The sequence below is a fragment of the Bacteroidales bacterium genome, assembly GCA_031276035.1.
Classification (GTDB): Bacteria; Bacteroidota; Bacteroidia; order Bacteroidales; family BM520; genus RGIG7150.
The window spans coordinates 403,700-461,370 of sequence record JAISNV010000001.1 but is presented as its reverse complement, the minus strand read 5'-3'; the positions used below and the strand labels follow the sequence as shown (position 1 = coordinate 461,370).

Below are 57,671 nucleotides of genomic sequence, written 5' to 3'. Positions count from 1 at the left end.
GAAACTCCGATTACTCTAACTCTTGCTGCTGTAAAAGTACAAGGTCAAAATATCCGTTGGTATGATGCGGAAGTTGATGGTAACGAATTGCTATTAACAACTGTTCTTACAGACGGAATGATATACTGGGCATCACAAAGTTTAGGACATTGTGAAAGTAGCGGACGCACTGCCGTGAAAGTAATCCTTAACGAAGAAATGGAAGTTTCGGCTCCTGTAATTACTTCACCGCAGCAATTCTGTTCAGGCGGAACAATAGCCGATTTATTGATAAACGGTTATGATAATATTAACTGGTATATAACAGAAACACATACTATTCCATTGGATTCTCATATTCCTTTGGTAAATGGCGAAACTTATTTTGCAGGCGTTGTTAACGGAGATTGTGAAAGTACGGAAAGAACTCCTGTAACAGTAACATTAGTACCTGAAATTACTATTTTACCTCAAATTGATGATCAATCATTCTGTGATGGAGCAATCCTTGCTTCGGTAATAGTTCCTAACAATAGTATCGTATGGTATCTTTCTCCTGTTGGAGGCGAACCGTTATCGCTGCTAACTGTTCTCGAAACAAGAACTTATTATGCTGCTCAGTCGGTTGGTGATTGTGAAAATACAAACCGTGTTCCTGTAAACATTTCAATAGATGAACCTAGTACGCCTATAACTGTAGGTGAACAAATGTTCTGTGTCGGAGCAACTATAGCCGACCTTGAAGTTACAGGTCACGGCATACATTGGTATGAAACTATAGACAGCGATGCTCCGCTCGCATTAACTTATCCTCTCGTTCATAATACGACTTATTATGCAGCTAATAGCACGGGAGTAGATTGTGTAGGTGAAAGGGCTGCTGTTAAAGTTCTTATTTACGATAACTTACTGCCTCCAGTAGTTCAAACACCTGTCGAACTATGCGAGATTGTCGGTAATTTAACTTTAGCTAATATTTCTGTTCAGGGATTGAATATTCAATGGTATGCATCAGAAACAGATGAAGATCCATTACCTGTAAATACTCAGTTGGTTGACGGTACTATTTATTGGGTATCTCAAAGCATAGGTGAATGTAAGAGCGAACGTTCTTATGTTAAAGTAATTATTAATAATGAAATGATAATTCCTGCACCTGAAATAGATTCGCCAATGGAATTATGTCAGAATCTTGCCGGAACTATTCGTTTAAGCGATCTGCCTGTAAACGGACAAACAATTCTTTGGTATGCTAACCCTGAAGGAACATTTTTACTTCCTTCCGGAACAATACTTGCAAATAATATAATTGTATATGCCGGACAACGAATAGGCGAATGTCAGAGTACAGAACTTACTCAAGTATCAATCACATTTGTACCTGAAATAACAGTTCTTCCTGACGTACCTAGTCCGCAGTATTTCTGTGAAGGTGCAATGATCGGCAGTATAATTACCAATACAACAGGAATTGTATGGTACGAAACTATTGATGCTACTGAGCCGCTAGTTGTAAATCATATACTTGAAACAGGTACATATTATGCAGCAGTTATTATAGGTGCCGATTGCGAAAGCACCAACCGCTTGCCTGTAGAAATAGAAATAGAACCTGATACTTATAACTACATAGAAGAAACACAATCTTTCTGTGTATCTGCGGAAATATCGGATATTACAGTAATTGGTTATGGTTTGATATGGTATTCGGATGAAGAATTAACAACCGAATTGGCTTTGGATGAAGAACTGATTCACGGTTCTACATATTATGCGGCAAATACTAATGGCGACTGTGCATTAATTGCTTATGCTGTAACAGTTTATGTTTATGATGATTTACCTCCTCCGACAGTAATGAGCCCGATAGAATTATGTTCTACCGGTGGCGAGTTAACATTGGCAGATGTATATGTACAAGGAAGTAACATTCGCTGGTATGATGCTCAAGTTGGCGGTGACGAATTACCGCTGACAACAGTATTAACAGACGGTTCAATCTACTGGGCTTCACAAAGCATAGGCTTATGCGAAAGCGAACGCTAATACGTTAAGGTAATCATAAATCCGGAAATGGAAATTCCTGCACCTGAAATAGTAAGTCCTCAAGAATTCTGCGAAACAGGAACATATTACTTATCTGATATTCTTCTTGCTTTAGGAATGAATGTAGTATGGTATGATTCGGAAACAGGAGCAACGGAATTAAATGCTGCAACCACAGCATTGGTTGATGGTGCTACGTATTATGCAGCCTTAATGATAGGAGAGTGTGAAAGCACCGAACGTTCTGCAGTAGAGGTTTCACTGGTTCCTGAAATAACAATAACCCCGGATGTAACAAGTCCGCAATATTTCTGTGAAGGAGCGATGATCAACAGTATTATAGTTCCTCATACAGGAATAGTATGGTATGCAACCGTAGATGGAACCGAACCATTATCAAGTGCACATAAACTTGAGACCGGCACATATTATGCGGCTATAACTGTAGGCGAAGACTGTGAAAGTACACAACGTACTGCCGTATCAATAGTAATCAATCCTGTAAATTATGATTATATCACTGATACACAATCATTCTGCGGATATGCTTCAATAGGAGATATATCTATAGTAGGTTATGGTTTGACATGGTATTCCGATGAAGAATTAACAATTGAATTGGCTTTGGATGAAGAATTAATTCACGGTTTAACATATTATGGAGCAAACACCAATGGCGACTGTGCTTTGATATCTTATGCCGTAACAATCAATATTTACGGCGATGTACCTCCACCAATTGTAAAATCACCCTTAGTGTTATGTGAAACTGAAGGTAACTTAACTTTGGCGGATGTTTACATACAAGGAAGTAATATTCGTTGGTATTCAACAGAAACAGGCGACGACCCGTTACCATTGACTACACCTTTAGTAACCGAAACAATTTACTGGGTAAGTCAAGGCGTTGGTGAATGCGAAAGCGAACGTTCATACATTAAGGTAATCATCAATTCTGAAATGGAAATTCCTGCACCTGAAATAGTGAGTCCCCAAGAATTCTGCGAAACAGGAACATATTACTTATCTGATATTCTTCTTGCTTTAGGAATGAATGTAGTATGGTATGATTCGGAAACAGGAACTACGGAATTAGATGCTGTAACCACAGCATTGGTTGACGGTGCTACGTATTATGCGGCGTTGATGATAGGTGAATGTGAAAGCGCCGAACGTTCTGCAGTGGAGGTTTCACTGGTTCCTGAAATAACAATAACCCCGGATGTAACAAGTCCGCAATATTTCTGTGAAGGAGCGATGATCAACAGTATTATAGTTCCTCATACAGAAATTGTATGGTATGCAACCGTAGATGGAACCGAACCATTATCAAGTACACATAAACTTGAAACCGGCACATATTATGCGGCCATAGCAGTAAGCGAAGACTGTGAAAGTACACAACGTAAAGCTGTTTCAATAGTAATTGATCCTGTAAATTATGATTATGTCACTGAAACACAATCGTTCTGCATAAGTGCTACCATTGCTGATATATCTATTACAGGTTACGGTCTAACATGGTATTCAGATGAAGAATTGACAATCGAATTAACTTTGGATGATGAATTAACTCATGGATCTACCTATTATGCGGCAAATACTAATGGCGACTGTGCATTAATTGCGTATGCTGTAACCATATATATTTATGATAATGTACCTCCTCCGACAGTAATGAGCCCGATAGAATTATGTTCTACCGGTGGCGAGTTAACATTGGCAGATGTATATGTACAAGGAAGTAACATTCGCTGGTATGATGCTCAAGTTGACGGTAACGAATTGCCGCTGACAACAGTATTAACAAACGGCTCAATCTACTGGGCTTCACAAAGCATAGGCTTATGTGAAAGCGAACGCTCATACGTTAAGGTAATCATCAATCCGGAAATGGAAGTTCCTGCTCCTGAAATAGTAAGTCCTCAAGAATTCTGCGAAACAGGTGGCTATACTTTAGACGATATCATGTTAAGCGATGGAATGAATGTTATATGGTACAATGCTGCAACCGACGGTTTTGAGTTGCCGCGTACAACTCCTTTGACAAACGGTTCTATCTACTATGCTTCATTAATCATAGGGGATTGTGAAAGTACAAGCAGAACAGCCGTAACAGTAGAATTTAAAGATGAAATAACAATAATTCCTGTAATTGCTTCACCACAGATATTCTGTGAGGGTGCGATGATCAGCAGCATTGATATTACAGGTTACGGAAGTGATAATATAGTTTGGTATGCAACTAATATTAGTACCCTTGCTTTAGATTATAACCATAAACTTGCAACAGGTACTTATTATGCGGCAATAAAAGTCGGCGATGACTGCGAGAGCACTTTACGTTTACCGGTATCTATAAATATTGAACCTGAAAATTACGATTACGAAACTGATGTTCAGTATTTCTGCGAAACAGCAACAATTGCCGATATTACTATAATGGGTTACGGCATAACATGGTATTCCGATGAAGAACTGACAGAATTGTTGGATCTTGACGATGTATTAACTAACGGTGCTACTTATTATGCTGCAAATATCAACGGTGATTGCGGTATAATAGCTATGGCAGTAACCGTTTACATCTATGATAATATTCCTCCTCCAACAGTAACTACACCTGTAGAGCTTTGTGAAATAGTCGGAAACTTAACTTTGGCTGATATTCATGTTGAAGGTTTAAATATTCAATGGTATGCAAGTGAAGATGGAGATGATTTATTACCATTAACTACTCCATTAGTTGACGGAACCACTTATTGGGTATCACAACGCGTAGCTACCTGTGAAAGTGCACGTTCCTATGTTTACGTGAAGATAAATCCTGAAATGTATATACCTGCTCCTGAAATAGATTCACCAATAGAATTATGTGAAGATATGAATGGAACTGTCAGGTTAATGGATTTACCTGTTAACGGACAGAATATTATTTGGTATTTAGATTCTAATGGTACTTATCCTGTACCGCCGGAAGCTATTATTGTCTATTCAACATATTATGCTAAGCAAATCATAGGCGAATGTCAAAGTACGGAATTAACAACTGTAAACGTAACATTCGTTCCGGTAGTAACTACAATGCCTGATATTACCTCGCCGCAAGTTTTCTGCGAAGGCGCGATGATCACAAGCATCGATGCTCCTGCAAATATCAATTGGTATGCAACCGTAAACGGTACGCAACCGCTGACTCCTGAGCATATACTTGAAACAGGTACTTATTATGCAGCTTACTTCGTAGGTAGCGATTGTGAAAGCACTCAGAGAGTTGCTGTAGAAATAAAAATCAATCCTACGGATTATGACTATATAGAAGAAACTCAATCATTCTGTTATGCTGCTACAGTAAAAGATATTACTATTACAGGTTACGGTATCACATGGTACACAGAGCCGGAATTGACGAATGTATTGGATTTAGATGATGAACTAACACACGGCGCTACTTATTACGGTGCTAATACTAACGGTGATTGCGGATTAATTGGTTATGCGGTAACAATCAATATTTATGATGATGTACCTCCTCCAATAGTAACAACTCCGGTTGTTTTGTGTGAAACAGACGGCAATTTAACCTTAGGATATCTGAATAATTATGTTCAAGGAATCAATATTATTTGGTATGCAAGTGAAACAAGCGAGGATGCTTTACCATCAACTACTGCTTTAGTAAATGGTACAACTTACTGGGTATCACAAAGTATAGGTTTGTGTGAAGGCGGTCGTTCATATATTAAGGTTGTGATTGATGATGAAATGATTGTTGATCCGCCTGTTATACATAATCCGATAATATTCTGTGATAATGAGACTTATACATTAGAAGATGTTGAAAGATTCTTAGATGATCAATTGAATATTGTATGGTATGATGCACACGAAGAAGGTAACTTATTAGTTCCTGCTGATGTTACGTTGGTTAACGGAGACGTTTATTATGCAGCTAATATAATCGGCGAATGCGAAAGCACCGAAAGAACAGCAGTAGTTATAGAGTTAGTACCTGAATTAACAATAACTCCGAATATTATTTCACCGCAAGTATTCTGCGAAGGAGCAATAATAAGCAGCATTCATATAGACGGATACGGTAGCGGTGTTATCAAATGGTACGCAACTGAAGACGGAACCGAACCGTTAGCTCTTACACATATCTTGGAAACAGGTACTTATTATGCAGCTATTGAGATTAGCGAAAATTGTGCAAGCAGTCAAAGAGCAGCTGTCGAAATAGAAATAAATCCTGATGACTATGATTATATAGAAGAAACACAATCATTCTGTGTTGTAGGTACAATAAGCGATATATCAATAACCGGCTATGGCCTCACTTGGTATGCTGACGAAGCGTTGACTATTGAGTTGGATTTAGATGATGAATTAACTCACGGCGCTACTTATTATGCGGCAAATACAAATGGCGATTGTGCTCTGATAGCTTACGCGGTAACAGTTAATATTTATGATAATCTATTTCCACCTACAGTTATTTCTCCTGTAACATTATGTTCTACAGATGAGGAATTAACTTTAGCAGATATATATGTCTACGGAATAGCTCATGGAGCACATATTCAATGGTATGCTAGCGAAAATAACGATGATGAATTGGAATTGACAACAGTATTGGTTGATGGTGGTGTTTATTGGGTATCACAAATTTTAGGTGGATGTAAGAGCGAACGTTCTTATGTGAAGGTTAACATCAATAACGAACTGATAGTACCTGCACCGATAATCGTAAGTCCGCAGGAATTCTGCGATAATGATGTATATTATTTAAGTGATGTTATGCTTCCGCAAGGCGTAACTGTTGTATGGTATGACGCAATTGAAAACGGTAATGTCGTAAATCCTGAAGCTACGGAATTAACCGATGGAGATGTTTATTATGCAGCTTTAGTAATAGGATATTGTGAAAGTACTGAACGTACTCAGGTAGAAATAATCATTGATACCGAAATTACAATAATTCCTGAAATTCCTAGTCCGCAATATTTTTGCGAAGGAGCTATGATTATAAATATACATCATGGTAATAACAATCCTGCAAATATTAACTGGTATACCACTGAGAATGGAACGGATACATTAGATAATAATTATATCCTAACATCAGGAACATATTATGCTGCAATAACCATGGGCGAAGATTGTGAAAGTACGCAACGCCTTGCAGTTGAAATTATAATTAATCCTGATGATTATGATTATATCCAAGAAACACAGGCATTCTGTGGTTCCGCAACAGTAAGTGATATATCAGTATTCGGTTATGGTATTACATGGTTCACTGATGAAAGTCTGACAAATGAGTTAGATATCAATGATGAGTTAACTCATGGCACTACCTATTACGGAGCAAATACCAACGGCGATTGTGCTATTATTTCTTATGCGGTAACTGTTACTATTTACAACCTACTTCCACCTACGGTTAAATCTCCTGTAACATTATGTTCTACAGATGAAGAATTAACTTTGGCAGATGTATATGTATATGGAATAGCTTCTGGCGCACATATTACATGGTATGCAAGTGAAACCGGTGACGATCCTTTAGAATTGACTACAGTATTAACAAACGGCGGCATATATTGGGTATCACAAAGTATTGGAACTTGTGAAAGCGAACGTTCATACGTAAGAGTTATTATCAGCGAACCGGAAACAATACCGGCGCCAATAATTGCAAGTCCGCAAGAATTCTGCGAAACCGGTACTTATACTTTAGAAGATATTATATTGCCGGAAGGTATGGCGGTTGTTTGGTATGAAACGGCTGAAAGTAGTATTGAATTAGTTCCGGGTAATGTAACATTAACAGACGGAGCTACTTATTATGTTGCCCTTGTTGTCGGTTATTGCGAAAGTACCGAACGTACGGCAGTTGAAATAACATTAGTTCCTGAAATCACAATAATACCTGAAATTCCTAGTCCGCAATATTTCTGCGAAGGAGCTATGATAAATAGTATAAATCTTGGTAATAGCAGCAGCAGTAATATTACTTGGTACGCAAGTGAAACCGGTACCGAACCTTTGGATAATAATTACCTCTTAACTACCGGTACTTATTATGCTGCAATAACAGTAGGCAACAATTGCGAAAGCACTCAGCGAGCAGCTGTAGAAATAGAAATCGAACCTGAAACGTATGATTATGAAACCGGTGTTCAAGATTTCTGTGCAAATGCAACAATTGCAGATATTACTGTTATGGGTTATGGAATCACTTGGTATTCTGATGAAGAATTAACTGATGAATTAGATATAGATGAAGAATTAACTCATGGTGCTACATATTATGCAGCTAATGTAAATGGTGACTGCAGTTTAATAGGATACGCCGTTACGGTTAATGTTTACGAAAATATTAATCCGCCGATAGTATCCAGTCCGATCGAGTTGTGTTCTACTGATGAAGAAGTAACCTTGGCCGATATACCAGTTCAAGGTATGAATATTACTTGGTATGCAAGTGAAACAAGTACTGATCAATTACCTTTAACAACAGTATTAACCAATGGTTCTACATACTGGGTATCACAAAATATAGGAACTTGTGAAAGCGAACGTTCTTATATTAAAGTATTTATTAATGATGAATTAGAAGTTCCTGCTCCTGAAATTGCAAGTCCGCAATACTTCTGTGAAACGGGTACTTATTACTTGTCTGATATTATACTTGCACCGGGTATGAGTGTAATTTGGTATGATGCGGTTGAAAATGGTAACGAATTGGATTCTGAAACTACATTATTAGTAGATGGAGGAATATATTATGCAGCATTGATGATAGGTAAATGTGAAAGTACCGAACTTACTGCTGTTGAAGTAATATTCAATGATCAAGAAAAGATTGAACTTGTAATTTCGGATCAATCATTCTGTGAAGGTGCTATCATAGCTGATATTCAAATGCCTTACGAAGGCATCAGTTGGTATTATAATATAGATGATGTTGAACCTTTATCGGAAATTGCCAGATTAATCACTCATATATATTATGCTGAAATTAGCATCAATGAAGATTGTACTGTTACGGAACGAGTTCCTGTAAATATTACTATAGGTGAACCTGAAGAAGTAATTACTCCAAGCGAACAATTCTTCTGCATGGGTGCAAGTATAGAAGATTTGGAAGTTACAGGTTACGGAGTTACTTGGTATGCAAGCGAAGTTTCTACAATACCGTTGCCGATATCAACAATATTAGTACACGGTACAACATATTATGCAGCTAATGTAAATGGTGACTGTGTAAGCGAACGCGTTACAGTTACTGTCTATTTATACGAATATGTTAATCCGCCGACATTAGAATCACCTGTTAAATTATGTGTTACTGATAATCCGGGATTAACATTAGCAGATGTTAAGGTTATCCAAGGTGTTAATATAACTTGGTATGATGCCGAAATAGACGGCAATGAATTACCTGTTGAAACAGTATTGGTTGATGGTGGTGTTTACTGGGCTTCTCAAGCTATAGGCGGATGCGAAAGTTTACGTTCTTATGTGAAAGTAGAATTTGATCCTGAAATGATAATTCCGGCTCCGAATATTCCTGCGCAACAGCAATTCTGTAATCAAGGTGTGAATACTTTAGGTGATTTAATTACCAATGGTTATAATATCACATGGTATTCGGCTGCCGAAGGAGGTGTTATGCTATCTGATAATACTCTACTAACAAGCTTAACAACATATTATGCCGCACAAACTGTCGGCGAATGTGAAAGTACTGAACGTACACCTGTATTTGTAATACTTGTAGGTAACATAACAATGACAATTGATATGGAACCTCAATATTTCTGTGAAGGTGCTATGTTAAGCGATATCATTGTTAATTATTATGAACATGAATACGCTTGGTACGCAACTGATAATAGTACGGTTGAATTACCAATGAACACTATTTTGGAAACCGGTTCTTACTATATCGCGCTTAAAGTCGGTGATTGTGTAAGCACTGAACGTACCGAAGTACCTGTAACAATAGGCGAACCGTCATTAGTTATTACTGAATCATCACAAGAATTCTGCGGAAGTGCTATTATAGCAGATCTCTATGTTCTTGGTTACGGTATTAATTGGTATGATAGTGAAGATGCAACTGATCCGTTGCCTGTAACAACTCCATTGGTTGATGGAACTACATATTATGTAGCAAACAGCAACGGTGAATGCGAAGGTGAACGTACTGAGGTTAATGTTGCTATTTATCCTATACCCGAACCTCCTGTTTTGGCTGATGATGCTGTAGCTGAGGTTTGTGATGGTGATGAAATATCGGTTAACTTCTTGTTAGGCTTAATAGATATTCAAAATAATGTCGATTATATAATATATGTTGATGAAGATTGTACGACTGAGTTTACAACAGCATTCAACACAGATTATTCTGTAGCTACATCGCACGAATTTTATGTTAGGGCATACTACACAGGAACAACCTGTGCACATGATGTGGAAGACGCATTGGAATTGACTATTACTGTTAATCCTCGTCCAGTTGCTCCTGTTATTGTAGGTGGTGCCGATACTAGCGTATGCGACGGTGAAACTATAAACGCAGCACTATTGGAAAGTTTGATTACTTACGATGATGCAGTTGTAACAGTAGCATTCTATATGGATGCAGGTTGTACTATAGCCTTTACCGATATCACAACGGATTATAGTATAGCAATTTCACATACTATCTATGTTACTACAATTAACTTAGGAACAGGTTGTGAGACATCTTCTGAAGATGCATTAGAATTGGTAATTACTGTGGATCCTCGTCCAGAAGCACCGGTAATAATTGGTGGTGCCGACTTAAGTGTTTGTGATGGCGATGTTATTGACGAAACACTATTGGAAAGTTTGATTACTTATGACGATGCAGTTGTAACAATAGCATTCTATACAGATGAAGCTTGTACAATCCCATTCACGGATATCACAACAGACTATAGCGTATCTGCATCACATACTATCTATGTAACTGCAATCAACATTGCAAGTGAATGTGAAACTGATTCGGAAGAAGCATTAGAATTAACGATAACCGTTGATCCTCGTCCTGCTTCTCCGATATTTGTTGAAGATCCTATGCTTACTATATGTGAAGATAATTTAATTAGTATAAACTTACTGACTGCTTTAATAGCTGAACAGGAAAATGTAGAGCTTAAATTCTATATTGATAGCGATTGTACTATTGAATACTTGGGTGATTCAATGGCTGAATATGAAGACTCTCCATATACATTCTATGCTATTGCGCATAATACGGTTACCGGTTGCTTAACTTCATCTGAAGATGCTTTGGTAATTACTATCACAGTTAACCAACAACCGGTATTCATCACTTGTCCTGAAGTTCAACTTGAACATACAACAGTTCCGGGTGAATTATCAATGATTGTAGAATATATTGTAGAACTTGATGAAACAATGCCTGTGCCGGTTCTAACCTATTTATTCGAAGGAGCAACTGAAGGTTCCGGAGACGGATCCGGCAGCGGTTCGTATTTCAATGTAGGTATTACAACCGTAACGGTAACCGCTACTGTTGAAGGATGCGAAAGTGCTGCTTGCGAATTTGAAATTCAAATATACGACGGTAATGAACCTCCTGAAGTAGATTGTAGCGAAATTATCGCATTATATGCTGATGAAAACGACATGATAATAATTCCTACTGATCCGGGTGTAAGTTATTATACTCATATTGGTACTTCTTGGGATGCTACTGCAACCGATGATGTAATTATTGAATCAATGCATGTTATGATTGTTAATATTAACACAGGCCAGATTTTAGTTAGCTATGACGATGCTTTAAGCACATTAGACGGTTTTGTATTCCATTATGGATTCGATTATCAAGTAATTTGGAGAGCAATGGATCATGCAGGATTATATGCTGAATGTGAATTTGCTGTTAGAGTTATTGATGAAGAACCTCCTTGCATTGGTTGTGATAACGGCATCAGCTGTGAAACTATTACCAATTACCAAGGTGTAGTTAATATCTGCTTAACGGCTCTCGAAGAAGTTTATGTACATTACGGCATCAGCTGGGATGTAACGGCAACGGATAATATAGCTGTGTCAAGTATTAGCTACGAAATGACTGGTGCAACTGTTGGAAGCGGAACATCATTAAACGGCGTAAGCTTCAATGTTGGTACTACAACGGTTACTTGGACAGTGGTTGACATTAATGATATTGAAAGTACTTGTTCATTCGATGTTGTTGTTAATGCTAATCCTTCGGTAGAAGTTGAAAACTTCATTTATTGTGATGGTGAAGAAGCTCCTGAATATACATTTACAGGAGATGAAAATACAACATTTGTATGGCAACGTATAATTGGTTTCGATTTAGGTCTTCCTGTTACATCGGGTGTTAATACAATACCGGAATTTACAGCTACCAACGAAGGTTTCGAATCTATAACAGCTATATATTCGGTTACACCTGTTAGTGGAGAATGTCAGGGTGAAGTTCAATACTTCATGATTACTGTTAATCCTAGACCGGTTACTTCTCTTGTTGAAGATATGATATATTGTAATGGAGTAACAGCACCAAGTTATTACTTCACAAGCAATATGCCTAATGCTTATTACGAATGGGAATTTGTAAATGAAGCAGGTAGTACGATGATTCCGGGTATTCCGGCATCTGGCGACAACTTTATAGCCGGTTTCCAAACATATAATGATGGAAATGAACCGTTAATTGGTAAATATAGAGTTAGAGCAAGCTACAGCTTCGCTAACTTAACATGTAATGATTATCAGTGGCAAGAATTCCTGATTGTAATTTTACCGACACCTGATATACCTACCGTTGTCCCTGTACATCAAGAAATCTGCTCGGGCGAATCTATTGAAGATATAGTATTCAGCAGCAATATTGATGATGTAATCTACAAATGGACGAGAATTTCCGGTAATATTCCTGAAATACCTGTTACCGGAGAAGGTAATATAACCGGTATGGTTATTGAAAATACGGGTTCGATAATGATTGAAGCTATCTACGAAGTAACGCCTATATTGAATTATCCTCAATATCCTGCTTATACTTGTCCGGGTAGTCCAAGTCAATTCAGCATAGCTGTATTACCGCAACCTCATATCAATACTATACCTGAAATGATTTACTGTGATGGTGAACTAACTCAAGGTTTCGAATTCGGTAATACTTCCGGAGTTGTTTACAGCTGGCAATTAACTAACGGTGTTAATGTTGGTCTTGCAGAAAACGGTCAAGGTCCTTTACCTGCATTTATTGCTGCTAACAACACTAACGAAGTACTTGAGTCAATCTATGAAGTTACTGCTACTTTCAGCATGTACGGACATGAGTGTACAAATAGCGCTACATTCAGTATTGTTGTTAACCCGATACCTTCAGTTGAACTTAATATCGGGCCTTACACATTCTGTGTTGACGATATAACCGAAGCTATTGACTTTGTTTCTGAATTTGCAAGTTTGAATAATCCGGTTGGTACTGTTTATGAATGGCAATTCGTATCGGGAAATAATATCGGATTAGGACAAACATTCGGTACAAACGTTATTCCTTCATTTACACCTGAAAATAACGGAACAGAACAGGCAACTGCTATCTTTAGTATTAAAGCAATCTTTGAAAATTGTTCAAGTGTTGAAAGAAACTTTATGATAACAGTTAATCCGAAACCTTATGTAACCAGTAATTTACATGGTGGAACAAGATGTTCCGGCGATAACTTCGAATATATGATTACCGCTTCTATCCCTGTTACTGAAATTTCATGGGAAAGATTACCGCATCCTGATATTAATAATAATGAAGGTGCGTTGGGAGTAAGTCCGTATATTAATGAAATACTTTATAATACCGGAACTTCTAATGTTACTGTTACTTATTTGATCTCTATGAAGGTAGGTGACTGCGAATATGAAAATATCGCTGAAATAGAATTAATAGTTATTCCGAATTTCGACTTGAATATAGGTTCAGTATTCACAGTATGTAACGGCGAAAGTGCTGTAAATATCGAATATGAAGACCTCAATCTTGAAGGAGCTCAATATAAACTCTTATTTAGTTCCGAAGCTATTGCCGCTGGTTTTGTAAATATACCTCAGTATATTGAATTACCGAGTACAAACATTATTGTTCCGGTACCGCAAACCGCAGATCTTGGTAATTATTCTGCAACCTTATCGGTACGCTTTGGCAGCTGTGAGAGAGATTATGATATCATCATAACTATTAATACCTTCCCGATTATCACTAATATGTCGGATGCAACCTTGTATTATTGTGATAATGATAAGATGGAATTATTTGTTGAAACTGAGGGTGTGGTTGATTATCAGTGGTTCTTTAATGGAAGCGTAGTATCAACGGATTCACATTATACTGAAGACTTCGATATTACTAAAGCCGGAGAATACATCGTCGAAGTTTCTAACGAATGCGGTACGCTGACATTTACGTTTGAAGTGCTTAGAAATCCGATCATTATTGAACTGAAATGGAATGATGTTCTTTATATTGATAATACAGGAAATAAATATGTATCTTATCAATGGTATAAAGACGGATATCCTATAACTCAATACGGCACATCTCAATATTATACGGAACACGGAGGATTTACTTTTGAGTCCGAATTTAATGTCAGAGCTTATAAAGCCGACGGAACGTATGATGAGGCTTGTCCGATTATTCCTAACGTCACTGAAGGTATGGCTCCGAAGTTAACAGTATATCCTAACCCTGTACAAAGCGGAAATTCCGTTACCTTGTTACTCGAATTACCTGAAAACGAATTACCTGATGCAATTGCTTATATCTTCGACATCAACGGTAAGAAAATAGGAGAGTATCAGTTGGTTGATTATTCAACTAAAGTACGAGTAAATTTTGCAGCCGGTACTTATATGGTTAGAGTATATACAAAGAGCGGTAATGAATTTGTAAGTAAAATTATAGTTCAAAAATAGCCGAGAATTTATAATATCCGGCAGGCAAAACATCCTGCCGGATATTCATAAATAAAATAAGAGTAATAAATGAAAAAATTAATTAAATAAATAAAAAGATGAAAAAACACATTCTATTATTGTTATTAATACTTTTTAGTATCAATGTGATGTCTCAAGAAAAAGGTTCTTATCTTACAATTTCTGCCGGTGTAGGACCTACGGGGTACAAGTATGATATGACGGGAGTCAATTTTGCTGACCCGAAATGTGAGATCAAACTCGGCGGCCAAGTTGGTATAGGCTATAGTTATTACTTTACGAAACATTTTGGTATCTCTACCGGCGTTAATGTTTCGCGTTATAGAACTCATGGTAAATTAATGGGCAATTTTTCGAATTATGATCCTGAAGATGTTTTCAATTTGGGAAATTATACCGATAATGATCCTTTTGACGGACATATCACTGATTATGAGTTGAGAGTTAGAACTCAAGATTGGGTGGAACAACAAGCAGGATATTTTGCGGAAATTCCGTTAATGCTCAATTTTCAAACTAAATTCGGAAAAAATGAATATTGGGGATTGTATTTTGCTCTCGGAGCTAAATTCCAAATTCCTTTCAGCACTAAATATTCAATTATTGACGGAGACCACTCCGGACAAGCTAAATTGAATGTCTCCGGATATTATGAAGAAAGAAATCTCGAATTAGGAAGTTATGGAAACCCCGATATTTCACAACACGGATTCGGCGAAATATACAATCCGAGCGAAGTTCTGGCTAATTCAAAAGGTAACTTGGATTTCAAATTTAATGTTTCGGCTGTTGGTGAAATAGGATTTCTATTTTCATTAAGTAGAAGAGTAGATCTTAGTTTAGGCGCATTCATTGATTACGGATTGCTGAATATTAATAAAAAAGATATGTCTCAATCGATTTTCACGGGCCCTACCGAACAGGAATATACGGATTTAGCAGAAGGTTATAACGTGGCTAACGGCATTAAATATAGCTCAATTATTACAAGCGAATACGTTAATGACGTAACAACAATGTCTTATGGCGGTAAAATAGGCTTGCGTATTAAACTCGGCAAATTATCTGAAAAACCGACTATTCCTTGTGAAAATGATACTATATTCGTTTATGTTGTTGAAGAAGGTCCTGTTATTGAAGTACCTGTTGTTGATACGGTTTATATAGAAGTTCAACCGAAATATGATAATAATGATATTTATATCTTGTTGGAACCGATTTATTTCGATTTAGATAAAGCAAATCTGAGACCGGCAAGTATTGAAATTCTTAACAAGAAGGTTGATATATTGAATAAATATCCGGAGATTACCTTAACAATACTTGGTAATACCTGTGATTTAGGTAGCGATCCTTATAATTACAAATTAGGTCAACGACGTGCCGATGCAGCTAAGAATTATTTGATAAATAAAGGAATCTCTGCCGGAAGGCTCGAAACCGTAACACAATCAAGGTTTGAACCTGAAATGCCTAACACAACTGAATTCAATCGTTCACATAACAGACGAAGTGATTTCAGACCACATTTTCCCGAATAAAATCGAGTAATAAATAAGACTATTCCTAAAAAACCGTTGCAGGTTTAATAGTACCAAAATAGTCATTCTTATCAGACAGCTGTAAAGTTAACTTTGCAGCTGTCTGATTTTTATATGGTTTTAATTTACTGCCGTTAAAGGTTATAAAAGCCGTGAACGGAAAAATAGCATGTTTGTATGAGAAACAGCAAAATTACTATCTTTGCCTGTATTTCTCGGATTGAAAATTCATATCGGAAAAATGAAAACAAATGCTAAATTAGATAAAGAAGAATTCAGAGACCATGTATTTCAGATAGTCTCACTAATCCCCGAAGGGCGAGCCACAAGTTACGGAATCATTGCCCGGGCTATAGGCTATCCTAAACTGTCTCGCATGGTAGGCAGGGTATTGGCAAACAGTACCGCAAACTGTATTCCGGCTCACAGAGTAGTTAGCAGTCAGGGAATTTTATCCGGAAAAGATGCTTTTGAAACACCTACCATAATGCAGGAGCTATTAGAGTCGGAAGGAATTATTGTTGAAAATAACCGAATTAAAAATTGGAAAAGAATAGTTTGGGATCCTCTTGAAGAATTTCCTTTTGACGACGAATTGCTCTGATACAGTAATTATTACATTTTATTTTTACTTCGGCTTTCATAACCAAGATTTTCACAACATCTTCATAAAATTGATATTCATCGCGCTGCGGAGCAGCGAATCCTTCCGTATAAAAACATAAGAACTTTCTTTAGCAATAATCAATCTTCTCTCAAACCATCCCGCATTAGCGGCATTAATCCTGAAATAAGTTAAAAGTTTCACCGGTCATTACATTTTTAGAAATATAACAAAACAAGCCATCGCTAAAAACAGCCGAATTAAGAGCAGAAAAAAGTTGTCATTAGCAGGAACAACCGAGTCTAAATATTCTTAACCATATCAGGATGATTTATCTGCGATAGTAGAAAATTTTGAAGTAAGATTGACCATCAAATAATTCACTATTGAATTTATAATGCACTTAAATATACTATTTAAGAAAAATTTCGGAAAATTTTACTACTTTTGCACTTGGTCTTTAGAATTAGATCTTGCCTTCTTAGCTCAGATGGTAGAGCGGTTCACTCGTAATGAACAGGTCGCCGGTTCGATTCCGGTGGAAGGCTCAAAACATTAATAAAATTTATTATGGCAATAATCGAAATAGAAGGCAGATCTTTTGAAGTAGATGGTGACGGCTTCTTGGTTAATCCTCAAGAATGGAATGAAGAAGTTGCTCAATTATTTGCTAAATACGATGGTACCGGTGAACTTACCGAAACTCACTGGGCTGTTATCAACCATATCCGTCAACATTGGGAAAAAACAGATATGGCTCCAATGGTAAGAAGCATCTGTCAAGATACGGGAGTTAGATTACGTGAAATATATACCCTGTTTCCGCAAGGACCAGCTCGCGGCGCATGTAAAATAGCCGGCTTGCCAAAACCCGACGGCTGCGTATAATCTTAATTCGTAACTTTAATTCTTAATTATATGTCAATATATCATTGGCTTTTGCTCGCATCAATAATATTCTGCTTTATTGTTTGTCTCTGCTGGTTTTTGAGATTGATAAAACCGGTTAAAGACTACGCGGAACCAAAAGGAACAGTTAAAGATGGTGTTATATATTCCAGCACTGTTGCAATGCTTCCAAATCACAAAGAATCTGCTTACAAACATCTGCCCACTTATATCGGCGGAATAATCTTTCATATAGGAATTCTTACAGCAATTGTACTGATTATTCTGCAATTGATTATTCCTAATTTTATGCATTCGGCAGCACTTGGTAAGAATTATGATCTGGAAATTGAAATGTTGAAGTTGGGAAGTAAATTTACTTCTTGGACTTATGTTGAATGGCTTAGGTTGATTTTCGGCGTAGGCTTGATTATCAGCGCTTGTTGCGGAATGGGTATGTTGATAAAGAGAATTACGAATAAAGAATTAAAACATTTATCAACTCCTGACGATTATATTTCCAATATCTTAGTTACTTTATTTCTTTTGTCATCTGCTTTAGCGATGTTATTTCCTGTGTGCTCCTTCAGCAAACCGCTTGTTTTCATTATAGCAACATTAATGTTTATTTATATCCCGTTCGGAAAACTACGTCATTTCCTCTATTTCTTTAGTGCGCGCTATCAACTCGGTGTGTTCTTCGGCAAAAGAGGCGCTTGGTCAATGAAAAATAACAAAAACAACAAATGATGGCTAATACAACTGAAAAACAAAATAAGGCTCTGAAATTTTTTGATAGTCGTCTTAATGCTAAATTATTGACACATCTTAACAGTTGTGTTCATTGCGGACTTTGCGGAACCAGCTGCCAATATTATATTACAGAAGAAACCGCCAGAAATATGCCGGCTTGCAAAGTGGATCTTGTTGCGAGTATTTATCGTAGATACCACACTTTTGCAGGAAAGAACTTTCCAAAACTTACTAATGCCCGCCAACTTGATGATAAAATTACCGAAGAAATGATTGACGATTTATTCGGTAGATGTACAATGTGCGGCAGATGTGTTGCTCATTGCTCAATAGGTGTTGATATTCCTTTTGTTGTCAGAACCGGACGAATGCTGCTCCAACAAATGGATATGGTTCCTAAAAGTATTCAATCGACTGTTGATGCTGCGCTGAATACGGGTAATAACATGGCTATTCCAACTCAGGATTTTATTGATACCATTAATTGGTTGAATGAAGATCTTCAGTTTGAAGTTAATGACGATGAAGCAACAATTCCTCTTAATAAACACGGAGTAAAAATGCTTTATACATTGAATCCGCGCGAACCGAAATTCTTCCCGCTTTCAATTAGTGCCATTGCAAAAATATTTTATCTTGCAAAAGAATCTTGGACTATATCGACAGAATTTTATGATATTACCAATTATGCTTATTTCGTTGGAGATGAGGAAGGTGCAAAAATAATTACCAAACGTTTGATTGATGAAGCGCAAAAATTCGGTGCCGATACAATCATCCTCGGTGAATGCGGTCACGGTTCCCGTGCAATGCGTTGGGAAGGCCCTAATTGGTTGAAAGAAAAATATCCTGTAAAAACAATTACTGCCGTCGAACTTATTGCTCAGTATATTAAAGACGGAAGAATAAAACCCGATAAATCTAAAATTACCGATAGAGTTACTATTCATGATCCGTGTAATTTGGTTCGTAATGGCGGTATTATCGAAGAACAAAGATATATAGTAAATCAATGTTGCAGCGATTTTGTTGAAATGACTCCGCATGGAATCGATAATTTTTGTTGCGGTGGCGGTGGCGGACAATTAGCTATGAGCGAATACAATGAAAGACGTATGCGAATTGGTAAAATAAAAGCGGATCAGATTCGTGCTACCGGCGCAAAAATAGTTATTACTCCATGTCACAATTGTGTTGACCAGCTCAGTAGTCTGAATATCGAATATAAGCTCGGCGTAACAATTAAAACTATCGCTGAGATTGTCGCAGATGCATTATAGGTTTTAATGAAAATACGAAAGTAGATTGATTATTACGCAACTGTAAAATACAGTATCAAGGAATTTTATTCGGAATAATATAATTGATATTATAATTATTATTTAAAAATTAAATATCTATGATTGTAATTACACAACTTTATAGATTCTATCTGTTTTTATTTTCGATATTATATTATTAAACTTATCATATAAATGTAATTGCATCCGTTGCAGAACATCTTTCGTATTCCAAAAATTTCTTGTACTTTTGCATAAATTGAAAAATTATTATCATTATTTAAAATAAATTGATTCTCAAAATATTATTAATTATTAATTCTCATGAAATTCTTTTTAGATACAGCAAATTTACAACAAATTCAAGAAGCTCAGGAACTTGGCGTTCTTGACGGTGTTACCACAAATCCTTCATTAATGGCTAAAGAAGGTGTTAAAGGAGTAGAAGAAATTAAAAATCATTATAAAAAAATTTGTGAAATAGTCGATGGCGACGTTAGCGCCGAAGTGCTTTCAATGACTTATGAGGAAATGATTAAGGAAGGCGAGGAATTAGCTGCTCTTCATCCGCAAATTACTGTAAAACTTCCGTGTACAAAAGACGGAATTAGAGCTGTGAAATATTTTTCCGATAAAGGTGTTAAAACTAATTGTACTTTGGTGTTTTCGATCGGACAAGCTTTGCTTGCTGCAAAAGCCGGTGCTAAATACGTTTCTCCTTTTGTCGGAAGACTTGACGATATTTCCAGCGATGGTGTAGCCCTTGTAGCTCAAATAGTAGATATTTACAATTATTACGGTTATGAAACTCAGGTTTTGGCTGCATCTATAAGACATACTCAACATATAATCCAATGCCTTGAAGCAGGAGCCGATGTTGCAACTTGTCCGCTTAACGCAATACTCGGACTTCTTAAGCATCCGCTAACCGATCAAGGATTGGAAATATTTGCCAAAGATGCTATGAAAATGAAAGCTGAAAAATAAAATATTTGAAACGGAAATTTAAAGTTCCGCTTTAAAAATAAATAGGGTATATTAAACATAAAACATAGACCCAAAATTGTTATGAAAGAAAATCAAGATAATATTATAGAAAAATTTACTTCAACTGAATATCAGGACGGTTTCGTTACTGATATTCAGAATGAAAGTGCGCCGAAAGGTCTAAATGAAGATATTATCAGGTTTATTTCCGCTAAGAAAGAAGAACCGGATTGGTTGCTCGAATATCGTTTGAAAGCTTATCACAACTGGTTGAAAATGATTGAACCGCACTGGGCTCATCTTGATTATCCGCCGATCAATTATCAGGATATTATATATTATTCCGCTCCTATACAAAAGAAACAACTTGACAGTATTGACGATGTTGATCCTGAATTACTTAAAACTTTTGACAAGCTCGGAATTCCGCTCGAAGAACAAAAAAGATTGGCGAATGTTGCTGTTGATGCTGTGTTCGACAGTGTTTCTGTAAAAACAACTTTTCAAAATACTTTGAGCAAATATGGAATTATCTTCTGCTCTTTCAGCGAAGCCGTGAAAAATCATCCCGATTTAGTTAAGAAATATTTAGGCACGGTTGTCCCGGCTAATGATAACTTTTTTTCTGCTCTTAATTCCGCTGTTTTCAGCGATGGCTCGTTTTGTTATATTCCTAAGAATGTAAAGTGTCCGATGGAACTTTCAACTTATTTCAGGATTAATGCTGCCAATACGGGACAGTTTGAAAGAACATTGATTATTGCTGAGGAAGGTTCTTATGTTAGTTATATGGAAGGATGTACTGCTCCGCAACGCGATGAAAACCAGCTCCATGCGGCAGTTGTGGAAATTGTTGTGATGAAAGATGCGGAAGTAAAATATTCTACAGTGCAGAATTGGTATCCCGGCGATAAAGAAGGAAAAGGCGGTATCTATAATTTCGTTACAAAAAGAGGTATCTGTAAAGGAAATAATGCGAAACTTTCCTGGACACAAGTGGAAACCGGCTCGTCCAAAACTTGGAAATACCCGAGTTGTATTCTTCAAGGAGATAATTCTGTCGGAGAGTTTTATTCCGTTGCGGTTACAAATAACTACCAACAAGCAGATACCGGAACAAAAATGATTCATCTCGGAAAAAATACTAAAAGCACAATTATTTCAAAAGGAATCTCTTGCGGAAATAGCGATAACTCTTATCGCGGAATGGTCAAAATAGCTAAACAAGCTTCTAATGCCCGCAATTACTCACAATGTGATTCGCTTCTTTTTGGAAATAAATGCGGCGCTCATACTTATCCGTATATAATAACCGATAATAATTCTGCAATCATTGAACACGAAGCAACTACATCAAAAATATCTGAAGAACAATTGTTTTACTGTAATCAGAGAGGAATTTCTACGGAAACAGCAATCGGATTGATTGTCAATGGTTATGCAAAAGAAGTACTAAGCAGGCTTCCTATGGAATTTGCCGCTGAAGCAAGAAAACTGCTTTCAATAAGTCTTGAAGGCTCGGTTGGATAATTTGTTTATTAAAAATTAGTAACATGTTATTAGAAATAAAAGATCTGAAAGTTTCCGTTAACGGAAAAGAAATTTTAAAAGGATTATCTTTAAATGTCGATAAAGGCGAAGTTCACGCTATTATGGGTCCGAACGGAACCGGAAAAAGTACACTCGCATCCGTAATCGCCGGAAGAGATATATTCTCTATTGACAGCGGTGAAATATTATACAAAGGAAAAGACCTTACAAAATTAAGTGTTGATGAAAGAGCCAATGAAGGTATATTTCTAAGTTTTCAATATCCGGTTGAAATTCCGGGAGTTAGTATGGTAAATTTTATGAGAACCGCCATTGATGAAAAAAGAAAATATCAAGGTTTGGATCCTATAAGCATGCCGGAATTTATGTCAATGATGGAAGAAAAAAAGAAATTGGTTGAGTTGCAAGATAAACTTTCCGGGCGGTCTGTAAATGAAGGCTTTTCTGGCGGAGAAAAGAAAAAAAACGAAATTTTCCAAATGGCTATGCTCGAACCCGAACTTGCAATTCTTGATGAAACCGATTCGGGACTCGATATTGATGCGTTGAGAGTTGTTTCTAACGGAGTTAACAAGTTGAGAAACAAAAATAACGCTTTTATCATTATTACACATTATCAAAGATTACTCGAATATATTGTTCCCGATTATGTTCATGTTCTTTACGACGGCAAGATAGTTAAAAGCGGTAGTAAAGAATTAGCTCTTGAACTTGAAGAAAAAGGTTACGAAGGATTCAAAATTTAATTTAAGCATGTCGGATCTGAAAAAAATATTATCAAAATTCGCTGTTGAACGCATTCTTAAAGAAGAATCTTCATGTTTTAAATCATTTCGCCAGAAAGCTTTGGAAGAATTTGACCGAATAGGTTTTCCAGATAAAAAAGATGAGAATTGGCAGGATTTGAAACTCGATAAGTTTTTAACTAAAAATTATTCTGTTCAACCTATTTCCGGTAATTTTGATATAAATAATTTTTCTTGTGAGTTGAATTATATGAATGCGCATGAATATTATTTAATTAATTCGAATAAAATTGTTAGTAAAGGTGCCGATTCGAACATTGTAGTTAAGAATATTCTGGAAGTAGGGGAAAATACTTTAAATCAATTTTTTAATAAAATTGCGAAGAGTGATAAAAACGGATTTAATCTTGTAAATACGGCGGCTTTTACAGGCGGCTTTTTTATTAAAATTCCCGATAATACTAATATAGAAATTCCATTGCAATTCATAGCTTTAAATAATTATCAGGAAAATTATTTTTCTAATGTCAGAAATTTAATTATCATCGGAAAAAATTGTAATGTGAAAATTATTCAATGTGAAGATACTCTTTCTAATAACGATTATTTCTTGAATAGTTTGACTGAAGTTTTTGTTGATGAAAATTCTTACATGGAGCTATATAAAATGTATAATATCTCTAATTCTTCCGCGTCGGTTAGTTCGATCTATATCAATCAAGAAAGAAATAGTACTGTAAAATCATTTTCTTTTGAACTGAATGCCGGATTGCTTCGAAGTAATATTTTGACGAATTTAAACGGACAAAATGCGGAGTCTTTATCTTATGGAATTTATTTTGCCGATAAACAACAACAGATTGATAATAATGTGAAAGTTAATCATATTGTGCCAAATTGTTCCAGTGAGCAAATTTTCAAAGGAATTATTGATGATATGGCCCATTCCATTTTTAACGGCTTAATTGTTGTTGATAGGGAAGCTCAGAAAACAGCAGCATCACAAATCAATAGAAATATTTTATTAACGGATAAAGCAAGAGCAATTTCAAAACCTTTTCTGGAGATTTATGCCGATGACGTGAAATGTAGCCATGGCGCAACAATAGGACAATTGGATGAAAATGCCCTGTTCTATCTTCAGGCGCGCGGTATTTCATTTGAAAAAGCAAGAATGTTATTGCTTCATGCCTTTGTGGGAGAAATTATTTCCAAAATAAAGATCGATGCAATTTCTGTTCGTATAAATGACCTTGTGAAAAAACGCTTGAACGGCGAGTTATCCGATTGTAAATCCTGTATTTTAAGGTGCAGCGATGCGCAAATAGATAAAGATTGTCATTGATAGTAAATTTCGAATTATCTTTGAAAACGGTTTAATTCCAGTTGTTCAGAATTTTCGGATAACTGCATAAAATAATAATTAACAATGAAATATTTGCAAATATTGGAATAAACAAATATGTTGATTTAGTTATGTTATTTTCTCCGAATCATTTTATTATTAAGTTTTTCGAAATAAAGGAACTAAAAATTTTAAACTAAAGATTATGAATATAAAAAATATCCGTTCAAAATTTCCGATTCTTGAAAGAGCAATCTACGGAAAGCCCTTGATTTATCTTGATAATGCCGCTACTACTCAGAAACCGCAATCTGTTATTGATGAGCTTGTTAATTACTACAAAAATGAAAACAGCAATATTCATCGCGGAGTGCATTTTCTTAGTCAGCATGCTACGGAAAAATATGAAGGAACCCGGTATAAAATAAAAGAGTTTATTAACGCAAAACTTTCCGAAGAAATAATATTTACACGGGGCACAACAGAAGCTATAAATCTGGTGTCGAGTTCTTTCGGGGAGAAGTTTCTTAATGAAGGTGATGAGGTAATTATTTCCGCTTTAGAACATCACTCGAATATTGTTCCTTGGCAATTAATTTGCGAAAAAAAGAAAGCGCACTTAAGAGTAATTCCAATCAATGAAAAAGGTGAAATAATTATTGAAAAATTAATTGAATTAATCAATAAAAAAACTAAAATCATAGCCGTTGCACATGTTTCAAACGCACTCGGCACAATAAATCCGATTAAGAAAATCATAGAAATAGCGCATGAAAATAATATTCCCGTATTAATTGACGGAGCTCAGGCAATCTCACATTTTAATGTTGACGTTCAGGAACTTGATTGCGATTTTTATTGTTTTTCCGGTCATAAAATGTATGCTCCTATGGGTATCGGTGTTTTATACGGTAAAAAGGAATTGCTGGATAGCATGCCGCCATATCAGGGTGGAGGAGAGATGATTAAAACGGTAAGTTTTGAAAAAACAACTTATAATGATTTGCCTTTTAAGTTCGAAGCCGGAACCCCTAACGTTGGCGATGCTCTTGCATTGAGTTCCGCCATAGATTTTATTAATAATATCGGTTACGATAATATTATTAAGTACGAAACGGAATTGCTGGATTATTGTCTCTTAGAAATGAAAAAGCTCGGTTTTGTAAGAATTATCGGCACTTCCGAACATAAAGCAGGCGTAATCTCATTTTTAATTAACGGTGTTCATCCTTATGATACGGGAATTATTCTTGATAAAATGGGAATAGCCATAAGAACCGGACATCATTGTGCCGAACCGGTTATGGATTTTTTCAAAATTCCGGGTACGGCAAGAGCTTCATTTGCAATTTATAATACTAAAAGGGAAATAGATGCATTTATACAGGGGCTTGTTTCGGTAAATAAAATGTTTAAATCTTGAATCAATACATATGAATAAAATTTTTAAAAACTGGTTTAGAAACTTTGTGATTATATTACTCTTTTTGAGTGCTATACCTGTTTCATCACAAAGATTAAACAATCCGTTGCAATTTATTATCGAAGGGTTTACACAAGGAACTTATTACCGCGTGGTCTATTATGCATTTGATTCGGTTGTAAAGAAAATTGAAGTTGAAAAATTTTTAGCAGATTTTTTACAAACCGCTTCTTTGTGGGAACCGAATTCAATTGTTTCTAAAATCAATGATAATAAAGAAGTTGAGTTGAATGAAGATTTTATAGGAATATTCAATCTCTCCCAGAAAGTTTCGAAAATGTCGGACGGAGCTTTTGATATTACAGCAGGAAACCTTATCAATTTATGGGGTTTCGGAAATAAAAACGAACAACAACCGTCGAAACATGCGATAGATTCTTTAAAGATGTTTGTAGGATATCGGAACATTGAATTAAGGAACAATAAAATTTATAAAAAATATCCTGAAATTTCACTTAATTTGAATGCGATAGCCAAAGGATATTCTGTTGATTTGCTATCTGAACAATTAAAAAAGAAAGGATTAAATTCATTTCTGGTTGATATCGGAGGAGAAATTCGTGCAAGCGGCAAAAAACCTAATGGAAAACTGTGGGCAATAGGAATAGAAGAACCTTCGGAAAATCAAGATTCAAGCAGAGATATACATAATATTATAGTTTTTACCGATAAATCAGTTGCAACATCGGGAACATACAGAAGATTTTATTTAAAAGACGGAATAAAATATTCACATACAATTGATCCCAAAACGGGTTATCCGGTTGCACATACTTTATTGAGTGTAACCGTAATTGCAGATGATTGCGGAACCGCCGATGCATTTGCTACCGCTTTTATGGTAATGGGAAAAGAAAAATCTTTGGAATTTCTGAAAACTCATCCCGAGTTTGATGCCTACTTTATTTATTCCGAGAAAGACGGATCGCTGAAAACGATGTACACGAGAGGCTTTGAGAAGTATTTAACAAGATAAAATGTACTAAACGTTAAGAATAAATATCTCATTGTCAATTTGCCGATTAATTTAATTCGCTGATTCTGAAGATTTTATCAATTTGTAAATTTATCAAACCGCATTAATTTCGAAACCAATTTTTCTACCCCAACTGTAGCCTTCTCCCTAATAATATAAAGATTTTCAATATTCTGATAGTTTTCGGCATTAGGGTCAATCAGATATTTCGGTACATTGTTATTAATTAGATATAACAATGATGCTGCCGGATAAACTTGAAGAGAAGTTCCTATGACAATAAAAATATCGGCTTGTTGAGAAATTTCCATTGCAAGGTTAAAATTCGGCACATCTTCACCGAACCAAACAATATGCGGTCGTAATTGCGAACCGAGTTCACACATATCACCTATTTTCACTTCCCAATGTTTAAGTTCGTATATCAGGTTAGAGTTAACCGTACTTCTAACCTTTTTTAATTCTCCGTGGAGATGTAATACATTTGAAGAACCGCCGCGTTCATGTAAATCATCCACATTTTGTGTAATAACCGTTACATCATATTTTTTCTCAAGTTCCGCAAGTTTTGTATGTGCATTATTCGGCACAACTTCAAACAATTGCTTTCTTCGCGCATTGTAAAAATCTGTAACCAATTGAGGATTTTTCGCCCATGCCATAGGAGTACATACGTCCTCTATTTTATGATTACACCATAATCCGTCGGAATCTCTGAATGTTGATATTCCGCTTTCGGCACTAATTCCTGCGCCGGTAAGTATTACTATTTTTGCCGATCCTTTTTGCATGATGCAAAATTACATGATTTTTATTTTAATTATGATGATTAAAAAGTGGAATTACACTATTAAAACGACAAAGTTCTGATAGATAAGATTCTTATTCGATTTTCAGCCGCATAATACAAGCATCCGTTCCGTCGGTATAATATTCTTTTTTGATAGTCTTCTGAACAAAACCGTATTTTTCATACAAGCCGATTGCCGGTAGATTTGTGGTTTTCACCTCCAGCGAAACGATTTTTAATTGTTTTTGTTTCGCATATTCAATTGCAGTTGTGATAAGTTTATCGGAGAAATGCTTTCCTCTTTCAGAAGGGTGAACAGCGATGGAGTAAATCCGCAAAACATTTGTCTTAGGACGATGCAATAAAGACATGTAAGCAACAATTTTATCACCGGATTTTAGAATATAGAATATTCCTTTTGCCCGGTTGATGAGATAAGCAAGTTGTCTTCTGGAAAACTTTTCGGCACCAAAACTTTGATTTTCTATTTCAAATATCCTATCTAGGTCGGCGGAAGTTGCCTGAGTAATTATTGAGCCCATTGATTAATGATGTTTTAATTCCATACAACGAATAAAATGATTCAATATCCTGTAATACAATTCATCGCCCAGAATAGCATCTTCTATTCCATAATCGATATTTGGATTATCGTTTATTTCAATCACAACGGCACGGTCGTTTACCACCTTTAAATCAACTCCGTACAATCCTTTTCCTATACATGAAGTAGCCTTGATGGCTGTTCGTAAAACATTCTGCGGAACCTGATAAATCGGAATTGTATTTACCAATCCGGATTGACTTTTTCCGGTATCCAGATGATGATAAATTTGCCAATGCCCTTTAGCCATGTAATACTTGCAAGCGAAAATTGCTTCGCCGTTCAAAATACCTATACGCCAATCAAAATCAGTCGGAATAAATTCCTGAGCAAGCAAAATAGCTGATTTCTCAAATAACATATTCAAGGCAATATCCAATTCCTGTTCATTATTTATTTTATGCATTCCATGAGAAAATGAACCATCGGGGATTTTCAAAATGAACGGAACTCCCAGTTGGGTACTAATCTGTTCGAAAGAATTATCATTTGATTTGAAAATCAACATGGATGCGGGCGCCGGTATTTTTTCTTTTTCCAATAATTCGTTGAGATATACTTTATTGGTACAACGTATAATCGACAGAGGATCATCAATAGCAACCATATCGTTCATCATAGCTTTTTGTGACAGGTGAAACGTAAAATGGTTCAGCGAAGTGGTGGTGCGGATGAACAAAGCATCAAATTCCATCAGTCGCATAGCATCTTCTTCGGTGATAAGTTCAGTGTAAATACTCATTTTTTTTGCAATCTCCATAAATTTGGAAATTGCTTTTTTGTTGCTCGGAGGAAATTTCTCTTCCGGATCGTACAAAATTGCAAGACTGTAACGCATCGACTTAGGAGTTCGGGGTGTTCGCCATACTTTCTTGCTGAAATTGTCCAAAGCTTCCGCAAAATAATCCTGTTCCTTTTCATTCAAGTCTTTCAATGACAATGATTGGATTGTTTCAATCTGATTTCGAGACCGGGTATTAAACCCGACTCTCAACAAAGGACAGGGATAATTGTCGAAGATAAAACGGGCAACTTTTTTCAAGCCTTCTTCTTGGCATGTGCCAAAATAAACATTCAGATACCAGATATCATCTGTAATATTTTTCTTTTGTATCCATTGATAACAGGTTTTCTGCAGATTACGATCCATTCGAATACCCGTTCCTGTCTCCAGCTTATTGATAATTTCAACGCCAGGAATAACTTTTTGTCCCCGCGTTTGTGCCAGCAATGAACAATAATATCCTTCGGAATTGTAACTATAATCATTACTCAGGTTTATAACAAGTCTGGATTCTTTTCCATGTAGTTTATGCTTCAGATAATCAGGCACAGTTAAAATACTGTTGGTTTCATAGTATGGTTTCCAATCGTTTATACTATCCAACAAAATCAATACGTCATTCATAAATTGTATTAACCGGTTTTTAGGTTAAAAAACTTTTTTTTACAAGTTTTCTTCAAAGAAAAAATGTTCATTATGCTGCAAAAGTACAAAAAGTAGGCTTTTTTCATACAAAAGCATAAAAATTATTTGCCGTTAATAATCAATATAATAAATCAGATACAATCAAATTTAATGATAATAATTTATTAATTGCTTTCCAATGACGAACATATTAACCGTTTTGCCTTTTGCAAAGCTGGGAGCAAATTTGAAAAACGAACACTGTCGCTGAAAAGAATATACGTGCTTCTGTCAATAAAAAAAGCCCAACCGATTAATTATCAGTTAGGCTTTTTCTTCCCCGTACCCGAGGCCTGTACAATACCATGAAAATATAAGAAAACAAAGGAAGATAAAAACTAATTAGATCAGGCGTTTAAGTAAAAATATGATTTTTTATTTTCTTATATTTGTTTCTTTTTATACTCTTTTTTGTCCCCCATTTGTCCCCCAATAAATTATGTTGATTATCTTTGCAAATAAAAGAAAACAAAAGAGTAATAAAATCAATCAGTCATGGCAAAAATAGACAATACCAAAACAGATAATCCAAAGTTGATGACAAAGAAACTTGCCGACGGCCGGGAAAGCCTATATTTGTGGTATTATTATGGAAGTACAACGAGTTATGATGACACAGGGAAGAAGATAACCAAATCGGATAGACAAAAAGAGTTTTTAGGGCTTTACCTAATCAATTCAAGAAACCCTATAGATAAACTTCAAAACAAACAAACTTTAGAGCTTGCAAAGGAAATAAGAGCAGAGAAAGAACGAGAATTAAAAGAACAACAAACAGGATATAGAATACCAAAAACTAAAAACATTAACCTACATGATTATTTTAAATCATACATTAACAGGTATACAAAAAAAGATATAAGAGTTATTGTTATGGCTTATAATCGTTTTAAAGCATTCTTGCAAGAAGATGACAGGTATATTATTTATCAAGAAAGGCTAAAACCCGAACAGCTAACAATAGATATGATGAAGTCCTATGCTGAATATTTAGAAAGCACATCAAAGGGCGAGGGTGCAAAAACAATCTTATCACGTTTTAAGAAAATGATAAATAATGCTATTGAACAAGGTATTTTAGTGAAAAACCCATGTGCAAGCATTAAATGTAAAGCCGATGACCAAATATTAAAAAAAGATGTTCTTAGTATTGAAGAAATGGAAACACTTATACAAACAACATACCCCGAACAAAACCAAACCATCAGGAAAGCATTTATTTTTTGCATGTATTCCGGAATTAGATTTTGTGATATAAAAGAGTTGAGGTTTAAAAATGTTGATTATTCAAACAAGATACTATCATTTGAACAAGCCAAAACAAGCGGCAAAAGCACGTCAAGTGGCGTTATTATTCCCTTAAATGATGATTTACTTAACCTCATCGGGAAACCTCAACAGAACGGCTTAGATGAGTTGATATTTAACCTTCCAAGTTCAACGATGTGTAACAAAGCATTATCACGTTGGACAAAGAGAGCAGGAATAAATAAACATATCACATGGCATTGTGCAAGACATTCTTTTGCCGTTAATATTTTGAATAACGGTGCGAATATAAAAACCGTTGCAAGTCTTTTAGGACATTCAGGATTAAAACACACAGAGAAATATACACGAGCAGTAGATAGTTTGAAACAGGATGCTATAAATAGTTTGCCAAAAATAAATATTTAATATCATGGATATAGATAAACCAACAGCATACGAGCTATTAAGAGAAAATGACAGTATCATAAACAATACACGAGTATTTTCTGATGAAGCGACAAAGGAATTTATATTTGGTATAGTTTGTATTTTACTAAAAAACCAAGAAACACAAGCCCCAGGTAAAATATCTGCACAAAAAATGAAAAATAACTTTTTTTGTATTAATGAAAATATGTTAAGTTTTGAAGGAAAAGTAAATAATGATATTAAAGAAACTAATTTAATAGTTTTTAAGAATATTTGCGACTCGAAATTTGTTTACAAAAAAGATGATGGTTTTGAACTATTTTTAAGGGGATATGTTAATAATAAAATTGATAACGATTTTACAACTAATATAAGCACAATAGAGGCAATAGATACAATAGAAAACAGAACTATTATTTATGATTGTTTTAAAAATGAATTGTTGCTTTATCATAATTATTGTATTTTGGATTTGCTCAATAATGAAAGAAATTTAAATAACAATACAGAGCTGCAACAAAACACCTCAATTCATGAATCAATACAACCTCCACAAAACGAGATTCAAGAGGGGATTAGACAGTTTACAGATGAACAAAAGGATTTATTGAAAAGTTATTTTGATCCTACCTTTAAAGGCATGGGAAGAAGCTTTAATTATTTTGATGAAAATTTATTAATCGATTTACGAAAAAAGAGAATAGGCAGAGAGTATGCGGAAGTAGCTCTTTTGATTTTCGACAGTGGCAAATTTATCAAAAAGAGGAAAGAAACATTTACAAGTTGGTATAAAATGTTTTGTAGTCTAATGGGAATAAAAGAGACTACATACAAAAAATCACAATTAAATCCTAATGACGAATTAAGAAGGGAATTTTATTATTTGTAGTTACCTGAAATTTACCAATACATTCACCTAAAAACGCTGTAATTATTTAAATCACAGCGTTTTTTGTTTTTATGAAAATCACCTAAACAGCTGCATTTTTTTAGTTTGCTTTCCTTTGCAAAGTAATTACAATAACGGATTATCGATAATTCATTTTATTAATTCTTTAAATTTTCAATAAAATGGAAAATATTATTAACGAGTTGCAAGAAATAAGACAACTCACAATGTTAGGAGTTAAAGAAGCTCTAACAATGAACGACGCAAGCCTTTTCACAGGTTTGAGCAAAAGTCACCTCTATAAATTGGTATGTTCAAAGAAAATCCCTTACTATAAATCGGATGGGGGCAAGTTTACATATTTTGACAAAGAGGAACTAACAAAATGGATGTTGCAACATCGAATTAAAACCGCTGATGAAGTCGAGCAAGAAGCAACATCATATTGTATGAAAGGCGGTAAACATGAATAATCAAAAAAAATGCCCCGCCAATAAGCAAGGGCTATTTTCTTATGACAAAGATAGGTATTTTGCTACACAAATGCAAATAGTCTTCAAATCTTTTTCTCAATCACCCAAGACCATGTTGATGGTAGCACAAGAAACAGGAATTTATCGAGCGAATATTTGCAGGTACGTAAGGGAATTTAAAAAGAATGATAGATTGTTTCTTGTCCGCAAGGGAATTTGCCCAATTTCTAAACATAGAGCGGGTTTCTACACTTCTAACGAGGATAACATTGAATTTACGTATAAGGATGGCTTCTATATTCCTAACGAAGATAAGAATATCGTTGGCTACGATCAAAATAAACGACATGAATAGTTATTTCCCACATGACAGCAATGCCAGGAACTCCGTTGAACTTATTTCTGTAAGAATGAAGTTCGGAATAGAGGGATATGGAATTTATTTTATGATACTTGAACGGTTGAGAGACGAGCCTGACTACATGAGCATAAGAAATTATGATATTATCGCTTATGAATTACGTACTGAAACCGACAAGGTGAAATCAATTGTTGAAGATTTTGGATTGTTTGATTTTACCGATGACGGTAAATGCTTTTACTCTGAGAGTTTCTGTCGGCGAATGGAAGAAAGAAATATTAAAACTAAAGTATTGTCTGACAGCGGAAAAAAGGGAGCAGAAAAGAGGTGGAATAAGGGTGGGAATAGCCACCCTATAGCCACCCTATCAAATACTGATAGCCACCCTATAGCCACCCCAATAGCCTCCGATAGCAATAATATGATATTAGATAATATAAAAGTAGATAATATAAAATTAAATAATATAAAATTAGATTTATATCCTTTACAGGATATTGTCGAAATTTTCAATTCCGACTTGCCACTGTCAATTCCCAAAATTAAAAAACTTAATGAAAAAAGAAAAAACAAAGTTAAGTTACGCCTTTCGGAATTTGGAGATAGTGTAGAAATTCAAGAAAAGACTTTTAGGGAAATTATTGAAAAAATCAAAAAATCAGACTTCTTGCAAGGGGAAAACAAAAATTCTTGGATTGTTACATTTGATTGGATTTTTGAGAATTCCACGAATTGGACAAAAATTCTTGAGGGTAATTTTGATAACAAAGAAAGAAAAAGTTCCGATAAAAAGAAAGAAAGTTTGAATGTTAACGATAAATGGAAAAATTATGAGCAGAATTGATGAATTGATAAAAAATATCCACGAAGAAAAAACAGAAAGGGCAGTACAGCGCCGTCAATATAATTGCCAACTTAGTGAAATTATGCGACTTGTAACTGCTATCGGAAAAGATAAATTTCCACATTTTGTTATTGATAACAAAAATAGATTCACTTATGAGAATACTCTTTTGTGGCTTATAGGTCAAAACTTCAAGTGTTTAAACCCTAATGACAGAAGTATTATTGATGGTAATCTTCAAAAGGGAATCTATATTGCAGGCTCTACAGGCAGCGGGAAAAGCATATTGCTTGAGATTATTTGCGAAGTGGCATTGCGTATAGGTATTCTATTTGGATATGGTGATGATATTAAGATGCTTACAGGCAACTGTGTAAGAGCCCAATCAATATGTGATGAATTTAAGGATAGCGGCGAAATTAAAGCTTATAAAGAAGCCCCAATTTTGTTTATTCAAGATTTAGGGGCAGAACAAACCGAAACTATGTTTATGGGAAATCGAAACAACGTATTGCGGGAGATTCTTGAACATAGGGGGGATAATAAGCGATGTATCACACTTATAACATCAAACAATATGATAAATGACAATGACAATATTGCCAAATATGGCGACAGGGTAATCAGTCGTCTGCGTGAGATGTGTAATTACTTCGTATTAACGGGTGCTGATCGTAGAAATTAATGAAATACAAATAATTTAAAAAAATAGTTATGAAAATATGTCCAATATTTAAATTTGCATTGGCAAATACAAAGGGAGAAGAATTCCCTGTTAAACTTATTTGGGGCGATGAAGCTTCAAAGTCAGTTACTAAAGAAGACGGTTATTATTTTTTCAGAGAGAAATTAAACGGTACGTTTACGCTGTTTAAAAATGATCTGCGAACTCTTAATAATTTTGATATTGATGAAGAAATCATTTTACTTTGCTATATTTCCTATAATCGTTTATCTTGGGAATTATACGCTAAGGGCAAGTTCTATTATACTGATTGTTGGTTTAATCAAGACGATCTCAATGTTTCATTCTCAGTACGGGAATTTGATAAATATTCTCAATTCCTGACCGATATTGACAGGGAGTTTAATTTGATTGAGCTTGCGCCTGCTGCAAAAAGGATAAGCTATGATAAAAGACCATGTTTACAGATATACGGTCAGGGAGACAGCTCTCTTGGCTGTTTTATCGGCGGGACTTATTGGGAACAATCATGTGGAGTAGTAACCAACGAAAGTGAATTGTCTAACAAGTATCGATTCAGCTTTGCGGGTTGGATTTGGAACTGCAATGTCACAAGTCCTCGTGAAGAATTTAACGGGGTGTATATTATGAGAAGAGAAAATTATAATGAACAACAGATAGAAGACGTCACTTTCTACAAATACGATGACCCTACAAAGGTATTTAAGGGAGAATATAACGACAACGGCGGAGTTAATCCCTTTTGGACTTATGCGTTTTATGATAACGGTGAAGAGAATCCTGCTTTGGAAATTCTATCTATCGGCGGTGATTTTCCCTATGATGTTTATTTCCCAAACAATCAAATAGCAGTAACGGGCTTTTACGATATGAAACTCTGGGCTCGTTGGTTCTTGGGTGATATTGATAATTTTGACGGTCAAACTACATTTCCTATTCCTGATGAAGATATTACGGATAATAATTTGAACTATTCAAAAGTTGTAAGGGCGTTAAATGTTCCTGTGTATATCAACGACCAATACACTACACATCCGACACAATACGGATTACGCAAAGACTCACAGGTTGATTATTACCTGCCGCCGCCAAACACTGATAAGAATTTTATCCCCATAGGTCGTAACTCTTGGGGTGATATTTCGGCTTGGTATTCGTTCTCTGATTATGATTGGCAGCTTGAAGTTTCAGGGCGTGAAAACCATGAATTAAGAGACAGCTATTCATTCGCTGACAGTATAAACGTTATACTGCAAAAATTAGGCACAGGGATAACACACGAGGCAACTCCGGATTACAGTATGGTATTATATTCGTCACTTAGTCTATTTCCCAATGTAGGACATTTATTCTTGACACAAAACACGAATATCCTTCATGGAGAATATACACAGCCGGCACAGAAATTAAACATCACATTAAGAAAGCTCTTAGATACCGTTTGTAATGCTTATAATCTTAGTTGGTGGATTGATGAACAAAATAGGTTAAGGATTGAGCATGTGTATTTCTTTAGGAATGGATTCAGCTACACACCGCCGGAGACAATATTCGATTTAACGGCTTTAAAATGCCCGCCACACGGTAAAAGTTGGGCTTTCGGACTTAATAAGTGCAAATATGACTTATCCAATATCTCGGCTCAAATAGTGCTGAAATTACAGGATAAACAAAGTAAGGTCTTCGAGGGTTATCCTATTGAGATTCTTGCAGCATACGCAAAAGATGGAGCGATAACGAATCTTAGTATAGAATGCGACACCGATATTGATTTTGCTCTTGTTTCTCCGGAAGATATAAATAAGGACGGTTTCACCTTGTTTGCATGTGATAAAAACGGTGATGATTATAGCGTAAGGTACGTTACACTTAACGATGGAACGAAAGATAAATTAGTACTCCAAAACGGTACATTAAGTATTTATTTCCTTGCCGCCAATTATCACAAATTCGATAAACCGAGTAGAAAACTTCTTATTAATAACGAAGAAGTTGAGACTATAGGGATATCGAAGAATAAGACACAAGAAGTAAGGTTTCCGTCCATCAAAGACCTTGATACGACGGTATTAATTAAAACTGAAATGGGAATAGGACAAATTGACGGCTATACTATTTCACTTAACACAAGATACGTAAGGGGGAATCTAAAATATGAGACTGAAAAGGTTAATAGATTTCTATTATCTTTCGGCAGTCGTAGACTAATCGATTAGAAAATTAAATATTAACTTAAATTATGCATAATATGATGTCAATTTCTGAAAACAACAAGAAAATACAGAAACCCAAAGGAAAAACCAATAATCCTAATGGGAGACCAAAAGGGTCGCCAAATAAGATTACAACAGACATTAGAACATGGATACAAAGCCTCATCAATAACAATAGAGAGCTATTTGAAACCGATTTAAAAGCCGTTGAATCAAAACAGCGGCTTTATATCATGGAAAAACTTTTATCATTTGTTGTACCTAAAATGCAAAGCATTGAAGCAAAAACAAATTTTGATAATCTGACAGACGAGCAGTTAAATACAATTATAGATGAATTAACTAAAAATAGTGAAGCATGAAAAACCAGACAGAAATTAAGGTTAGTCGAGAATTGAAGATATTACTTCTATCAATCCTAAGAAATGGCATTATTACAACAGAAGATATTGATAAATTTGTTGAACTCGTCGGCGGACAAAGTTTTTTTCAACCAGATTTCTCAACATTGACAGATGAAGAATTGAAAAGAGAAATTAAAGAGTTAGAAAGAAAGATTTATGGATAATTACAATTCTCTTAATATGGAAAATAAACAAGTAACATGGAACGAATTTTACAATGTCTTATATTCCATAAACGCAGAAATAGAAAGATTTTTTAGAGGGATAAATGTAAAAATTGAATTAGCAAATGAACCACACGTAATGAATTGTTGGTTAGTGGATCATCAGAATGTAATTTTCGGATTTCCGAGAGTCAGGCAGGCTAAGGAAATTGCTCTTATAACTACAGATAAAAATTTAATTAAACATATTAACGATACGTTTAATGAAATAGGAAATATTGTGCATTGATTTCAAGACGAAGAATTAAGATTTTCTTTCTTTGTAATCACAATTAAAGGAATACAAAACTTAGTACCGTTTGCTGTGTCCGTAATGCGAATATAGGGAACATAAAGGGACTTTAAGAAGAATGAGATAGCTCGTCTCAAGATCTAATAAAAGACAAATTCATTATCAGAAAAATTCATATTTGTTGAAAAATGTTGAGTTTTCTGAATCTTAAAATATCGAATCTCATTATCGAAATTGCGGATTATATTTTTGCAAATCCGGAGAAAAAACTTCGGATGTTTTGTCATATTTTGTCAATAAATGTCATAAAACCGAACGAACTGTTAATAGATATATCAAAAAAGCCAAAGAATACAATACTACACGCCTGCAGAAGCATTAAAAAGAACATCTTTGAAGTGCTTGATATTCAAAATCATGAGTATTCTAAATCGTGGAAACCAAGGAAGAAAAATGATTGAACCTTACATTATGAATAAAATCCCCAAAATCAACATTAAAAAAATCATTAAACATCTTGCAATACAAATTTCATTATCTTATCTTTGCAGTTCCTAAAACTATTATATTATGACGAATTTAATTAAGACAAGTATAAACCCTTTGTTGGTGCCGGTAGTGGAAACATCCGGGCGTAAATAATAGTACGTAGGACACCGTAACAGAGGGTTTTTTTATTTAAATTAATTTATCATGATTACAAAAGTAAAAAGCAAAGAAACGAGCTTTGCAACCATTAAAATTGAGTGTTCAAATGCTCATTCTATCCCTCTGTTTAAGGATTATCTCAAAGTTATACAAGACACTTTGATATTGAGAAAAACGCTAAAAACACGGCTTATGCCTTTATTTTAAGCAAAGGATTATTAAACGATTTCAGCAACTTCTCAAAAGAAGTAGAAAAGTCGGGAATTAATCCTCATCATCCATGTGTTGATATTATTGCAGAAAGTATTAACGATTAAATTAATTTAATTATGAAAAAAGAAATTAAAGAAAAAATCAAAGACGATTACTTTCAAGCAGTATTTGAAAAATGTTCAGTTAAATTTAAGAACAGAAATCCTAATATTGAATTTGATATGGATAATTTTGCAGGTGAAATGAGACGCAGAGAGCGTATAATTGGAGAAGTAATTGAGGCACGTTACTATGCGGTAGATTGGATTAAAACAATAAGTAATACCATTGAGAGATTATCCCAGAGTAAAAAAGAATATTATACTGATAAAGAGTTAACGCATTTTTTGCGAATGATAGAATTTTTATCAGAAATTCTTTCACATCAAGAGCGACTTGAAGATATTTGGAACGAAACTTATGATTTATCACAAATAGCAGATGAAGACTTAGAAATAGAAATAAATGAGGAAATAAAAAACCTTAATAAAAATTAGTTATTATGAGAACAGAAGTAAAAGAAAATTCCCAAAGCAACTATTTTCAAACGATATTTGAAAAATTCTTATCCGATAACATTGAAAAATATCCGGGTACTAACTTAAGTTGTTTTGCCGCCGAGATGAAGATAAGACGAGATATAGCACTCTCATTAAGTTGGGTACATTGTGACGGCGTTGAATGGATAGAAACTATTAACAGAGCGATAACAAGACTTGTTAATGAAAAGGACAAAGAAGATATTAAACAATTTTCTGAAATGATAAATCTTATTACCAAAATAATTTATTACCACGATAATATTAATAACATGCACGATGATTATAAATATTTATTTGAACAAGCCGATAAGCAACTTGAATAACCCCGATGAAGTATAAAAACAAAAAAGCACCAAGGAATTAACCAAGGTGCTTTTTTATTAAAAAGACTTCAAAAATAACCGTACATTTTACAAAATATTGTCAGATTTGTCCCCTGTCTGTACCCCGAAAAACAAAAAGAGCCTAACCATTAATCAGTTAAGCTCTTATCCCCGTACCCGAGGCCGGAATCGAACCGGCACGAGTTTCCTCATCGGTTTTTGAGACCGACGCGTCTACCAATTCCGCCACTCGGGCAACTTTACAATTATGAAAGAACAAAAATCTTACCTTTACTTATAGGTTAAGTAAAGAAAGTGCAAAAATACATTTTTTTTTGATTCTATGACTTATTCTCGGAAATGTTTTTATTTTCACCTGTGTTAGAACTATTATCCTGAAAGTTCCTATCTCTTTGCAAAGCGGTTTTCCTCAGTTTATAATTCATACGCCTGTTTTTAGTTATATCACTTGCCAGATATAAAGCACTTCTAAAGGCTTGGCAATCGCCAACTTCTTGACCATTTAAATGATACGGTTCGGTTACAACAAAAGGCAATCCCGAAGTATAAACAACTCCATCTCTCCCGTTTAATAAAGAGAAAATTGTATCGGCCTGCTGATTGGTTATGGTCATTATTACATCAAATTTCTGATATTCATTACTGTTGAAAAAAGTTGAAGGTAAATATGGGCCGAATGATTGGATTCTATTTTGTATTGCTAAATCATTTGTTTTTTCAATGATATCCTCAACTTCTCCATCTATGTATTTGCCTGTATTGTCCACGGAATTCGCCGCTAAAATAGCTATTTTCGGCGAGCTTATCATAAAATCATAAAACATAATTTTATGTAAAGTCTTTATTTTTTCAAAAAGATATTCGATGGTTAATAACTTTGTAAGCTCTTCGTAATTTACTTTAGAAGTAGCCGCAGTTAACTTTATGTAATCGTTACATAAAATTTGCATACTGCGTGTCGATTGTAATTTATTAATGAAATAACTGCCGTTGCCAATATGATGCGATGAGGTTTCTTTAAGCATAGCTTGACTAACAGGACAGCAGACCAATGCATCAACAAATCTATTGTTTATGGCATTATATGCTTTGGTTATAGATAGAACAGCCAGATTTGCAGCTTCTTCAGTAGTTTCTCCCAAAGTAACTCTTACTTCTTCGGAAAAAATATTAAAAAGATTAGGTTTATTCGGTGTAATTTCATTCTGTCTTACCGGTGTAAATGAAAAGTCGGTATAATTAAAATAATTTCTGAAATATGAAACTAACTTCGAACATCCGAAGAAAACAGGTGTTAAAGTTTCATGTATTGCACTATCATTTAATGTCTTTAATACTAATTCGTATGAAATGCCATTAAAATCACCATGAGTAATACCAATCTTTAAATTGTAATTATTAAATTCGTCCACGTTCATAATATTGAACTTAAAATATTAAATGATTTTAGTTTAGTTGTTGTAGCTACAAAAGTAATAAAAAAAATATTTAATTGATTAATCTTGTTAAATATTTCTTGAAACTATTTCTGAAATGTCTAATATTTTGTTGTTGCTACAATTTTTTGTAAAAGTTTTTTTACATAACGGACAAGAGGTAATGATAAAATCAGGATTAGGTTTTGTTAAAACATCTAAGGTCTGAGAAGTTATTAAAGCCGCTTGCTCCGTATTTAATTCGATATTTGCTAAACTGCCGCCGCAGCATAATGTGTCATCTTTTTCATTTTTAGTTGAATGTAAATTGCCTATCGAATTTATTATAATTCGAGGTTCTTCGTAGATGTTATTACCGCGACTAATTTCGCAAGGATCATGATAGACAAGTTTAACATCTTGTTTGCTCAGATTTAACTTACCTTTGTCGATTAACTCTTTGATATATTGTGTGTGATGAAGTACTTTAATGTCTAAATTATATTCGTTTGCAAAAGAGTTATAACAAATCGGACAAGAAGTTACAAGAACTTCTGCTCCGGAATCTTTAATTATTGATGTCAGCTTTTCTTTTAAAACTTCCGCTTGTTCCAGAAATCCTTGTTGACGCAGAGGTCTTCCGCAGCAAATATTCTTATCTTCATCAATAAAAATGTATTTGTCATCGGCTTTATCAAAGATATTTTTCATTGAATCAATAATTCCCGGTGTAATATGAGTCATACATCCTGCAAAATATAATATAGGTGCGGAATTCTTTCCTTCAGTATATTTTGATGTGTTGATATATTCGTAAAAAGGAATATCTTCGTTACCTTGTTTATAGCGGTATATTTGCCGTATCATTGTGGTTTCAATGCCGACAGGACAAGCTTGTACGCATCTGTTACAAAGCAGACAATTGTTTGCTATATGCCGGTCTAAAGATAAATCACGCACATCTCTGATAAAATAAACGGATTGAACATCGTTGATTTTTGCAGCAGTATTCAACTGGCAAACATCGATGCAAATTCCGCAGCGTGAACAAGAATTAATTTCGATATCTGTATATCCCGTATGTTTCTGAGATTCTATGACACCCCATTTGCGAAGGAATATTAACAATACTTCCGTGAAAATGTGCATATACCTTGTAAAAGGCATGAAAACGAAGAATAAACATAAAGCAATGGAATACGCCCACCAGAGAGGCGTCACAAATTTTTCAACAGGTAAAAAGGCGAGAAGATTTCCCAGGGACTGTGTAAGAAATCCGCCGTTGTGTTCTATAGCTGCCGTTGAACTTTCGGCAAGAAGTCGAAGCGGAAAAATACACCATAAAGAAATCAAAGCAACTCTGTCGGAAGGAGTATGTTTTGTTGTTTTTCTCATTCCTAATAATTTGGAATACATCCGCTTAATAAAAGCTAAAAGTAATCCTGAGAGAACAAAACAAAGCAGAAAATCCATAACGAAAGTTAATACTTCTTTATATGGATAATCTCTTCCGTCTTCAAAAAACCTAAAGAAAATCGCGAGCCAGGGATTTGTAAAATATTGTCCCTCATAAGCAACAGCTTCAACTTTACCAATAACAATGAGCATTAACCAACCGAAAGCAAGGCTGAAGTGCATATAACCCAAGATGGGGTTTGTTTTGAAAATATTTCTGTGGAATAGGCATTCGCGGATAGCTTCCCAAATGGCTGCTAATGTTTTAAAAGAAATTATATTTTTTCCGATTTGTCTTCTTTGAACTTTGTCTAAACGATAAAGCCATGAAACAAATGCGATTGCCAAATTTACGAAAAGTATGACCACTCCGAAAGCAAATGGAATCACAAATGGATTGTACATGTCTAAATTCATACGCTACAGATTTGTTTTTGTGTTTAATGTTCGGCGCATTTTTATTATCATTGCACGTGTATTAACATTTCTCGGGCAAACTAATGTACATTTGCCGCAAAGCATACATTTTTCCAACTCTTTTTCCAAAGTTTCAAATTCTCCTCTGCGAAAGAGCAGGTTGCATTTCAACACATTGAAGTCGGTGTGTTGCTGTGCCGAACAAGTTGCCGCACATCCGCCGCAAGCAAAACATCGTTTAAAAGTTGGGATGTCGTCGGTAAAAGATTCTTGTTTTTTCTTGTCTAATTTATCGAGATCAATAGTTCTACTTGTATTTAATGAAAATCCGAATTTCATTTACTTGTTTTTTTAATTAAGATAATTATTAATTTCCAAAGCTGCCGCCGCAGCATCTTTCATGGTTTCCGGAATAGACATTTGACGTTTTGATGTGCCGGCAACAAAAATACCATCTAAATATGTCAGATTATCGGCAAGATGTTGATTTTTACTTTTGAAATAATCATAATTCCCGCCGATCTGAAGTTTCTTTCCTATTTCGACAGTGCCTTCCGACGCCTCCATTCCTACCATAAGCACAACTAAATCCGCTGTTAATCTTATAGGTCGCGAAAGCAAAGTATCTTCAGCTTTTATTTGAACTTGTCCGTGATAGGTAGGAGAAACTTCCGAAACTCTTCCTCTTATAAAAGTTATACCGTAATCTTGCTGTGCCTTGCGGTAAAGTTCTTCATAAGATTCGCCGAACATACGTAAATCCATGTAAAAACAATAAACTTCTGAATTCGGATACATTTCCTTAACTTCAATAGCTTGTTTTACAGCGCAAATACAACAATTTTTAGAACAAAAATGATTTCCCACTTTTTCATCGCGTGAGCCTACGCATTGAATAAACACAACTTTTTTAGGTTCGGCATGTGAAACTTCTCCGCTCAGAATTTTTTCAAGATCAACCGAAGTAATAACATTAGGATAAATTCTATATCCGTATTCTTCTTTTCTTGACGCGTCAAAAACATCAAAACCGGTTGCCAGCAAAAGAGCTTTAGCGGAATATTTGTTGTTATGATTGTCGATAATATTCCAAAGTCCTCCCTCGTTTTCAATTTCCTTGATACCGGTATTAAGAGAAACTTTCACATTATCATTTTTAATATTCTCAATCAATTGATGTAATAATTCTTCCGAAGAAGCAAAGTCGGGAAAAAGTTTGTCCCACAAAAGTAGTTTACCGCCCAATGCGGGATCTTTTTCGATTATGAGAACATGCTTGTCAAACTTAGAAAGTCGTGCCGCCGCTTCAAGTCCTGCCGGGCCTCCACCTATTATTATTGTATCAAAATGTTGCATATAAAGATTTTAAATATTAAACAATTAAATTTTGAGGTTTTTCAGGAGGAAAGATTTTCTTACCCGATACTCCTGTATATTTTTCGGTAGTATTGTATTCTATCCCTATTTTATCTAATAAAGATTCGCATTGAACTTGATGGATTTGCATTCCGAGTTCCCAAGGATTATATCCTAGAAGCATTCCGGCAAGTTCCTCGTATGTAAGAACAGGAATACCTTTACCGTATTTATCATAAGTTTTGTTTTCGAGCTCTGCGATAGTATATTGCCATTTATCGAGAAACATGGCGCAACCCGGGCAATTCGCCACAATGAAATCGGGTTCATACGGTTCCATCGATTCAAACTTTTTGTGGGAATTACTTACCGAATAACCTCTGTTTGCCTGTACGAGATAATTTCTGAAACCAAAGCCGCAACAATGACGTCTCTCCGGATAATCAATTACTTCTCCTCCCCAGGTTTCAATCATTCCGGAAAGAACCACCGGAAATTCAGCGCCGCCTATACCTCTATCGGGAAAAACTTTAGCATAGTGGCATCCGATATGTTCCACGCCTTTCAAAGGTTTTCCGGTTTCTTTATTAACCAGTTGATATTTCATTTTCGATTTCAATTCGTTGCGAAATTTATAAATGATATCGGAAGGGTGGGCTATATTTTTTGGTAAATTAAATTCACGTTTTGTGGCTTTATAGAGATCTTCGCGAGTTTTTTCCAGCAGTTCCGGGAAATGATGCCAAGTTTCGGTAATTTCAACAATCAATCCGAAAGAAGTAATACACGAAGGCACATAATTTTCATAACCTGCTTCCGTCATCAACGACATAAGTCTGCCGACGACAGCCGAGGTGGTTTCAAAAGGAATAATATCACCGTGATAACCTATTCCCGTGCAAGTATGTTGATTTGCAACGTCGAGGATATCCTTCTTCATTTCCTCTCTCATCATTTTCACAAAGGCCGTTTCGGAGCCGGGGAAAAAGGTTTGCCTGATGCAACTTCTTGCATAGAAATATTTGTCGTCAGCTATTTCCTTCTGATAATCATTCCATTTATGTTTATACATTCTAAATTGTTTTCAGTTTATAAAATTTTACCGTGTATGATCTCCGGAATCTGTAGTATATACTTTTATCATGTAGTCATAATCAGCATTAGATTGAAAATCTTTGGCTTTTTCAGAAGAAAAATGCTCTATTTTTTTGTAGAATTCTTCTCCGCCGGTAACTTTAAAAATACTTTTAATTTCATCAAGAGTGTCTTTACTGATGGCTCTTAAAGCACCCGCAGTTTCCTGATGATAAACCGCACCCATTTTCGGACTTACTTCTTTGATGTTGTTAATAAACCAACGCCAAACCGGGCCTTGTTCCGGATGAAGGTCAGGATCTACGATATCCGGATGAACGCAATATCCGGCATTAATAATATTTTCACCTACTGTTCTTTTGATTGCCAATTGCTGACGTCCTTTTTCACTGTTTACGAAATATCCCATTTCCTGAGATATTTTTCTTAAAACTGTTATTAGCATTCCCGGAACATTTCCGCGCGGACAACGGGTTTTGCACGACATGCACTGCCCGCAATACCAGATTGTTTCACTATTTAACAGATCTTCTATCTCATCAACATTATTAGATTGTACTATATTGCAGATCGTTCGGGGATCATATTTATAGAATTCGGCAGCAGGGCAGATAGCAGTGCAAACCCCACAGTTCATACAAGCCGTAAGGGCCTCTTTGTACCGAACATCTTCTTTTAGTTTTTCAATAATTTCAATCTTCATGATGCAAAGATAGTTTTTTCAATTGAGAATTAGGAGTTGAGATTTGATAATTTTTGTAATTAACATATTTGTTAAATAATAATTAGCAAATAACAATGACAAAAAGATAATGAAATCATTGTTAAATTTTTTGAAAAAAAATCAATATGAAATCTATATAATGAAGATTTTATTAACAAAGAAGACTGCCTTCTTTTATAAAAAATCTATTTTCGGAAATTTAATGTAGAGCAATGTTAATGTATTCTTTTCTTGTCCTAAAATGAGAATTATATATAAAAATTTCTTGATGAGATTATTAGCTATATGAATGTTTAATAGTAATAAAAAAAGAGTAGATGTTTTAAATTATGTAATTCTTTTATTTTGTCGATAAATTCTCGATTCTCAACTCCTAATTCTCAATTGAAAAAACTATCTTTGTCGATGTTTTTATTTTAAACAAAATGCAACGTATTAAAAATATAATAATATTATTGTTGATTTTCATTGGTACTGATTGCTTTGCGCAAATTGCTGAGCGACAAGAGTACGCGAGAAAGTACGGAGATATTGCGGTTCGTAAAATGAAAGAATTCGGAATTCCTGCAAGTATCACCCTTGCGCAAGGAATTTTAGAGTCGGGTTGCGGTAAAAGCGAGCTTGCCGTTAAATCAAACAATCATTTCGGAATAAAATGCCACACCGGATGGAACGGTCAAACTCATTATCATGATGATGATGCTCCGCAGGAATGTTTTAGAAAGTATAAAAAGGTAGAAGATTCTTTTGATGACCATTCGCTTTTTCTTACAACGCGCGATAGATATGCCGATCTCTTCAAACTTGATGTTTCCGATTATAAATCCTGGGCGCACGGACTAAAAAAAGCCGGTTATGCAACTAATCCTAATTATGCTAATTTATTGATTAAAATTATTGATGAAAATCAATTATATATGTATGATATGGTTGCTATAGGAGTGATGGATATTTCCGATATTCCTAATGATTTGTTTGAAAATATGGAAAATTTCTGTAATAATATAGAAATTGAAAATACTAACGAGATTTATGATCTTCCTAAAAATCTCGATAAATATCAATATGAATTGGGATTGTGCTTATGTATGGATGAAGCTGTTTATGTTGAAACACATAAGAACAGACATATCTTTGAGTATAATAAAGTTTATGCGGTGTTTGCCGAAGAATATGAAACATTGGAACAGATAGCTAAAGCTTTAGGTGAGCCTGTCAGACAGCTTAGAAATTATAACGATTTATCCAAAGGAGATAAAATTTCTGCAGGTGATATAATTTATTTAGGTCCGAAAAATAATAAAGGAAGCGCATCCTTTCATATTACGGGTGAAAATGAAACTTTGTGGGGAATATCTCAGTGTTATACTGTTAAGTTGAATAAGCTAATAAAAAAGAATGGTATCAGCGAAGCCAATACCATTCTTAAACCAGGAATAAAAATAAAATTATAATTTTATTTTTCAAAATACCCTATCGGGTGATTTAGCCAAAGTACTTGGTTTTTACCGAAATCAAGGATTTTGTAAATATTTTCATGATCCATCATTGCTCTTGGAACTGTTCCAATATTTGCTGCAGCACACATCAAAGAAATATTTTGGGATACGATGCCTGCGTCAACGGCACCCATTTCGTAAAAATGTGTATTATCGCCGTTCGGGCTGTAACCATTGTATCTTGACAAATCCGCAACAATAAGTAGAATGTCTAAAGCTCCTGTAGGGCGAGTTCCGTTTAATTCTTTAAAGATATTCTTATCACTAACTAATTCCAGCGCATTTTTCTCATTTAGATAAATATAAACACCTTCTGGACGGCAAAGATAAACCTCAATTTCTTGTGAGTTTCTTGCTGTTGGGGAAGTCATTTTGTTTTCATCAGGACGATTGACTCCTTTTGCTGCCCATAAAATGTCCGATAAATCTTGTAAAGAAACATGTTCGGCTTTCATATTGCGGGTAGATTTTCTGTTACCCAACGCTTGCATAATGTCGCACTTACGAGATTTTGAAGGTTGAGGTAATTCAATGAGTTGTTTAGCCGCGGCTACGCTTTTTGGAGTAACCTCTTTTGGAGATTCGCCAACATCGGATGTAATTTGTTTTGTAGATGTACCGCTTTGGGTGGTTTGCTGAGCTTTAGGATTTCTTTTAGGGTCAGTTGAAATATCTTTTCCCGTACCTTCTGTTTGTGACATAAGATTAAAACTTATCGTTAATGCAACAGCTAAGAATATTAATTTCTTCATAATATATTAATTGTTATTTATTTTTCCAATTAACTACTTTCCAAAAGGCATCAATATATTCGGGACGCCTGTTTTGACGATCAAGGTAATATGCATGTTCCCATACATCGCAGGTAATAATAGGCATTTTGCCGTCTCTTAAAGGATTTCCGGCATTGGTGGTTTGAACTATTTCAAGTTTTCCGTCTTTATTTCTTACTAACCAAGTCCAACCGGAACCGAATAAAGTTGAAGCAGCTTTTGTAAATAATTCTTTGAATTTATCAAAAGAACCGAAATCTCTTTTGATTTCTTCAGCTAATTGTCCGAGCGGTTCCCCCCCGCCGTCAGGCGACAAACATTCGATAAAATAGAATGTGTGGTTCCAAACTTGAGCACCGTTGTTGAAGATTCCACCATCGGCTTTCATAATAATATCTTCTAAACTGGCATTTTCGAATTCGGTCCCTTTAATCAAGTTGTTTAAATTATTTACATAAGCTTGATGATGTTTCCCATAGTGAAATTCAAGTGTTTGCATTGAAATGTGCGGCTCTAAACCGTTCAATGCATAAGGTAATTTCGGCAATACGTGTTCCATAAATTTTTATTTTTTAAGATTAATACCTGCAAAATTACAAGAGTTTTGTAATTTATCAAAAAATAATCATTAAAAATATCTAAAAATAAATTATATCATTCCCAACGAAGTGATAAAGCACATTGATTAATTTCATAGTTATATAATTTTTTATGAAGGAGTTTTGAATAATAATGAAAAGCAGGTACAAACTAATATGTGAAAACGAAAAAATAATGAGTGATAAAGGTATTGTAATAAATGATAATTTGTTGCAATACAACGATATGCAAAATTGATAAATATGTTTATCTCACGATTATACATACTATTTCCTACTTTCGATTTTCTCTACTTTTTCTCTATCTTTGCAGTCTATGAAACAAATAACAACAATTGCTTTTGATGCCGATGATACCTTATGGGAGAATGAACCGAACTTTCGTGCGGCAGAGATAAATTTCTGTGAATTGCTTGAACCCGATTTTTCTCTTGAAGAAACAAAGAAAGTTCTGTATGATATCGAAATAAAAAATCTTCCTTTTTATGGTTACGGCGTTAAAAATTTTATTATTTCGGCAATAGAAACAACTTGTAAGTTATATAATTCCGAAGTCAGTGCCGATTTGATGAATAAAACTTTGCAGGTAGGGAGAGATTTATTGCAGAAACCGAATGAGTTAATAGACGGAGTTGAAAATGTTTTGCAAGAATTACAAGGAAAATACCGGCTGTTATTAGTAACTAAAGGAGATTTAATAGATCAGGAAAGGAAAATAAATAAATCGGGGTTAAAAGATTATTTTGATCATATAGAAGTAGTAAGCCATAAAAACAGCGATGATTATCGAAATTTATTTAAGAAAACAAACTGTATCTCCGAAAATTTTGCTATGGTCGGAAACTCATTGAAATCGGATATATTACCGGTTTTAGAACTGAATTCTTATGCAATACATATTCCGTTTCATATCACTTGGGAGCATGAACAACATCATGAAGAAGTAACTCATCCGAAATTTATCTCTATCTCATCAATAGATAAGTTGCTGGATATCTTTTAAAAATATTATTTTTGTATTCAAAATCTATAAATATAATTCAATGAGCAAAATAGACAACTTTCTAAAGAATATCCCGAAAATACTTGCGAGCAGGGTATCAATTTTTATTTATTTGTTTTTGTTTTTTTACCTCGTGATATTTGCTTTTATATGCTTGCTTGTGCCGGCCTTAAACGGTTATGTACCAAAGGACGGTATTCAATTAATTTTGGGTAATTACACAAATGTACTTAGCGCCTTAGGTGCTTCAATTGCTGCCGGCAGCGGAGTAGCGATACATAAAAAGGTAAAAGGATTACATGATAATCACCAACAGCTTCAAAATAGTTTGAACGATCTGCATAAAAAATTAGATGAGCTGACAAAAAATAGTAAGGAGTAAAGAAATTATTAACTCTTCGTTGTTAATTATTTGTTATTTTTGTAAAAATTCGATTTTATGTTGATAATTGGTATTGCAGGCGGCTCGGGTTCCGGAAAAACTACCGTCGTTAAAGAAATAGTGAAACAACTGCCCAAAGATTCGGTCGCTGTAATTTCTCTTGATTCATATTATAAAGATAACGGTCATCTCTCTGATGAAGAAAAAAAGAAAATCAATTTCGATCATCCCTCTTCTTTTGAATTTAAATTATTAAATAAGCATTTAGACGATCTTATTTCCGGAAAATCCATTGAAATGCCTGTGTATTCTTATGTTACTTGTGCTCGCGCTAAGGAAACAATTACAATTCAACCCAAAAAGGTAATTATTGTTGAAGGAATAATGGCGTTGGCTAATCCGACTTTAAGAAAAAAACTTGATATCAAAGTTTTTGTTGATGCCGATAGCGATGACAGGCTCATAAGGATTATCGGAAGGGATGTTATTGAAAGAGGACGAAATTATGATGCTGTGCTTAAGCATTATTCTCTTTGGGTTAAAACAATGCACGAAACTTTCATTGAACCGACTAAGAAATACGCTGATATTATAATCCCGCAGGGCGGTCAGAATAAGGTCGGGATTGATATCTTGCTGTCTAAAATTAAACTAATGATACATTAATCAATTGTAATAATCAATTGAACAAATATTTAATAATAAAATCTTATAAAGAAATATGAGAAAAATCCAAATGGTTGACTTGGCAAGTCAATATCAAAAGATAAAAAAAGAAATAGATGAAGCTGTTTTAAATGTTGTTGCCTCAACAGCATATATTAATGGTCCGGAAGTGCAGGCTTTTGCAAAAGAACTGCAAGATTATTTGAATGTGAAGCATGTAATCCCTTGCGCTAACGGAACCGATGCCTTGCAAGTTATAATGATGGCTCTCGGACTGAAACCCGGCGATGAAGTAATTACAACTACATTTACTTTTATTGCAACAGCGGAAGTCATTGCCCTGTTGGGTTTTACTCCTGTTTTGGTTGATGTTCTTCCTGATACGATGAACATTGACCCGGCAAAATTAAGAGCAGCAATTACTCCGAAAACAAAAGCAATTGTCCCTGTTCATCTTTTCGGCCAATGTGCGGATATGGAAGAAATATTGAAAATTGCAGAAGAACATAATCTTTACGTTATTGAAGATACCTGCCAGGCTATCGGCGCCGAATACAAGTTTTCCGACGGTACAATCAGAAAAGCGGGAACAATGGGCAAAGCAGGTGCAGTCTCTTTCTTTCCGTCGAAAAATCTTGGATGTTATGGCGACGGCGGTGCAATTTTTACCAATGACGATAAGCTTGCGGAACAATTAAAAATTGTTGTTAATCATGGAATGACAATTAGATATATTCATGATTATGTGGGTGTCAATTCTCGTTTGGATTCAATTCAGGCAGCAATTCTTAGAATTAAGCTTCGCCGTCTTGATGAATATAATGAATCGAGAAAAACGGCTGCCGAGAAATATAATAAAGCTTTCAAGAAATCCGATAAGCTTGTTGTTCCGTATATTTCAAATAATTCAACTCATATTTTTCACCAATATACTTTGATAACAAAAGATATTGATAGAGACGGTTTATTAAAGTATATCAATGATAAAGGTATTCCGGCGGCAATATATTACCCAATTCCACTTCATCATCAGAAAGCGTATTTGGATGAAAGATATAAAACAGGAATGTTTCCTGTTTCGGAAATGCTTTGTAAAAGTGTGATCTCTTTGCCTATGCATACCGAACTTGATGATGAACAAATTGAGTTTATTACAAATACAATTTTAGAATTTATAGAAAAATGAAAATTTTAGTAACGGGCGGCACAGGGTTTATAGGCTCACACACTGTTGTTGAATTGCAGCAAAAAGGTTATAAAGTTGTAATTGCTGATGATCTTTCGAATTCCTTCATTGAAGTTGTAGATAATATTGAAAAGATTACGGGAGTAAAGCCTGAATTTGAGAAAATTGATTTATCAATAACCGAAGAAACACGTAAACTTTTTGAGAAACATCCGGATATTTCGGGAGTTATACACTTTGCCGCTTCGAAAGCCGTAGGCGAGTCTGTACAAAAACCTTTGATGTACTATAGAAACAATATCAACTCCTTGATTAATATTCTTGAACAGATGCAGATTCATGATATAAAGAATATTGTTTTTTCGTCATCATGTACTGTTTACGGACAACCGGATAAATTACCCGTTGCGGAAGATGCTCCTCTAAAAAAAGCTATGTCGCCATATGGAAACACCAAGAAAATTTGTGAAGATATCATTGATGATGTTGCTGCGGTTTCCGATATTTATGCAATAAAACTTAGATATTTTAATCCTATTGGCGCACATGAAAGCGCCTTAATCGGAGAATACCCACAGGGAATCCCCAACAATCTCATCCCGTATCTTACACAAACGGCAGCGGGAATCAGAGAGTATCTCAGTGTTTATGGGAACGATTATAATACTCCGGACGGTACTGGAATTCGCGACTATATTCATGTTGTTGACCTTGCAAAGGCACATGTGGTTGCTATCGAAAGAATGATTAACCGTAAAGGACTTTCCAAGACCGAAATTTTTAATATAGGCACAGGAACGGGTTATTCCGTATTGGATATTATAGGATCCTTTGAAAGAGTTAATAATATCAAAATAAATTATAAAATTGTTGCGCGCCGTTCGGGTGATATTGAAAAGGTTTGGGCCGATACGACTTATGCTAATAATGAATTAGGCTGGAAAGCCGAAAGAACCCTTGATGATATGATGCGAACAGCGTGGAATTGGGAATGTGGTTTAGAAGAAAACAAACAGAAATAATATTATTTATTTGTTTACGTTAACCTAACTATTAACATGAAAAAAATATTAATTACAGGCGGTGCGGGATTTATAGGCTCTCATGTTGTGAGATTATTCCTTGAAAAATATCCCGATTATAAAATATATAACCTCGACAAGCTTACTTATGCAGGTAATCTCGAAAATCTTAAGGATGTCGAAGATAATCCGAATTATCTTTTTATAAAAGGAGATATTGCCGATGAGGATTTCATCAATAATCTTTTTATTAAGGAACAGTTTGACGGAGTGATTCATCTTGCCGCCGAAACACATGTTGATAGGTCTATTTTGAGCCCGATGGATTTCATTAGAACAAACTTAATAGGGACTTTTGTTTTAATCAATGCAAGTAAAAATATCTGGAAAGATAATACGAAAGACAAACTTTTCTATCATGTTTCTACTGATGAGGTTTACGGTTCGTTGAATTTTAATGACAATAAATTCGTTGAAAGTACGGCATATGATCCGCGAAGTCCGTATTCCGCAGCTAAAGCCGGTTCCGATCATCTTGTTAAAGCTTTTCATCATACATACAAACTTCCTGTCATAATTTCGAACTGTTCAAATAACTATGGTCCGAATCAGTTTCCGGAAAAACTTATTCCTCTTATCATCAATAATATAAAAAACAATAAACCTTTACCTGTTTACGGGAAAGGTGAAAATGTTAGAGATTGGCTTTATGTTAAGGATCATGCGGAGGCGATTGATGCAATATTTCATAACGGAACAATAGGCGAAACTTATAACATAGGTGGAGACAATGAAGTCCGTAATATTGATATTGTACGGTTAGTTTGTGATCTTACGGATAGAAAACTCGGCAGAGAGGCCGGTACCTCACGTAAATTGATTACCTTTGTGGCCGATAGACCCGGCCATGATTTGAGATATGCCATTGATTTCACAAAATTGAATGTCAGTTTGCAATGGTATCCGAAAACCAAATTTGAAGAAGGCTTGTCATCAACCATTGATTGGTATCTTGAAAATGAAGAATGGCTTGAGAATGTGATTTCGGGAGATTATATTAATTATTATGAAACGCAATATGATAAAAGGTGAAAGATTTGATACTATAATTTAGAGCTTATATTTGTCATTTTCGTCTTTTAATAAAATAACTACAAAAAATTAAATATCATGAAAAAAATCATCAAAACGACGGTACTGATTTTAACAGGGATCTGTGTTTTTTGTTTCACAAGTTGTAATAAAATTAACGGTAATGGTGATGTTGTTGAGATAGAACATCAGCTTTCGCAATTCGATAAAATTTCTTCCGAAGGTCCTTTTGACGTAATAATTTATTACGGTGATACATTTAAGGTTATTATTGAAGCGGAATCTAATATCCAATCTTATATTCTTACTAATGTTGGTGACAGGATGCTTACGATAAAAACAAAACCTAATATTACTATTAATACAGATAAAGACATTAAAGTTCACGTGTATTGTAAGTCTCTGGAAAATATTTATAATAACGGTTCGGGAAATATTTTGGCGGATGAAATATCGGTTTCGGATGATCTTGATATTTCTCTTCGCGGCTCGGGAAATATTGAGATAGGGAATATTGATGAATGTGATAATATAGATTTAAGAATTTCGGGCTCGGGAAATATCGATATAAAAAATATAGTTCATTGTAAAGAAATTGATATAGATATTAACGGTTCAGGAAATTGTTCTATCGATTATTTGTCAAATGATGAATTGGATGCATTAATCAACGGTTCTGGAAATATATATTTGACCGGTGAATGTTATTCGGCAGAACTTAATATTAGCGGATCGGGCGATTATAATGCCTATGATTTGAATACTAATATTTATGATATAAAGGTTAACAGTCCAGGAAATTCTCATATCACTGTTAGCAGCCAATTAACAGTTGTGATTAATGGTAGCGGGTACGTATATTATTACGGGCAACCGCAGATTAATCTTACCGGCGGCGGAAGTGGAAAAATAATAAGTAAAAATTAGAATTAATTATATAACTAATATATAAACGGATATTAATAAAAATTTAAATTATATGAAACGAATTTTTTGTACAGTGGTAATTGTTTCTACAATTATTTTTTCTTTTTGTTTTACAAGTTGTAATACAATTAGAGGCAACGGTGAAATTGTGAAAATTGAACAACAATTATCGCAATTCGATAAAATTTCATCAAACGATGCTTTCGATGTTATTATCTATTACAGTGATACATACAAAGTTATTGTTGAGGCTGAATCTAACCTTCTGCCTTATATTCTTACAACCGTAAACGACCATAAACTGACAATAAGAACGAAATCTAATATCATTTTTAATTCTTATAAGAATGTAAAAGTTCATGTTTATTGTAAGACTGTTGAAGATATTAACAATAATGGTTCCGGAAATATTTACGCCGATGAAATTATAACTTCCGACGATTTGGAAATAGCCGTCAGAGGGTCGGGTAATATTGAAATTGACAATATAAGTCAGTGCAATGATCTTGATTTAAAAGTTACCGGTTCGGGAAATCTCAAGATAAATTATGTTGACCATTGTAAAGATTGCGATATATCAATTAACGGTTCGGGTGGTTGTTCGATCAATGATTTTTCGAATGATGATTTAGAGGTGAGTATTAATGGTTCCGGCGGAGTTAATTTAGCAGGAAGTTCCTATTTTGCTACGCTTAAAATTAATGGTTCCGGAAAATATAATTCTTACGATTTGAGAACTAATATTTACGATATTAGAATTAATGGTTCCGGAAATTCCTACATTACTGTTACCGATAAGTTAATTGTTAAAATCAACGGTAGCGGTGATGTATATTACAAAGGAAGTCCTTTGATGGAAGTTACTGGCGGCGGCAGTGGAAAAGTAATCAGTAAAAATTAAGAAGAAAGCGATTTACTTAACATAGTCCGGAATAAGTATCTGAAACTTATAACATATCTTGTTAATAGTTAAGAATTCTATTCTGTAATTGAATTTGGAGTAAGGCATGCATTATGTGCCGACTGATGAAGAATATAAGTTCTCATCAGAGATTGCGGTTTTTGGCCTTATTGTAGTATTGAAACAATCTTCGTTATAAAATATTTCGAACCATGTACATGCAAGTACATAGCTCCCGAGGTCATTAACATGATATCCGTCTCTACAGAAAATATCTCCAAGTTTTCCACGGGCATTTTGTATCGCGGTTCCGGAAGGAATAATGGTCTTAATATTCATTTCGTTACAAACTCTTTCTACAGTAGTTGTTATTGCATTATACATTGTTATTTGATTTTTATCATATTTAGCAAAACCGCCATGTGTAGAATTTTGGTCATAAGCCCAAGTTTGATGAAAAACAATTTTAACCTTATTGTTTAAAGCATTATATTGTAAATATTGCTTTATAAGTTCGATATAAGGATAGTATGTTTCATACAAACCACATTTTGAGCTTAATTGCTGGATAACGATATAGTCCCAGTCTTGATACTGTAAAGCGAATAATATAGAACTATTATAATTAAAGATTATTGAGTCTTCATATATGAACTTAAAATTGTAAACATGAGCATCTGTTTGTATATTATTCCAATGTGTCTCTAAATCCGAAGTGCCTAATATAAGACTGAATATAATTAAAGAGTCTCCGTTCTCCTTTGCTAAAGGTACTAAATATTTGTCAGTTGCCCCTTCGGTAAAACTATTACCTATTGCAAGAATTTTTAAAGGTTGGGTTTTCCTATCACAACTTGTAAAAATAACCCATAAAAAACATATCAACAATAAATTTATAATTATATAAGAAACTATAGATAAGTTTTTTGAATTATGCATAAAATATAAATTGATAAATGTCTTTTTAAAATTGTTGCAAATATATTAATTTCTTTAAATTATCTAAAAGTAAAAAATATTATAAAAAAATAATTAAACTTCTGATTTGTTATATCTTTGCTATTCAAATATGGATTTTAATAAATAACAGGTGTTAATATTATTTAATTATATGATATTGATGAAGTTAAAAATTAAATTTGAATATTAATTATAAATTTAAAAAATTATGGCAAAATTAAAAGGTTCACAAACAGAGAAAAATTTACTTACCGCTTTTGCAGGTGAGTCGCAAGCAAGAAACAGGTATGATTATTTTGCAAAAG

Annotated in this window: 47 protein-coding genes, 2 tRNA genes and 1 pseudogene (2 of these 50 running past the window's edge); 36 read left to right on the top strand and 14 right to left on the bottom strand. The window is 34.7% G+C overall.

Annotated elements, in window-relative coordinates:
• The 4 genes from LBP67_01910 to LBP67_01895 all read left to right on the top strand — a co-directional run.
• Positions 1 to 2,025 carry the 3' portion of a tandem-95 repeat protein gene (locus LBP67_01910; protein ID MDR2083734.1) on the top strand. The gene continues 20,598 nt to the left of window position 1, outside the view, so only the last 2,025 of its 22,623 coding nucleotides appear in the window; its start codon lies beyond the left edge, outside the window; its stop codon occupies positions 2,023 to 2,025.
• 27 nt (positions 2,026 to 2,052) lie between these two features.
• Entirely contained in the window at positions 2,053 to 15,045 is a 12,993-nt protein-coding gene (locus tag LBP67_01905) for a T9SS type A sorting domain-containing protein (GenBank protein MDR2083733.1), read from the top strand.
• Positions 15,046 to 15,143: 98 nt separating this feature from the next.
• Entirely contained in the window at positions 15,144 to 16,607 is a 1,464-nt protein-coding gene (locus tag LBP67_01900; GenBank protein ID MDR2083732.1) for an OmpA family protein, read from the top strand.
• Positions 16,608 to 16,848: 241 nt separating this feature from the next.
• The gene (locus tag LBP67_01895) at positions 16,849 to 17,211 is read left to right on the top strand and encodes an MGMT family protein (GenBank protein MDR2083731.1); all 363 of its coding nucleotides are present in this window, start codon (positions 16,849 to 16,851) and stop codon (positions 17,209 to 17,211) included.
• 22 nt (positions 17,212 to 17,233) lie between these two features.
• On the opposite strand, the pseudogene LBP67_01890 reads toward LBP67_01895, so the two are convergent.
• A pseudogene (locus LBP67_01890) lies at positions 17,234 to 17,523 on the bottom strand (Fe-S cluster assembly protein SufB).
• A 163-nt stretch (positions 17,524 to 17,686) separates the two neighbouring features.
• Here LBP67_01890 and LBP67_01885 point away from each other — a divergent pair.
• The 10 genes from LBP67_01885 (at position 17,687) to LBP67_01840 (ending at position 27,220) form a co-directional block, all read left to right on the top strand.
• Positions 17,687 to 17,759: transfer RNA gene (locus LBP67_01885), tRNA-Thr, on the top strand.
• 22 nt (positions 17,760 to 17,781) lie between these two features.
• Entirely contained in the window at positions 17,782 to 18,099 is a 318-nt protein-coding gene (locus tag LBP67_01880; protein MDR2083730.1) for a TusE/DsrC/DsvC family sulfur relay protein, read from the top strand.
• 30 nt (positions 18,100 to 18,129) lie between these two features.
• Complete coding sequence (locus tag LBP67_01875) at positions 18,130 to 18,849, top strand: hypothetical protein (GenBank protein ID MDR2083729.1); 720 nt, start codon at positions 18,130 to 18,132, stop codon at positions 18,847 to 18,849.
• The gene (locus LBP67_01870; GenBank protein ID MDR2083728.1) at positions 18,846 to 20,132 is read left to right on the top strand and encodes a (Fe-S)-binding protein; all 1,287 of its coding nucleotides are present in this window, start codon (positions 18,846 to 18,848) and stop codon (positions 20,130 to 20,132) included. Before LBP67_01875 ends, LBP67_01870 begins: the two co-directional genes overlap by 4 nt.
• A 324-nt stretch (positions 20,133 to 20,456) precedes the next feature.
• The gene (fsa, locus tag LBP67_01865; protein ID MDR2083727.1) at positions 20,457 to 21,119 is read left to right on the top strand and encodes a fructose-6-phosphate aldolase; all 663 of its coding nucleotides are present in this window, start codon (positions 20,457 to 20,459) and stop codon (positions 21,117 to 21,119) included.
• Positions 21,120 to 21,200: 81 nt separating this feature from the next.
• Positions 21,201 to 22,649 carry a Fe-S cluster assembly protein SufB gene (sufB, locus tag LBP67_01860; GenBank protein MDR2083726.1) on the top strand — a complete coding sequence of 483 codons (1,449 nt, stop codon included), beginning with the start codon at positions 21,201 to 21,203 and terminating at the stop codon, positions 22,647 to 22,649.
• A gap of 23 nt (positions 22,650 to 22,672) precedes the next feature.
• Positions 22,673 to 23,416, top strand: a complete 744-nt coding sequence (sufC, locus tag LBP67_01855; GenBank protein ID MDR2083725.1) for a Fe-S cluster assembly ATPase SufC — start codon at positions 22,673 to 22,675, stop codon at positions 23,414 to 23,416.
• Between the two features lie 7 nt (positions 23,417 to 23,423).
• Positions 23,424 to 24,761 carry a Fe-S cluster assembly protein SufD gene (gene sufD, locus LBP67_01850; protein MDR2083724.1) on the top strand — a complete coding sequence of 446 codons (1,338 nt, stop codon included), beginning with the start codon at positions 23,424 to 23,426 and terminating at the stop codon, positions 24,759 to 24,761.
• Positions 24,762 to 24,966: 205 nt separating this feature from the next.
• Positions 24,967 to 26,184 carry a cysteine desulfurase gene (locus LBP67_01845; GenBank protein ID MDR2083723.1) on the top strand — a complete coding sequence of 406 codons (1,218 nt, stop codon included), beginning with the start codon at positions 24,967 to 24,969 and terminating at the stop codon, positions 26,182 to 26,184.
• A 10-nt stretch (positions 26,185 to 26,194) separates the two neighbouring features.
• Positions 26,195 to 27,220, top strand: coding sequence for an FAD:protein FMN transferase (locus tag LBP67_01840; protein MDR2083722.1), 1,026 nt, complete (start codon positions 26,195 to 26,197; stop codon positions 27,218 to 27,220).
• 77 nt (positions 27,221 to 27,297) lie between these two features.
• On the opposite strand, the gene LBP67_01835 is transcribed toward LBP67_01840, so the two are convergent.
• The 3 genes from LBP67_01835 to LBP67_01825 form a co-directional block, all read right to left on the bottom strand.
• Positions 27,298 to 28,011, bottom strand: coding sequence for an NAD-dependent deacylase (locus LBP67_01835; protein MDR2083721.1), 714 nt, complete (start codon positions 28,009 to 28,011; stop codon positions 27,298 to 27,300).
• A gap of 91 nt (positions 28,012 to 28,102) precedes the next feature.
• Positions 28,103 to 28,552, bottom strand: coding sequence for a ribosomal protein S18-alanine N-acetyltransferase (gene rimI / locus LBP67_01830; protein ID MDR2083720.1), 450 nt, complete (start codon positions 28,550 to 28,552; stop codon positions 28,103 to 28,105).
• A 3-nt stretch (positions 28,553 to 28,555) separates the two neighbouring features.
• Positions 28,556 to 30,022, bottom strand: a complete 1,467-nt coding sequence (locus LBP67_01825; protein ID MDR2083719.1) for a RimK family protein — start codon at positions 30,020 to 30,022, stop codon at positions 28,556 to 28,558.
• A gap of 555 nt (positions 30,023 to 30,577) precedes the next feature.
• Between LBP67_01825 and LBP67_01820 the strand changes: the two genes are divergently transcribed.
• The 12 genes from LBP67_01820 (at position 30,578) to LBP67_01765 (ending at position 39,873) form a co-directional block, all read left to right on the top strand.
• Positions 30,578 to 31,759 (top strand): site-specific integrase, encoded by a 1,182-nt coding sequence (locus tag LBP67_01820; protein MDR2083718.1) that lies wholly within the window; start codon positions 30,578 to 30,580, stop codon positions 31,757 to 31,759.
• Between the two features lie 4 nt (positions 31,760 to 31,763).
• The gene (locus LBP67_01815; protein ID MDR2083717.1) at positions 31,764 to 32,651 is read left to right on the top strand and encodes a hypothetical protein; all 888 of its coding nucleotides are present in this window, start codon (positions 31,764 to 31,766) and stop codon (positions 32,649 to 32,651) included.
• A gap of 203 nt (positions 32,652 to 32,854) precedes the next feature.
• The gene (locus LBP67_01810) at positions 32,855 to 33,124 is read left to right on the top strand and encodes a helix-turn-helix domain-containing protein (protein MDR2083716.1); all 270 of its coding nucleotides are present in this window, start codon (positions 32,855 to 32,857) and stop codon (positions 33,122 to 33,124) included.
• Between the two features lie 118 nt (positions 33,125 to 33,242).
• Positions 33,243 to 33,479, top strand: a complete 237-nt coding sequence (locus tag LBP67_01805; GenBank protein ID MDR2083715.1) for a hypothetical protein — start codon at positions 33,243 to 33,245, stop codon at positions 33,477 to 33,479.
• Complete coding sequence (locus LBP67_01800) at positions 33,472 to 34,329, top strand: DUF4373 domain-containing protein (GenBank protein ID MDR2083714.1); 858 nt, start codon at positions 33,472 to 33,474, stop codon at positions 34,327 to 34,329. Before LBP67_01805 ends, LBP67_01800 begins: the two co-directional genes overlap by 8 nt.
• Positions 34,316 to 35,014 carry a hypothetical protein gene (locus LBP67_01795; protein ID MDR2083713.1) on the top strand — a complete coding sequence of 233 codons (699 nt, stop codon included), beginning with the start codon at positions 34,316 to 34,318 and terminating at the stop codon, positions 35,012 to 35,014. Before LBP67_01800 ends, LBP67_01795 begins: the two co-directional genes overlap by 14 nt.
• Before the next feature lie 29 nt (positions 35,015 to 35,043).
• Positions 35,044 to 37,251 (top strand): hypothetical protein, encoded by a 2,208-nt coding sequence (locus LBP67_01790; GenBank protein MDR2083712.1) that lies wholly within the window; start codon positions 35,044 to 35,046, stop codon positions 37,249 to 37,251.
• Positions 37,252 to 37,283: 32 nt separating this feature from the next.
• Positions 37,284 to 37,610 carry a hypothetical protein gene (locus LBP67_01785; GenBank protein MDR2083711.1) on the top strand — a complete coding sequence of 109 codons (327 nt, stop codon included), beginning with the start codon at positions 37,284 to 37,286 and terminating at the stop codon, positions 37,608 to 37,610.
• Complete coding sequence (locus LBP67_01780; GenBank protein ID MDR2083710.1) at positions 37,607 to 37,816, top strand: hypothetical protein; 210 nt, start codon at positions 37,607 to 37,609, stop codon at positions 37,814 to 37,816. Before LBP67_01785 ends, LBP67_01780 begins: the two co-directional genes overlap by 4 nt.
• Positions 37,809 to 38,105 (top strand): hypothetical protein, encoded by a 297-nt coding sequence (locus tag LBP67_01775; protein ID MDR2083709.1) that lies wholly within the window; start codon positions 37,809 to 37,811, stop codon positions 38,103 to 38,105. Before LBP67_01780 ends, LBP67_01775 begins: the two co-directional genes overlap by 8 nt.
• 980 nt (positions 38,106 to 39,085) lie before the next feature.
• Positions 39,086 to 39,505 carry a hypothetical protein gene (locus LBP67_01770; GenBank protein ID MDR2083708.1) on the top strand — a complete coding sequence of 140 codons (420 nt, stop codon included), beginning with the start codon at positions 39,086 to 39,088 and terminating at the stop codon, positions 39,503 to 39,505.
• 5 nt (positions 39,506 to 39,510) lie between these two features.
• Positions 39,511 to 39,873 (top strand): hypothetical protein, encoded by a 363-nt coding sequence (locus tag LBP67_01765; GenBank protein MDR2083707.1) that lies wholly within the window; start codon positions 39,511 to 39,513, stop codon positions 39,871 to 39,873.
• 174 nt (positions 39,874 to 40,047) lie between these two features.
• On the opposite strand, the gene LBP67_01760 is transcribed toward LBP67_01765, so the two are convergent.
• From LBP67_01760 to LBP67_01730, 7 genes are all read right to left on the bottom strand, one after another.
• Positions 40,048 to 40,129: transfer RNA gene (locus LBP67_01760), tRNA-Leu, on the bottom strand.
• A gap of 85 nt (positions 40,130 to 40,214) precedes the next feature.
• Positions 40,215 to 41,312: a 4-hydroxythreonine-4-phosphate dehydrogenase PdxA gene (locus LBP67_01755; protein ID MDR2083706.1), complete on the bottom strand. Its 1,098-nt coding sequence runs from the start codon at positions 41,310 to 41,312 to the stop codon at positions 40,215 to 40,217.
• A gap of 87 nt (positions 41,313 to 41,399) precedes the next feature.
• Complete coding sequence (locus LBP67_01750; protein ID MDR2083705.1) at positions 41,400 to 43,181, bottom strand: 4Fe-4S dicluster domain-containing protein; 1,782 nt, start codon at positions 43,179 to 43,181, stop codon at positions 41,400 to 41,402.
• Between the two features lie 3 nt (positions 43,182 to 43,184).
• Positions 43,185 to 43,520 carry a 4Fe-4S dicluster domain-containing protein gene (locus LBP67_01745; GenBank protein MDR2083704.1) on the bottom strand — a complete coding sequence of 112 codons (336 nt, stop codon included), beginning with the start codon at positions 43,518 to 43,520 and terminating at the stop codon, positions 43,185 to 43,187.
• Between the two features lie 12 nt (positions 43,521 to 43,532).
• A complete protein-coding gene (locus LBP67_01740) occupies positions 43,533 to 44,537 on the bottom strand; it encodes an FAD-dependent oxidoreductase (protein ID MDR2083703.1) in 1,005 nt (334 codons plus the stop codon).
• A 16-nt stretch (positions 44,538 to 44,553) separates the two neighbouring features.
• On the bottom strand, positions 44,554 to 45,609 hold the full coding sequence (locus tag LBP67_01735) for a heterodisulfide reductase subunit B (GenBank protein MDR2083702.1): 1,056 nt from the start codon (positions 45,607 to 45,609) through the stop codon (positions 44,554 to 44,556).
• A 27-nt stretch (positions 45,610 to 45,636) separates the two neighbouring features.
• Positions 45,637 to 46,335 carry a 4Fe-4S dicluster domain-containing protein gene (locus LBP67_01730; protein ID MDR2083701.1) on the bottom strand — a complete coding sequence of 233 codons (699 nt, stop codon included), beginning with the start codon at positions 46,333 to 46,335 and terminating at the stop codon, positions 45,637 to 45,639.
• A gap of 446 nt (positions 46,336 to 46,781) precedes the next feature.
• On the opposite strand from LBP67_01730, the gene LBP67_01725 reads away from it, so the two are divergent.
• The gene (locus tag LBP67_01725) at positions 46,782 to 47,810 is read left to right on the top strand and encodes a glucosaminidase domain-containing protein (protein MDR2083700.1); all 1,029 of its coding nucleotides are present in this window, start codon (positions 46,782 to 46,784) and stop codon (positions 47,808 to 47,810) included.
• A 2-nt stretch (positions 47,811 to 47,812) separates the two neighbouring features.
• Here LBP67_01725 and LBP67_01720 read toward each other — a convergent pair whose 3' ends face one another.
• Together LBP67_01720 and LBP67_01715 are read right to left on the bottom strand one after the other, a co-directional pair.
• A complete protein-coding gene (locus LBP67_01720) occupies positions 47,813 to 48,607 on the bottom strand; it encodes a nitroreductase family protein (GenBank protein ID MDR2083699.1) in 795 nt (264 codons plus the stop codon).
• Positions 48,608 to 48,620: 13 nt separating this feature from the next.
• A complete protein-coding gene (locus LBP67_01715; GenBank protein ID MDR2083698.1) occupies positions 48,621 to 49,187 on the bottom strand; it encodes a superoxide dismutase in 567 nt (188 codons plus the stop codon).
• A 356-nt stretch (positions 49,188 to 49,543) separates the two neighbouring features.
• On the opposite strand from LBP67_01715, the gene LBP67_01710 reads away from it, so the two are divergent.
• The 8 genes from LBP67_01710 (at position 49,544) to LBP67_01675 (ending at position 56,406) form a co-directional block, all read left to right on the top strand.
• Positions 49,544 to 50,230 carry an HAD family hydrolase gene (locus tag LBP67_01710; GenBank protein ID MDR2083697.1) on the top strand — a complete coding sequence of 229 codons (687 nt, stop codon included), beginning with the start codon at positions 49,544 to 49,546 and terminating at the stop codon, positions 50,228 to 50,230.
• A 40-nt stretch (positions 50,231 to 50,270) separates the two neighbouring features.
• Complete coding sequence (locus LBP67_01705; GenBank protein MDR2083696.1) at positions 50,271 to 50,612, top strand: hypothetical protein; 342 nt, start codon at positions 50,271 to 50,273, stop codon at positions 50,610 to 50,612.
• A 57-nt stretch (positions 50,613 to 50,669) separates the two neighbouring features.
• Positions 50,670 to 51,278, top strand: a complete 609-nt coding sequence (udk, locus tag LBP67_01700) for a uridine kinase (GenBank protein ID MDR2083695.1) — start codon at positions 50,670 to 50,672, stop codon at positions 51,276 to 51,278.
• Positions 51,279 to 51,333: 55 nt separating this feature from the next.
• Complete coding sequence (locus LBP67_01695) at positions 51,334 to 52,464, top strand: DegT/DnrJ/EryC1/StrS family aminotransferase (GenBank protein MDR2083694.1); 1,131 nt, start codon at positions 51,334 to 51,336, stop codon at positions 52,462 to 52,464.
• Positions 52,461 to 53,486: a UDP-glucose 4-epimerase GalE gene (gene galE, locus LBP67_01690; GenBank protein ID MDR2083693.1), complete on the top strand. Its 1,026-nt coding sequence runs from the start codon at positions 52,461 to 52,463 to the stop codon at positions 53,484 to 53,486. Before LBP67_01695 ends, galE begins: the two co-directional genes overlap by 4 nt.
• Before the next feature lie 36 nt (positions 53,487 to 53,522).
• Positions 53,523 to 54,578, top strand: coding sequence for a dTDP-glucose 4,6-dehydratase (gene rfbB / locus LBP67_01685; protein MDR2083692.1), 1,056 nt, complete (start codon positions 53,523 to 53,525; stop codon positions 54,576 to 54,578).
• A gap of 78 nt (positions 54,579 to 54,656) precedes the next feature.
• A complete protein-coding gene (locus LBP67_01680; protein MDR2083691.1) occupies positions 54,657 to 55,505 on the top strand; it encodes a DUF2807 domain-containing protein in 849 nt (282 codons plus the stop codon).
• A gap of 52 nt (positions 55,506 to 55,557) precedes the next feature.
• Complete coding sequence (locus LBP67_01675) at positions 55,558 to 56,406, top strand: DUF2807 domain-containing protein (GenBank protein ID MDR2083690.1); 849 nt, start codon at positions 55,558 to 55,560, stop codon at positions 56,404 to 56,406.
• A 111-nt stretch (positions 56,407 to 56,517) separates the two neighbouring features.
• On the opposite strand, the gene LBP67_01670 is transcribed toward LBP67_01675, so the two are convergent.
• Positions 56,518 to 57,345 (bottom strand): DUF4886 domain-containing protein, encoded by an 828-nt coding sequence (locus LBP67_01670; GenBank protein MDR2083689.1) that lies wholly within the window; start codon positions 57,343 to 57,345, stop codon positions 56,518 to 56,520.
• Positions 57,346 to 57,574: 229 nt separating this feature from the next.
• Between LBP67_01670 and LBP67_01665 the strand changes: the two genes are divergently transcribed.
• Positions 57,575 to 57,671 carry the start of a rubrerythrin family protein gene (locus LBP67_01665; GenBank protein ID MDR2083688.1) on the top strand. 479 nt of this gene lie beyond the right edge of the window, so the window shows 97 of its 576 coding nt (coding positions 1-97); its start codon is at positions 57,575 to 57,577; the stop codon falls past the right edge of the window.

Excerpts from the sequence above, each read along its gene's own strand:
- LBP67_01710 (MDR2083697.1), top strand. The coding sequence starts at position 49,544 with ATGAAACAAATAACAACAATTGCTTTTGATGCCGATGATACCTTATGG.
- LBP67_01670 (MDR2083689.1), bottom strand. The coding sequence starts at position 57,345 with ATGCATAATTCAAAAAACTTATCTATAGTTTCTTATATAATTATAAAT.
- LBP67_01800 (MDR2083714.1), top strand. The coding sequence starts at position 33,472 with ATGAATAGTTATTTCCCACATGACAGCAATGCCAGGAACTCCGTTGAA.
- LBP67_01775 (MDR2083709.1), top strand. The coding sequence starts at position 37,809 with ATGGATAATTACAATTCTCTTAATATGGAAAATAAACAAGTAACATGG.
- LBP67_01730 (MDR2083701.1), bottom strand. The coding sequence starts at position 46,335 with ATGAAGATTGAAATTATTGAAAAACTAAAAGAAGATGTTCGGTACAAA.
- LBP67_01790 (MDR2083712.1), top strand. The coding sequence starts at position 35,044 with ATGAAAATATGTCCAATATTTAAATTTGCATTGGCAAATACAAAGGGA.
- LBP67_01770 (MDR2083708.1), top strand. The coding sequence starts at position 39,086 with ATGAAAAAAGAAATTAAAGAAAAAATCAAAGACGATTACTTTCAAGCA.
- LBP67_01785 (MDR2083711.1), top strand. The coding sequence starts at position 37,284 with ATGATGTCAATTTCTGAAAACAACAAGAAAATACAGAAACCCAAAGGA.
- LBP67_01680 (MDR2083691.1), top strand. The coding sequence starts at position 54,657 with ATGAAAAAAATCATCAAAACGACGGTACTGATTTTAACAGGGATCTGT.
- LBP67_01725 (MDR2083700.1), top strand. The coding sequence starts at position 46,782 with ATGCAACGTATTAAAAATATAATAATATTATTGTTGATTTTCATTGGT.
- LBP67_01720 (MDR2083699.1), bottom strand. The coding sequence starts at position 48,607 with ATGAAGAAATTAATATTCTTAGCTGTTGCATTAACGATAAGTTTTAAT.
- LBP67_01840 (MDR2083722.1), top strand. The coding sequence starts at position 26,195 with ATGAATAAAATTTTTAAAAACTGGTTTAGAAACTTTGTGATTATATTA.
- LBP67_01675 (MDR2083690.1), top strand. The coding sequence starts at position 55,558 with ATGAAACGAATTTTTTGTACAGTGGTAATTGTTTCTACAATTATTTTT.
- galE (MDR2083693.1), top strand. The coding sequence starts at position 52,461 with ATGAAAATTTTAGTAACGGGCGGCACAGGGTTTATAGGCTCACACACT.
- sufC (MDR2083725.1), top strand. The coding sequence starts at position 22,673 with ATGTTATTAGAAATAAAAGATCTGAAAGTTTCCGTTAACGGAAAAGAA.
- sufB (MDR2083726.1), top strand. The coding sequence starts at position 21,201 with ATGAAAGAAAATCAAGATAATATTATAGAAAAATTTACTTCAACTGAA.
- LBP67_01765 (MDR2083707.1), top strand. The coding sequence starts at position 39,511 with ATGAGAACAGAAGTAAAAGAAAATTCCCAAAGCAACTATTTTCAAACG.
- LBP67_01715 (MDR2083698.1), bottom strand. The coding sequence starts at position 49,187 with ATGGAACACGTATTGCCGAAATTACCTTATGCATTGAACGGTTTAGAG.
- LBP67_01895 (MDR2083731.1), top strand. The coding sequence starts at position 16,849 with ATGAAAACAAATGCTAAATTAGATAAAGAAGAATTCAGAGACCATGTA.
- LBP67_01820 (MDR2083718.1), top strand. The coding sequence starts at position 30,578 with ATGGCAAAAATAGACAATACCAAAACAGATAATCCAAAGTTGATGACA.
- LBP67_01740 (MDR2083703.1), bottom strand. The coding sequence starts at position 44,537 with ATGCAACATTTTGATACAATAATAATAGGTGGAGGCCCGGCAGGACTT.
- LBP67_01805 (MDR2083715.1), top strand. The coding sequence starts at position 33,243 with ATGGTAGCACAAGAAACAGGAATTTATCGAGCGAATATTTGCAGGTAC.
- LBP67_01900 (MDR2083732.1), top strand. The coding sequence starts at position 15,144 with ATGAAAAAACACATTCTATTATTGTTATTAATACTTTTTAGTATCAAT.
- LBP67_01745 (MDR2083704.1), bottom strand. The coding sequence starts at position 43,520 with ATGAAATTCGGATTTTCATTAAATACAAGTAGAACTATTGATCTCGAT.
- fsa (MDR2083727.1), top strand. The coding sequence starts at position 20,457 with ATGAAATTCTTTTTAGATACAGCAAATTTACAACAAATTCAAGAAGCT.
- sufD (MDR2083724.1), top strand. The coding sequence starts at position 23,424 with ATGTCGGATCTGAAAAAAATATTATCAAAATTCGCTGTTGAACGCATT.
- LBP67_01845 (MDR2083723.1), top strand. The coding sequence starts at position 24,967 with ATGAATATAAAAAATATCCGTTCAAAATTTCCGATTCTTGAAAGAGCA.
- LBP67_01780 (MDR2083710.1), top strand. The coding sequence starts at position 37,607 with ATGAAAAACCAGACAGAAATTAAGGTTAGTCGAGAATTGAAGATATTA.
- LBP67_01795 (MDR2083713.1), top strand. The coding sequence starts at position 34,316 with ATGAGCAGAATTGATGAATTGATAAAAAATATCCACGAAGAAAAAACA.
- LBP67_01815 (MDR2083717.1), top strand. The coding sequence starts at position 31,764 with ATGGATATAGATAAACCAACAGCATACGAGCTATTAAGAGAAAATGAC.
- LBP67_01905 (MDR2083733.1), top strand. The coding sequence starts at position 2,053 with ATGGAAATTCCTGCACCTGAAATAGTAAGTCCTCAAGAATTCTGCGAA.
- LBP67_01880 (MDR2083730.1), top strand. The coding sequence starts at position 17,782 with ATGGCAATAATCGAAATAGAAGGCAGATCTTTTGAAGTAGATGGTGAC.
- LBP67_01825 (MDR2083719.1), bottom strand. The coding sequence starts at position 30,022 with ATGAATGACGTATTGATTTTGTTGGATAGTATAAACGATTGGAAACCA.
- rfbB (MDR2083692.1), top strand. The coding sequence starts at position 53,523 with ATGAAAAAAATATTAATTACAGGCGGTGCGGGATTTATAGGCTCTCAT.
- LBP67_01870 (MDR2083728.1), top strand. The coding sequence starts at position 18,846 with ATGATGGCTAATACAACTGAAAAACAAAATAAGGCTCTGAAATTTTTT.
- LBP67_01705 (MDR2083696.1), top strand. The coding sequence starts at position 50,271 with ATGAGCAAAATAGACAACTTTCTAAAGAATATCCCGAAAATACTTGCG.
- LBP67_01735 (MDR2083702.1), bottom strand. The coding sequence starts at position 45,609 with ATGTATAAACATAAATGGAATGATTATCAGAAGGAAATAGCTGACGAC.
- LBP67_01695 (MDR2083694.1), top strand. The coding sequence starts at position 51,334 with ATGAGAAAAATCCAAATGGTTGACTTGGCAAGTCAATATCAAAAGATA.
- LBP67_01750 (MDR2083705.1), bottom strand. The coding sequence starts at position 43,181 with ATGAATTTAGACATGTACAATCCATTTGTGATTCCATTTGCTTTCGGA.
- LBP67_01835 (MDR2083721.1), bottom strand. The coding sequence starts at position 28,011 with ATGCAAAAAGGATCGGCAAAAATAGTAATACTTACCGGCGCAGGAATT.
- LBP67_01875 (MDR2083729.1), top strand. The coding sequence starts at position 18,130 with ATGTCAATATATCATTGGCTTTTGCTCGCATCAATAATATTCTGCTTT.
- LBP67_01755 (MDR2083706.1), bottom strand. The coding sequence starts at position 41,312 with ATGAACGTGGACGAATTTAATAATTACAATTTAAAGATTGGTATTACT.
- rimI (MDR2083720.1), bottom strand. The coding sequence starts at position 28,552 with ATGGGCTCAATAATTACTCAGGCAACTTCCGCCGACCTAGATAGGATA.
- udk (MDR2083695.1), top strand. The coding sequence starts at position 50,670 with ATGTTGATAATTGGTATTGCAGGCGGCTCGGGTTCCGGAAAAACTACC.